Origin of the sequence: Mycolicibacterium sp. TUM20985, assembly GCF_030295745.1 — a bacterium.
GTDB lineage: Bacteria > Actinomycetota > Actinomycetes > Mycobacteriales > Mycobacteriaceae > Mycobacterium.
Genome location: NZ_AP027291.1, coordinates 3,525,583 through 3,581,603 on the forward strand (window position 1 = coordinate 3,525,583; position 56,021 = coordinate 3,581,603).

The 56,021-nt window shown below is 67.9% G+C and carries 57 protein-coding genes (2 of these 57 only partly in view); 27 read left to right on the plus strand and 30 right to left on the minus strand.

Features of this window, described 5'->3' with window-relative positions; translation table 11 throughout:
* The 3 genes in view from hemQ to hemE are tightly spaced (at most 4 nt apart) and all read right to left on the minus strand, a layout consistent with a single transcriptional unit that may run on beyond the window.
* A protein-coding gene (gene hemQ, locus QUE68_RS17295; protein ID WP_284235700.1) for a hydrogen peroxide-dependent heme synthase crosses the window boundary here: on the minus strand, positions 1-238 show its 5' portion. 455 nt of this gene lie to the left of the window's left edge; the window shows 238 of its 693 coding nt (coding positions 1-238); its start codon is at positions 236-238; its stop codon lies beyond the left edge, outside the window.
* A gap of 4 nt (positions 239-242) precedes the next feature.
* Complete coding sequence (locus QUE68_RS17300) at positions 243-1,610, minus strand: protoporphyrinogen oxidase (protein WP_284235699.1); 1,368 nt, start codon at positions 1,608-1,610, stop codon at positions 243-245.
* Positions 1,607-2,668, minus strand: a complete 1,062-nt coding sequence (gene hemE / locus QUE68_RS17305; RefSeq protein WP_284236204.1) for a uroporphyrinogen decarboxylase — start codon at positions 2,666-2,668, stop codon at positions 1,607-1,609. The genes QUE68_RS17300 and hemE overlap by 4 nt, the downstream gene beginning before the upstream one ends.
* Before the next feature lie 123 nt (positions 2,669-2,791).
* Here hemE and QUE68_RS17310 point away from each other — a divergent pair, with 123 nt between their 5' ends.
* Positions 2,792-3,328 (plus strand): DUF3000 domain-containing protein, encoded by a 537-nt coding sequence (locus QUE68_RS17310; protein ID WP_286275855.1) that lies wholly within the window; start codon positions 2,792-2,794, stop codon positions 3,326-3,328.
* Between the two features lie 83 nt (positions 3,329-3,411).
* A complete protein-coding gene (locus QUE68_RS17315) occupies positions 3,412-4,635 on the plus strand; it encodes a ribonuclease D (RefSeq protein WP_284236202.1) in 1,224 nt (407 codons plus the stop codon).
* An 11-nt stretch (positions 4,636-4,646) separates the two neighbouring features.
* Here QUE68_RS17315 and dxs read toward each other — a convergent pair whose 3' ends face one another.
* Together dxs and nhaA are read right to left on the minus strand one after the other, a co-directional pair.
* Positions 4,647-6,560, minus strand: coding sequence for a 1-deoxy-D-xylulose-5-phosphate synthase (dxs, locus tag QUE68_RS17320; RefSeq protein ID WP_284235698.1), 1,914 nt, complete (start codon positions 6,558-6,560; stop codon positions 4,647-4,649).
* Between the two features lie 36 nt (positions 6,561-6,596).
* On the minus strand, positions 6,597-7,847 hold the full coding sequence (gene nhaA / locus QUE68_RS17325) for a Na+/H+ antiporter NhaA (RefSeq protein WP_284231016.1): 1,251 nt from the start codon (positions 7,845-7,847) through the stop codon (positions 6,597-6,599).
* Positions 7,848-8,012: 165 nt separating this feature from the next.
* Between nhaA and QUE68_RS17330 the strand changes: the two genes are divergently transcribed.
* The 3 genes from QUE68_RS17330 to QUE68_RS17340 are packed head-to-tail and all read left to right on the plus strand — an operon-like array spanning position 8,013 to position 11,049.
* Positions 8,013-9,245, plus strand: a complete 1,233-nt coding sequence (locus QUE68_RS17330; RefSeq protein ID WP_284235697.1) for a cation:proton antiporter — start codon at positions 8,013-8,015, stop codon at positions 9,243-9,245.
* Positions 9,246-9,278: 33 nt separating this feature from the next.
* Entirely contained in the window at positions 9,279-9,725 is a 447-nt protein-coding gene (locus QUE68_RS17335; protein ID WP_284227321.1) for a CBS domain-containing protein, read from the plus strand.
* 34 nt (positions 9,726-9,759) lie between these two features.
* On the plus strand, positions 9,760-11,049 hold the full coding sequence (locus tag QUE68_RS17340; RefSeq protein ID WP_284235696.1) for an ArsB/NhaD family transporter: 1,290 nt from the start codon (positions 9,760-9,762) through the stop codon (positions 11,047-11,049).
* An 18-nt stretch (positions 11,050-11,067) separates the two neighbouring features.
* Here QUE68_RS17340 and QUE68_RS17345 read toward each other — a convergent pair whose 3' ends face one another.
* The gene (locus tag QUE68_RS17345) at positions 11,068-12,264 is read right to left on the minus strand and encodes a class I SAM-dependent RNA methyltransferase (protein ID WP_284227324.1); all 1,197 of its coding nucleotides are present in this window, start codon (positions 12,262-12,264) and stop codon (positions 11,068-11,070) included.
* On the minus strand, positions 12,261-14,252 hold the full coding sequence (locus QUE68_RS17350) for an APC family permease (RefSeq protein WP_284227326.1): 1,992 nt from the start codon (positions 14,250-14,252) through the stop codon (positions 12,261-12,263). The genes QUE68_RS17345 and QUE68_RS17350 overlap by 4 nt, the downstream gene beginning before the upstream one ends.
* A gap of 109 nt (positions 14,253-14,361) precedes the next feature.
* Between QUE68_RS17350 and QUE68_RS17355 the strand changes: the two genes are divergently transcribed.
* A complete protein-coding gene (locus tag QUE68_RS17355; protein WP_284227328.1) occupies positions 14,362-15,036 on the plus strand; it encodes a potassium channel family protein in 675 nt (224 codons plus the stop codon).
* 16 nt (positions 15,037-15,052) lie between these two features.
* Entirely contained in the window at positions 15,053-15,712 is a 660-nt protein-coding gene (locus QUE68_RS17360; protein WP_284227330.1) for a potassium channel family protein, read from the plus strand.
* 5 nt (positions 15,713-15,717) lie between these two features.
* Here the strand turns inward: QUE68_RS17360 and QUE68_RS17365 are convergent, their stop codons facing one another.
* The 3 genes from QUE68_RS17365 to QUE68_RS17375 are packed head-to-tail and all read right to left on the minus strand — an operon-like array spanning position 15,718 to position 18,271.
* Positions 15,718-17,145, minus strand: coding sequence for an MFS transporter (locus tag QUE68_RS17365; RefSeq protein ID WP_284227333.1), 1,428 nt, complete (start codon positions 17,143-17,145; stop codon positions 15,718-15,720).
* 44 nt (positions 17,146-17,189) lie between these two features.
* Positions 17,190-17,864, minus strand: a complete 675-nt coding sequence (locus QUE68_RS17370; RefSeq protein WP_284231017.1) for a DUF3159 domain-containing protein — start codon at positions 17,862-17,864, stop codon at positions 17,190-17,192.
* Positions 17,865-17,899: 35 nt separating this feature from the next.
* The gene (locus QUE68_RS17375) at positions 17,900-18,271 is read right to left on the minus strand and encodes an OB-fold nucleic acid binding domain-containing protein (RefSeq protein WP_284227335.1); all 372 of its coding nucleotides are present in this window, start codon (positions 18,269-18,271) and stop codon (positions 17,900-17,902) included.
* Positions 18,272-18,445: 174 nt separating this feature from the next.
* Here QUE68_RS17375 and QUE68_RS17380 point away from each other — a divergent pair, with 174 nt between their 5' ends.
* The gene (locus QUE68_RS17380; RefSeq protein WP_284227337.1) at positions 18,446-19,144 is read left to right on the plus strand and encodes an alpha/beta hydrolase family protein; all 699 of its coding nucleotides are present in this window, start codon (positions 18,446-18,448) and stop codon (positions 19,142-19,144) included.
* Here the strand turns inward: QUE68_RS17380 and QUE68_RS17385 are convergent, their stop codons facing one another.
* Both QUE68_RS17385 and dut read right to left on the minus strand, forming a co-directional pair.
* Positions 19,145-19,939, minus strand: coding sequence for a DUF3710 domain-containing protein (locus tag QUE68_RS17385; RefSeq protein ID WP_284227338.1), 795 nt, complete (start codon positions 19,937-19,939; stop codon positions 19,145-19,147).
* Entirely contained in the window at positions 19,939-20,403 is a 465-nt protein-coding gene (gene dut / locus QUE68_RS17390; protein ID WP_284227341.1) for a dUTP diphosphatase, read from the minus strand. The genes QUE68_RS17385 and dut overlap by 1 nt, the downstream gene beginning before the upstream one ends.
* 25 nt (positions 20,404-20,428) lie before the next feature.
* Between dut and QUE68_RS17395 the strand changes: the two genes are divergently transcribed.
* On the plus strand, positions 20,429-20,917 hold the full coding sequence (locus QUE68_RS17395) for a DUF3093 domain-containing protein (protein ID WP_284227342.1): 489 nt from the start codon (positions 20,429-20,431) through the stop codon (positions 20,915-20,917).
* A gap of 2 nt (positions 20,918-20,919) precedes the next feature.
* Here QUE68_RS17395 and QUE68_RS17400 read toward each other — a convergent pair whose 3' ends face one another.
* A complete protein-coding gene (locus QUE68_RS17400) occupies positions 20,920-21,222 on the minus strand; it encodes a DUF4193 domain-containing protein (protein WP_284227344.1) in 303 nt (100 codons plus the stop codon).
* A gap of 171 nt (positions 21,223-21,393) precedes the next feature.
* On the opposite strand from QUE68_RS17400, the gene cei reads away from it, so the two are divergent.
* Positions 21,394-22,044, plus strand: a complete 651-nt coding sequence (cei, locus tag QUE68_RS17405; RefSeq protein WP_284227346.1) for an envelope integrity protein Cei — start codon at positions 21,394-21,396, stop codon at positions 22,042-22,044.
* A 5-nt stretch (positions 22,045-22,049) separates the two neighbouring features.
* Here the strand turns inward: cei and QUE68_RS17410 are convergent, their stop codons facing one another.
* Positions 22,050-22,919 (minus strand): inositol monophosphatase family protein, encoded by an 870-nt coding sequence (locus QUE68_RS17410; protein ID WP_284227347.1) that lies wholly within the window; start codon positions 22,917-22,919, stop codon positions 22,050-22,052.
* Between the two features lie 67 nt (positions 22,920-22,986).
* Here QUE68_RS17410 and ppgK point away from each other — a divergent pair, with 67 nt between their 5' ends.
* Both ppgK and QUE68_RS17420 read left to right on the plus strand, forming a co-directional pair.
* A complete protein-coding gene (gene ppgK / locus QUE68_RS17415; RefSeq protein WP_284227349.1) occupies positions 22,987-23,775 on the plus strand; it encodes a polyphosphate--glucose phosphotransferase in 789 nt (262 codons plus the stop codon).
* Between the two features lie 202 nt (positions 23,776-23,977).
* Positions 23,978-25,372, plus strand: coding sequence for an RNA polymerase sigma factor (locus QUE68_RS17420; RefSeq protein ID WP_284227351.1), 1,395 nt, complete (start codon positions 23,978-23,980; stop codon positions 25,370-25,372).
* Between the two features lie 10 nt (positions 25,373-25,382).
* On the opposite strand, the gene QUE68_RS17425 is transcribed toward QUE68_RS17420, so the two are convergent.
* Positions 25,383-26,180, minus strand: a complete 798-nt coding sequence (locus QUE68_RS17425) for a hypothetical protein (RefSeq protein ID WP_284227353.1) — start codon at positions 26,178-26,180, stop codon at positions 25,383-25,385.
* A 160-nt stretch (positions 26,181-26,340) separates the two neighbouring features.
* Between QUE68_RS17425 and QUE68_RS17430 the strand changes: the two genes are divergently transcribed.
* On the plus strand, positions 26,341-26,751 hold the full coding sequence (locus QUE68_RS17430) for a RidA family protein (protein ID WP_284227354.1): 411 nt from the start codon (positions 26,341-26,343) through the stop codon (positions 26,749-26,751).
* Here QUE68_RS17430 and QUE68_RS17435 read toward each other — a convergent pair.
* Positions 26,697-27,065, minus strand: coding sequence for a DUF952 domain-containing protein (locus tag QUE68_RS17435; protein ID WP_284227356.1), 369 nt, complete (start codon positions 27,063-27,065; stop codon positions 26,697-26,699). The two genes, QUE68_RS17430 and QUE68_RS17435, sit on opposite strands and share 55 nt — an antisense overlap.
* A 137-nt stretch (positions 27,066-27,202) precedes the next feature.
* Here QUE68_RS17435 and QUE68_RS17440 point away from each other — a divergent pair, with 137 nt between their 5' ends.
* Positions 27,203-27,394, plus strand: coding sequence for a DUF7455 domain-containing protein (locus QUE68_RS17440; protein WP_284227358.1), 192 nt, complete (start codon positions 27,203-27,205; stop codon positions 27,392-27,394).
* A 60-nt stretch (positions 27,395-27,454) separates the two neighbouring features.
* Entirely contained in the window at positions 27,455-28,429 is a 975-nt protein-coding gene (locus tag QUE68_RS17445; RefSeq protein WP_284227359.1) for a YihY/virulence factor BrkB family protein, read from the plus strand.
* On the opposite strand, the gene QUE68_RS17450 is transcribed toward QUE68_RS17445, so the two are convergent.
* Entirely contained in the window at positions 28,419-28,655 is a 237-nt protein-coding gene (locus QUE68_RS17450; protein ID WP_284227360.1) for a DUF3039 domain-containing protein, read from the minus strand. The genes QUE68_RS17445 and QUE68_RS17450 overlap by 11 nt on opposite strands.
* A gap of 77 nt (positions 28,656-28,732) precedes the next feature.
* Between QUE68_RS17450 and QUE68_RS17455 the strand changes: the two genes are divergently transcribed.
* The 3 genes from QUE68_RS17455 to QUE68_RS17465 all read left to right on the plus strand — a co-directional run bounded on the left by QUE68_RS17455 (position 28,733) and on the right by QUE68_RS17465 (position 31,066).
* Complete coding sequence (locus tag QUE68_RS17455) at positions 28,733-29,131, plus strand: DUF3099 domain-containing protein (RefSeq protein WP_284227362.1); 399 nt, start codon at positions 28,733-28,735, stop codon at positions 29,129-29,131.
* A gap of 150 nt (positions 29,132-29,281) precedes the next feature.
* The gene (locus QUE68_RS17460; RefSeq protein ID WP_286274190.1) at positions 29,282-30,241 is read left to right on the plus strand and encodes a sigma-70 family RNA polymerase sigma factor; all 960 of its coding nucleotides are present in this window, start codon (positions 29,282-29,284) and stop codon (positions 30,239-30,241) included.
* Positions 30,242-30,376: 135 nt separating this feature from the next.
* The gene (locus QUE68_RS17465) at positions 30,377-31,066 is read left to right on the plus strand and encodes a metal-dependent transcriptional regulator (protein ID WP_284227366.1); all 690 of its coding nucleotides are present in this window, start codon (positions 30,377-30,379) and stop codon (positions 31,064-31,066) included.
* On the opposite strand, the gene QUE68_RS17470 is transcribed toward QUE68_RS17465, so the two are convergent.
* A complete protein-coding gene (locus QUE68_RS17470; protein ID WP_284227367.1) occupies positions 31,063-32,124 on the minus strand; it encodes a DUF4192 domain-containing protein in 1,062 nt (353 codons plus the stop codon). The genes QUE68_RS17465 and QUE68_RS17470 overlap by 4 nt on opposite strands.
* A gap of 159 nt (positions 32,125-32,283) precedes the next feature.
* Between QUE68_RS17470 and sthA the strand changes: the two genes are divergently transcribed.
* Positions 32,284-33,699, plus strand: a complete 1,416-nt coding sequence (gene sthA / locus QUE68_RS17475; RefSeq protein ID WP_284231018.1) for a Si-specific NAD(P)(+) transhydrogenase — start codon at positions 32,284-32,286, stop codon at positions 33,697-33,699.
* Here the strand turns inward: sthA and QUE68_RS17480 are convergent, their stop codons facing one another.
* The gene (locus tag QUE68_RS17480) at positions 33,700-34,488 is read right to left on the minus strand and encodes a trypsin-like serine peptidase (RefSeq protein WP_284227369.1); all 789 of its coding nucleotides are present in this window, start codon (positions 34,486-34,488) and stop codon (positions 33,700-33,702) included.
* Between the two features lie 145 nt (positions 34,489-34,633).
* Between QUE68_RS17480 and QUE68_RS17485 the strand changes: the two genes are divergently transcribed.
* The 3 genes from QUE68_RS17485 to QUE68_RS17495 are packed head-to-tail and all read left to right on the plus strand — an operon-like array spanning position 34,634 to position 37,390.
* Entirely contained in the window at positions 34,634-35,617 is a 984-nt protein-coding gene (locus tag QUE68_RS17485; RefSeq protein ID WP_284227370.1) for a proteasome assembly chaperone family protein, read from the plus strand.
* Positions 35,618-35,659: 42 nt separating this feature from the next.
* The gene (locus QUE68_RS17490) at positions 35,660-36,682 is read left to right on the plus strand and encodes an alpha/beta fold hydrolase (RefSeq protein WP_284227372.1); all 1,023 of its coding nucleotides are present in this window, start codon (positions 35,660-35,662) and stop codon (positions 36,680-36,682) included.
* A 9-nt stretch (positions 36,683-36,691) separates the two neighbouring features.
* The gene (locus QUE68_RS17495) at positions 36,692-37,390 is read left to right on the plus strand and encodes a PhzF family phenazine biosynthesis protein (protein WP_286274191.1); all 699 of its coding nucleotides are present in this window, start codon (positions 36,692-36,694) and stop codon (positions 37,388-37,390) included.
* Between the two features lie 4 nt (positions 37,391-37,394).
* Here QUE68_RS17495 and nrdR read toward each other — a convergent pair whose 3' ends face one another.
* Together nrdR and QUE68_RS17505 are read right to left on the minus strand one after the other, a co-directional pair.
* On the minus strand, positions 37,395-37,856 hold the full coding sequence (nrdR, locus tag QUE68_RS17500; RefSeq protein ID WP_284227376.1) for a transcriptional regulator NrdR: 462 nt from the start codon (positions 37,854-37,856) through the stop codon (positions 37,395-37,397).
* 86 nt (positions 37,857-37,942) lie between these two features.
* Positions 37,943-38,401 (minus strand): LysM peptidoglycan-binding domain-containing protein, encoded by a 459-nt coding sequence (locus QUE68_RS17505; RefSeq protein WP_455012212.1) that lies wholly within the window; start codon positions 38,399-38,401, stop codon positions 37,943-37,945.
* Positions 38,402-38,601: 200 nt separating this feature from the next.
* Between QUE68_RS17505 and lexA the strand changes: the two genes are divergently transcribed.
* Entirely contained in the window at positions 38,602-39,270 is a 669-nt protein-coding gene (gene lexA, locus QUE68_RS17510; protein WP_284227377.1) for a transcriptional repressor LexA, read from the plus strand.
* Positions 39,271-39,290: 20 nt separating this feature from the next.
* Here lexA and QUE68_RS17515 read toward each other — a convergent pair whose 3' ends face one another.
* Together QUE68_RS17515 and QUE68_RS17520 are read right to left on the minus strand one after the other, a co-directional pair.
* Complete coding sequence (locus tag QUE68_RS17515) at positions 39,291-41,345, minus strand: LGFP repeat-containing protein (protein WP_284227379.1); 2,055 nt, start codon at positions 41,343-41,345, stop codon at positions 39,291-39,293.
* A gap of 124 nt (positions 41,346-41,469) precedes the next feature.
* Entirely contained in the window at positions 41,470-42,630 is a 1,161-nt protein-coding gene (locus QUE68_RS17520) for an acyl-CoA dehydrogenase family protein (RefSeq protein WP_284227381.1), read from the minus strand.
* Between the two features lie 127 nt (positions 42,631-42,757).
* Here QUE68_RS17520 and QUE68_RS17525 point away from each other — a divergent pair, with 127 nt between their 5' ends.
* Positions 42,758-45,085, plus strand: coding sequence for a molybdopterin-dependent oxidoreductase (locus QUE68_RS17525; RefSeq protein ID WP_284235695.1), 2,328 nt, complete (start codon positions 42,758-42,760; stop codon positions 45,083-45,085).
* Here QUE68_RS17525 and QUE68_RS17530 read toward each other — a convergent pair.
* The 5 genes from QUE68_RS17530 to QUE68_RS17550 form a co-directional block, all read right to left on the minus strand.
* Positions 45,073-46,452 (minus strand): DEAD/DEAH box helicase, encoded by a 1,380-nt coding sequence (locus tag QUE68_RS17530; protein WP_284227383.1) that lies wholly within the window; start codon positions 46,450-46,452, stop codon positions 45,073-45,075. The genes QUE68_RS17525 and QUE68_RS17530 overlap by 13 nt on opposite strands.
* Positions 46,453-46,733: 281 nt before the next feature.
* Complete coding sequence (hflX, locus tag QUE68_RS17535) at positions 46,734-48,131, minus strand: GTPase HflX (RefSeq protein WP_284227385.1); 1,398 nt, start codon at positions 48,129-48,131, stop codon at positions 46,734-46,736.
* A 32-nt stretch (positions 48,132-48,163) separates the two neighbouring features.
* On the minus strand, positions 48,164-49,048 hold the full coding sequence (gene dapF / locus QUE68_RS17540; protein ID WP_284235694.1) for a diaminopimelate epimerase: 885 nt from the start codon (positions 49,046-49,048) through the stop codon (positions 48,164-48,166).
* A gap of 4 nt (positions 49,049-49,052) precedes the next feature.
* Positions 49,053-50,003 (minus strand): tRNA (adenosine(37)-N6)-dimethylallyltransferase MiaA, encoded by a 951-nt coding sequence (gene miaA / locus QUE68_RS17545; RefSeq protein WP_286275857.1) that lies wholly within the window; start codon positions 50,001-50,003, stop codon positions 49,053-49,055.
* Positions 50,004-50,005: 2 nt separating this feature from the next.
* Positions 50,006-50,701, minus strand: a complete 696-nt coding sequence (locus QUE68_RS17550) for a class III extradiol ring-cleavage dioxygenase family protein (protein WP_284227389.1) — start codon at positions 50,699-50,701, stop codon at positions 50,006-50,008.
* A 229-nt stretch (positions 50,702-50,930) separates the two neighbouring features.
* Between QUE68_RS17550 and QUE68_RS17555 the strand changes: the two genes are divergently transcribed.
* Positions 50,931-52,250 (plus strand): DUF349 domain-containing protein, encoded by a 1,320-nt coding sequence (locus tag QUE68_RS17555; protein ID WP_286274192.1) that lies wholly within the window; start codon positions 50,931-50,933, stop codon positions 52,248-52,250.
* Here QUE68_RS17555 and QUE68_RS17560 read toward each other — a convergent pair.
* Positions 52,247-52,855, minus strand: coding sequence for an Rv2732c family membrane protein (locus QUE68_RS17560; RefSeq protein ID WP_284227392.1), 609 nt, complete (start codon positions 52,853-52,855; stop codon positions 52,247-52,249). The two genes, QUE68_RS17555 and QUE68_RS17560, sit on opposite strands and share 4 nt — an antisense overlap.
* Positions 52,852-54,288, minus strand: coding sequence for a tRNA (N6-isopentenyl adenosine(37)-C2)-methylthiotransferase MiaB (gene miaB, locus QUE68_RS17565; RefSeq protein WP_286275858.1), 1,437 nt, complete (start codon positions 54,286-54,288; stop codon positions 52,852-52,854). Before miaB ends, QUE68_RS17560 begins: the two co-directional genes overlap by 4 nt.
* A 180-nt stretch (positions 54,289-54,468) precedes the next feature.
* Here miaB and QUE68_RS17570 point away from each other — a divergent pair, with 180 nt between their 5' ends.
* Positions 54,469-55,197, plus strand: coding sequence for an amino acid ABC transporter ATP-binding protein (locus QUE68_RS17570; RefSeq protein ID WP_284231026.1), 729 nt, complete (start codon positions 54,469-54,471; stop codon positions 55,195-55,197).
* A gap of 24 nt (positions 55,198-55,221) precedes the next feature.
* On the plus strand, positions 55,222-56,021 hold the 5' portion of the coding sequence (locus QUE68_RS17575; RefSeq protein ID WP_286274193.1) for a glutamate ABC transporter substrate-binding protein. The gene runs 34 nt beyond the window's last position; 800 of the gene's 834 nt are visible here — the first part of the coding sequence; the start codon lies at positions 55,222-55,224; the stop codon falls past the right edge of the window.

Sequence of the window (56,021 nt, forward strand, 5' to 3'; positions counted from 1 at the left end):
GATCCTCGACGCGCTCGGCGTGCGTCCAGATCATGAAGTCGGCGTCGGCGCGGAAGCCCGCCACGTCATACAGCCCGCGGACCACGACGTCGCCTTCCTCCTGCTGCTTGAAGAAGGTGGCGGTCTCGTCGATCACCTCGGCGCGATCCTCGCCCAGGGTGTCGGGTTGCACGGCGAAGACCGAGATCATCATGTATCTGATCGTCGAGTTCAGCTTGTCGTAGTCGAGCTTGGCCATACCCTCATCGTGCCACGTCCGACGTGGTCAGCGCGGCCGCCGCCATGGTGCCGGACGCCACACAGGCGGGCACGCCGACGCCGTCGAGGTAACCGCCGGCCACGGCCAACCCCGGAGGCAGGCCGGCCCGCAACTCGGCGATCACGCCGGCATGCCCCGGCGCGTACTGCGGCAGCGCGTCGATCCACCGCTGAACACGGCAGTCCACGGGTTCGCAGTCGATGCCGAACACCGTGGCGAGGTCCTCCGACGCCCAGGCCAGCAAGTCGTCGTCACCGACGCTGCGGGCCATCGTGTCGCCGAACCGGCCGAATGACAACCGCACCAGTTCGACGTTGCCCCGTCTGCCCCACTTGCGCGACGTGAGCGTCATCGCCTTGGAGTTCAGCCGTTCACCGGACGCCGCCAGCACGCCCGACTGCTCGGGCAGCGGAGTTCCCCCGGGCAGCGCCAGCACCACCAGCGACGACGAGGCGACCTGGATGCGGCGGGCCGCAGTCGCCGACCGCGGCGCGACGCCGTCCACCAGCCGTGGCAGCCGGGGCGCCGGAACGGCCAGCACCACCCCGTCGGCGCGCGAGTGACCGCCCTCGTCGTCGACCAGGGTCCACCCGGCGCCATCGCGGTCGACCCGCTCGACGGCGACCTGAGCCCAGTGGAACCGGGCCCGGCCGATCAAGGCTTCGAGGAGCACCGCGTAACCGCCGTCGACGGCGCCGAACACCGAACCGCCCACAGGCGGCGGCAGCGCCTCGCGCACGGCGTCGGTGAGGTTGCGCGCGCCACGGTCCAGCGCCGCCGCCAAAGTCGGTACGGCCGAACGCAGTCCGATGGTGGCCGACGATCCGGCATAGACGCCCGCCAGCAGCGGATCCACCGATCGCGCCACCACCTGCGCACCGAAGCGATCCCCGATCAGCTCGGCCACCGTGGGCTCGGCGCCGATGCGCCACGAGAAGGGTCTCGATCGCTCGTCGGCGATCCACGCGACCGTCGCCTCGTCGACCAGCCCCGCAACCGACGATGCCTGCGCGGGAATGCCCTGCAAAGTGCCCTGCGGCATCGGATGCAGGCGGCCCTCGCTGTAGATCAGGGGACGCACACCCGTCGTGCCGATCTGGCGGTTGGCCAGACCCAACTCGGCCAGTAGCGCCGTCACCTCGGGGCGCCGTGCGATGAACGCCTCGGCACCGACGTCCACCGATTGACCGCCGATGCGCTCGGTGCGCAACGAGCCACCCAGCCGGTCGGCGGGGTCGAACACCGTGATCGCGGCATCGGGTCCGGCGGCGATGCGCAACCGGTAGGCGGCAACGAGTCCCGAAATACCGCCGCCCACAACGCAATACACCGGAGTGCGGGTCGAACTCACAACGAGTGCACCAGAGCTACTGCCTCGGTGACGATGCCCGGGTCCGTCGGAGGCAGCACCCCGTGGCCCAGGTTGAACACGTGGCCGGTCGCGCCCGCATCGACCGCTCGGCGTCCGTCGTCGACGACGCTGCGCACCGCCCGCTCCACCACCGGCCAGCCTGCCAGCAGCACCACCGGGTCGAGGTTTCCCTGCAGCGCTACCCCCGGGCGCACCCTCGCGGCGGCGTCGGTGAGCGAGGTCCGCCAGTCCACTCCGACGACCGGCTTGGCACCCACCGACACCGCCTCCGACATGGCGCCGAGCAGTTCGGCGGTACCCACCCCGAAGTGCGTCATGGGCACGCCCTCGGCGGCGAGCGCCTCGAACACCCGCGCGCTGTGCGGCAGTACATAGGTGCGGTAGTCGGCCAGGGACAAGGTCCCCGCCCAGGAGTCGAACAGCTGGATCGCATCTACGCCTGCGTCGAGCTGAGCGCGCAGGAAGCCGATCGTGATGTCGGTGAGAACGGTCATCAACTCGTGCCAGACGTCGGACTCCCCCAACATCATGGCCTTGGTGCGTTCGTGGTTGCGGCTGGGTCCGCCCTCGACCAGATAGGACGCCAGGGTGAACGGCGCACCCGCGAAGCCAATCAGCGGCACCTGGCCCAGCGCCCCCACCAGCATGGCTATCGCCTCGGCGACGGGCGCCACCTTCGACCGGTCTAGCGGCTTCAGCGCGGCGACGTCGGCCGCGGTCCGGATCGGCTGCGCGATGACCGGCCCCACGTCGGGCACGATGTCCAGGTCGATCCCCGAGGCCTTCAGCGGGACGACGATGTCGGAGAAGAGAATGGCCGCGTCGACGCCGTGCCTGCGTACCGGCTGCAGGGTGATCTCGGTGATCAGCTCGGCGTCGAAGCAGGCTTGCATCATCGTGGTCTTCGCCCGCAACGCGCGGTACTCGGGCAGTGACCGGCCGGCCTGCCGCATGAACCACACCGGCACTCGGGTGGGCTTCCGGCCTGCAACGGCGGTCAGATACGGCGACTCGGGCAGGTCGCGACGGGTACTCATCAGCACCCATGCTGCCATGCAGGAACGCTACGGCGCGCCTTCGCTGCCACATGTCCGAATCCGCTAGCGTCAAACCTCGTGACCACCGTCGAGCCGGCTCAATTCCGGGAAGCGGTGGAGGCGATGAACGCCACCACCGTCCGGCCCGAGATAGAGCTCGGCCCGATCCGCCCACCCCAGCGGTTGGCGCCCTACAGCTATGCGCTCGGCGCGGAGGTTCGGCACCCCGAGACGGCGATCGTCCCCGAACGCTCCGATGGCGACGCGTTCGGTCGGCTGATCCTGCTGCACGACCCCGAGGGCGCCGAGGCCTGGGACGGCACCATGCGCCTGGTGGCCTACATCCAGGCCGACCTCGACTCCAGCGAAGCCGTCGACCCCCTGCTCCCCGAGGTGGCATGGAGCTGGCTGGTCGAAGCGTTGGCGTCCCACGAGGATCACTTCACCGCACTCGGCGGCACGGTGACGGCCACGACCTCGGTGCGCTACGGCGACATCTCCGGCCCACCGCGGGCCCATCAGCTGGAACTGCGCGCGTCGTGGACCGCGACGACCCTAGACCTGGGACCGCACGTACGGGCGTTCTGCGAGGTGCTCGAACACGCCGCAGGCCTACCCCCCGACGGGGTCACCGACCTCGGCGCCCGCACGCGCGCGTGACATCGACCGACGGCGATGACGCCGCGCCCGACGAGGCAGCCGGTGAGCACGATTCCGAGGAGACGGGCGACCCCGCCGAACCGGTGACCACCCCGCTCCTCGCCCCCGCCGACGGGGTGCCCGAGCTGGCCGTCACCTCCGACCAAATCCTCGCTGCCGCCGAACTCCTGGTGTCGGGACACGGCCCCTTCGCCATCGATGCCGAGCGGGCGTCGGGCTTTCGGTACTCCAACCGCGCCTACCTGATTCAGATCCGGCGTGCGGGCGCGGGCACCGTCCTCGTCGACCCCGTGAACCACGGTGAGGACGCCGCGATGGTGATGGCGCCACTGGCCGACGTGCTCGACACCGACGAGTGGATTCTGCACGCCGCCGACCAGGACCTGCCGTGCCTGGCCGAACTGGGCATGGTGCCGCCTCAGCTGTACGACACCGAGCTGGCCGGCCGACTTGCCGGGTTCGACCGGGTGAACCTGGCGGCGATGGTGCAACGCCTGCTGGGCTTGCAGTTGATGAAGGGCCACGGCGCGGCGGACTGGTCCAAACGGCCGCTGCCCGAAGACTGGCTCAACTACGCCGCCCTCGACGTGGAAGTGCTGCTCGAATTGCGCACGGCGATCGCCGACGAACTCAAGGCGCAAGGCAAGACCCGTTGGGCCGCAGAGGAATTCGAGCACCTGCGAACATACATCGCCTCGCCGACGCGGCGAGATCGCTGGCGCCGGACCTCGGGCATCCACAAGGTGAAGAGTCCACGGACGCTGGCCGCCGTCCGCGAACTCTGGACGACCCGCGACCAGATCGCGCAGCAACGCGACATCGCACCGGGGCGCATCCTGCCCGACGCAGCGATCATCAACGCCGCCACCGCGGACCCCGACTCCGTCGACAAGCTGCTGCGGTTGCCGGTGTTCGGCGGGTCACGTCAGCGCCGGAGTGCTGCCGTCTGGCTCGACGCCCTGGCGCGCGCCCGCGCCGGCGAGGACCTACCGAGTGCCTCGGAGCCGCTGACCGGACCACCGCCCGCCGTGCGTTGGAGTCGACGCAAGCCCGAGGCAGCTGAACGGCTCGAGGCCGTCCGCGCCGGTCTCAACGAACTGTCGCAACGGGTTTCGGTGCCGACCGAGAACCTGCTGACACCCGAGCTGGTGCGGCGGCTGGTGTGGGACTGGCAACCGGTGCCCGACGTCACCGCGGTCGTCGACGCTTTCCTCGCGGAGGCGGGCGCCCGCCCCTGGCAGCGGGAGTTGACGGTGCCGGTCCTGACGGAGTCGCTGACCCCCGCCGAGGCGCCGACCGAGGACTAGTTCGTCGGTCGTTAGTCGAACTGGTCGCTGACCTGCGCCTCCGCGAGCGAACTACCAAGGGCGGCAATCCAACCCGTGATTTGACGGGCGACGTTCTGCTCGGTCAGTCCCACCGCGGCGAGCACCTCGCTGCGCGACGCATGCTCCTGGAACTCCTGCGGCACACCGACGTCGCGGCACGGCACGTCGATCTCGGCATGACGCAGCGCCGCCGACACCGACGAACCGATGCCACCGTGCAGGCCATGATCCTCGACCGTGACGACGAGCTTGTGCGCTGATGCCAACGGGCCGAGCGTCGCGGGCACCGGCAGCACCCAGCGGGGATCGACGACCGTGACTCCGATGCCTTGGTTGCGCAGGCGTTCGGCCACCGACAGTGCCATCGATGCGAACGGGCCGACCGCGACCAGCAGGACGTCCTCTGTCATGTCGTCGGTGGGCACCGCGAGGATGTCGACCCCTTCCCGCCGTTCGAGCGCCGTGATGTCCTCGCCGACGTCACCCTTGGGGAAGCGGATCGCGGTCGGTCCGTCCTTCACCTCGAGCGCCTCACCGAGTTCCTCGCGCAGCCGCGCGGCGTCCCGCGGGGCGGCGACCCGCATCCCGGGCACGACGCCGAGTATCGACATGTCCCAGACCCCGTTGTGGCTGGCTCCGTCTGGCCCGGTCACACCGGCCCGGTCGAGCACGATCGTGACCGGAAGTTGGTGCAGCGCAACGTCCATCATCATCTGGTCGAACGCCCGGTTCAGGAACGTGGAGTAGATCGCCACGACCGGATGCATACCGCCCATGGCGAGCCCGGCGGCCGAGGTCATCGCATGCTGTTCGGCGATGCCGACGTCGAAGAAGCGGTCCGGGAAGCGTTTGCGGAAGGCGCTCAGCCCAGTCGGTCCCGGCATCGCCGCGGTGATGGCGACGACGTCGCGACGCTTGGCGGCCCGCTTGATCAGCTCGTCGGAGAAGACCGAGGTCCAGCCGGGTGCGGCGACCGACGTCGCCAGCCCCGTCTGAGGGTCGATGATGCCGGTGGAGTGCATCTGCTCGGCCTCGTCGGACTCGGCAGGTCCGTAGCCCATGCCCTTGCGCGTGGCCACGTGCACGATCACTGGAGCGTTGAAGCCGCGGGCGTGGCGCAGCGCCGCCTCGACGGCATGCTCGTCGTGGCCGTCGATGGGCCCGACGTACTTCAACCCGAGGTCGGTGAACATGACCTGCGGCGACAACGCGTCCTTGATGCCGACCTTGACGCTGTGCATGCACTGGTAACAGAGCTCGCCGATGAGGGGTACCCCGCGCACGGCCTTGCGGCCGCCCTCGAGAAAGCGCTCGTAGGCGGGCTGCAGGCGCAGCGCCGCGAGATGGTCCGCGAAGCCGCCGATCGTCGGCGCGTAGCTGCGTCCGTTGTCGTTGACGACGATGATCACCGGCCGGCGCGACGCCGCGATGTTGTTCAGGGCCTCCCAGCACATGCCGCCCGTGAGCGCGCCGTCACCGACCACGGCCACGACGTGCCGGTTGCGGTGGCCCGAGAGCTCGAACGCCTTCGCGAGGCCGTCGGCATAGGACAGCGCGGTGCTCGCGTGGCTCGACTCGACCCAGTCGTGCTCGCTCTCCCTGCGCGACGGGTAGCCCGACAGGCCGCCCTTCTTGCGGAGGTTGTCGAAGTCCGCGCAGCGGCCCGTCAGCATCTTGTGCACGTACGCCTGGTGGCCGGTGTCGAAGACGATGGGATCGTGCGGCGAATCGAAGACCCGGTGCAGGGCCAGCGTCAGCTCGACGACGCCCAGGTTGGGGCCTAGATGTCCGCCGGTGGCAGCTACCTTGTGAATCAGGAAATCGCGGATCTCGGCGGCGAGCTCGTCCATCTGCGACTGCGTCAGGTGCTGTAGATCGGCGGGACCGCGGATCTCGGAAAGCATCCCGTCAGTTTACGCACGGACGCCTCGGGCGGCCGGTCAAGCCTCGTAGACGTCGGGCACACCGTCGGCGTCGGCGTCGAGGGTCTCGCGCTCGTAGATGCGGCGGTAGGTGGCATTGCGGCTGACCAGAACGACGGCCGCCAACGCCCCGGCCAACACCGATCCGACGAGGACGCCGATCTTGACGTCGTCACTCGTCACGGTCCCGTAACCAAAGGCCAGCTCGCCGATGAGGAGCGACACCGTGAAGCCGATCCCCGCGAGCAGAGCAACCCCCAGCACGTCACGCCAGGCCAGGTCGTCGTCCAGCTCGGCGTGAGTGAACTTGGCCAGCAGGTACGCCGTCAACCACACGCCGAGTGGTTTGCCGATCACCAATCCCGCCATGACACCGAGGGTGACCGGATGGGAGAGGGCGTCGCCAAGGCCGGTCCATCCCCCCACCGTCACGCCCGCCGCGAAGAAGGCGAACACGGGCACCGCGAAACCTGCCGACACCGGGCGCAGCAGGTGTTCGAAGGTCTCCGCCGACGCGTGCCGTCCCAGCACCGGAATCGCGAAGCCCATGAGCACCCCGGCGACCGTGGCATGTATCCCGCTAGCGTGGACGAGCGCCCAGGTCGCGCCCGCCAGAGGTAGTAGGACCCACCAGCGCGTCACCCCGCGTTGCACCGCCAGCACGAACAACCCGAAGGGCAGTAGCGCCAGGGCGAGCGGCCCCAGTGCGAGGTGGTCGGTGAAGAACACGGCGATGACGATGATCGCCAGGAGGTCGTCGACCACCGCGAGCGTCAGCAGGAACGTTCGCAGGGCGGTCGGCAGATGCGTGGCGAGCACCGCGAGCACGGCTAGCGCGAACGCAATGTCCGTGGCGATCGGCACCGCCCACCCATCGAGGTAGTCGGGATGCCCGGCGACGAGATTGATGGTGATGAAGATCGCAGCCGGAAAGACCATTCCCCCGATGGCGGCCGCAATCGGAAGGGCTGCCCTGGCGGGGTCACGCAGGTCCCCGGCGACGAATTCGCGCTTGAGTTCCACGCCCACCACGAAGAAGAAGATTGCAAGCAGACCGTCGGCGGCCCATGACGCCAACGTCAGGTTGAGGTGCAGTGCCTCCGGCCCGATCGCGAACTCGGAAACCGTCTTGTAGGCCGCCGACCAGGGCGAATTCGCCCAGACCAACGCAGCGCTCGCGGCGAACAGGAGCAGCAGGCCGCCGACGGTTTCCCTGCGGAGGATCTCGGAGAAGCGCCTGGCCTCCGACCACGAGCCCAGCGCGAGCATTCGGTTCGGCACAGCCAGAGCCTACTGAGCTAGATCCGCCGAGCGAACCCGCAAACCGTCCGTTTGCCTCGACCGATCCTTTGCGGCATCTTTACGGGCGGAGCGCCGGGAAGTCTGGTCGGCAGTCGCAGCACGCGACTCGAACGATTGACGACGGGAGTTGACGTGGCGCTCGTACTCGCCTTTGGCGTCGTTCTGCTGATCAGCGTCTCCCTTTCCGGTGTCGCCGCCAGGACCGTGTTGTCTACCGCGCTGCTGTTCCTCGTGGCGGGGGCTCTGATCGGACCGGGCGGCTTCGGCCTGGTGTCGATCAGCTCGGACGACTCGATCGTGTCGCTCCTCGCAGACATCGCCCTCTTCACGGTGCTGTTCACGGACGGCCAACGCGCGAATCTTGCTGCATTGAAGGAGAATTGGTCACTGTCCGGGCGAGCGCTCGGACTTGGAATGCCGCTCACGATGATCGGCATTGCCGTCCCGGCGCACTATCTCATTGGCCTCGACTGGCCGACGGCCTTCCTCATCGGCGCCATTCTGTCTCCGACCGACCCGGTGTTCGCCGCCGCGCTCGTCGGGCGGTCCGACATCCCGCTTCGGTTGCGTCGGCTTCTCAACGTCGAGAGCGGACTCAACGACGGCTTGGCGCTGCCCTTCGTGCTGATCTTCCTAGCCACGGCCCAGCATGCGGACTCCGACGTCGCCACCGTGGGGGTGGAGCTGATCCTCGGCTTGCTCCTCGGAGCCGTCGTCGCCGCGGTCGTGGCGTTGGCCTGGCGCACGAATGTCCTCACCGCCGAGCCCCGACTGCAACCGCTGGGACCGGTGGCGATCGCGGTCGTCGTGTACGCCGGTTGCCACCTCACCCACGCCAACCCCTACCTCGCCGCCTTCGCTGCCGGTTCGGTTCTGGCCACCCTCGACCACGTGACGGCCGAACGGTTCGAACCATTCGGTGATCTCCTCGCAGAGCTGACGAAGTTCGCCGCACTCCTCGTGTTCGGTGCCCTCATCACGCCGGAGCGGCTGTCCCACCTCGGATGGCAGGGGTGGCTGCTCGCAGCCGTGGCGATCCTGGTCGTGCGGCCCGCCGCGATGCTTCTCTCCCTGCTACGCACCTCGCTGCCGCGCAGTGAGCGGCTCACCGCTGCCTGGTTCGGACCCAAGGGGTTTGCCTCGGTGGTCTACGGGCTGCTGGTGTTGCAGGCCGGCATTAGGGATGGCGAATTGGTGTTCGATCTGGTGGCGGTGACGATCGCGTTGTCGATAGTGCTCCATTCGTCCACGGACGTCCCGGTCGCGCGGATGCTGCGCATCGAACCCCCTGACAACCTCCCCGCGGGGCGTCAGGGTGCCGATGCCCGGTCCGAGGTCCCGCCGCCGCCTTTGGAGAAGACATGAGATCCCTCGTGCCGACCCACGTAGGGTTTCCCCGTGCGCGCAGATCAGATCGCCGAGGAATTTCCGGTCGTCGCCTCCACGTCCAACGCGCTGGACGCCGGTCGACTGATGGCGGAACGGCGACTTCCTGGTTTGGTGGTCACCGACGACGAGGGACGGCCGATGGCCATCCTGCCGGCCTCGCAGGTCGTTCGGATGTTGGTACCCAGCTACGTTCAGGACGATCCCTCGCTGGCGGGCGTGTTGAGCGAGTCCATGGCCGATCACATCGCGGACGCGATCGGCGACAAGAGCGTGGCCGCGATCCTGCCGAAACCCCTACCCGACATGCCGACCGTGAAGTCGGACGACACCATCGTCGAGGTGGCTGCGGTCATGGCGCACGAGCGTGCACCCTTGGTCGCGGTCGTGGAGAAGAAGCGATTGGTCGGGGTGATCACTGCATCTCGGCTGCTCGAAGTCGCGCTCGGTCCGCGCTGAACCCGGAACCGAGTTCTCGGCTGAGGACCCGTCCATGACCACGGTCGCCGTCGCAGTCTTCGCGATTTCATACGTCCTCATCGCCACCGAGAAGATCTCGAAGGTCAAGGCCGCCCTCGGCGGTGCGGCGATCGTGGTGATACTCGGCATCGTCGGCTCAGAGGACGTCTTCTACTCGCACGAGACGGGGATCGACTGGGACGTCATCTTCCTGCTGTTCGGGATGATGATCATCGTCGGCGTGCTCCGCCAGACGGGTGTCTTCGAATACACCGCGATCTGGGCGGCCAAGCGGGCAGGCGGTTCGGCCCTGCGAGTGATGCTGCTCCTGGTCCTGATCACCGCAATAGCCTCGGCGTTGCTCGACAACGTCACCACCGTGTTGTTGATCGCCCCGGTGACGCTGCTGGTCTGCGACCGGCTCGGCCTCAAACCCACCCCGTTCCTCATCGCGGAGGTCTTCGCCTCCAACATCGGCGGCGCGGCAACGCTGGTCGGCGACCCCCCGAACATCATCATCGCCAGCCGGGCGGGCCTGTCCTTCAACGACTTCCTGGTGCACATGGCACCGATATCCGTCATCGCCCTCATCGTCCTCGTGGTGACCCTGCCGGTCCTGTTCCGCGGATCCTTCACCGTCGACCCCGCACGGGTCGACGACGTGATGGCGTTGAACGAGCGCGAGGCGATCCGTGATCCCCGACTGCTGGCGAAGTCCGGCGTAGTGCTGCTGGGTGTGTTCGCCGCCTTCATCGGTCACTCGATCATTCACATCGAACCGTCGGTGGTGGCGCTACTCGGTGCCGGAATCCTGATCCTGATCTCCCGCGTCGACCGCGAGGACTACCTCGGCAGCGTCGAATGGGAGACGTTGTTGTTCTTCGTCGGGTTGTTCATCTTGGTCGGTGCCTTGGTCAAGACCGGCGCGATCGGGACTCTGGCCCGGCTGGCCGCGGACCTCACCGGCGGCAATGCGCTGTTCGCGACGATGTTGATCCTCTTCGTCTCCGCGCTGCTCTCCGGCGTCATCGACAACATCCCCTACGTGGCCACCATGAGTCCCGTGGTCGCCGATCTGGTCGCCGACATCAGCGATCCAGCGCAGAGCCAGGCCCTGTGGTGGGCGTTGGCGATCGGCGCCGACTTCGGCGGCAACCTGACGGCAGTGGGTGCGAGTGCCAACGTGGTGATGCTCGGCATCGCGGCACGGGAGGGCCATCCGATCAGCTTCTGGGAGTTCACCCGTAAGGGCGCGGTCGTCACGGCGCTGACCATCGGCGTCGCCGCGCCGTACCTGTGGCTGCGGTACTTCGTCTTCGCCTGACGCGATGACGGCCGACTCCTAGCCGCGCGACAGCACCGCGACGCACTCGACGTGATGGGTCAGCGGAAACGAGTCGAACACCCGCAGCTCCTCCACCGCATACCCGTGCCCGCGGTAGAGACCGACGTCGCGCGCGAAAGACGCTGCCTCACAACCGATGTGGACGATTCGGGGCACCTCGGCGGCAGCCAGCAGATCGATCACCTCACGGCCGGCGCCGGTTCGCGGCGGATCGAGCACCGCGACGTCGGCGCGCCGACGCTGCGTGGTCAACGCTCGGCGCACCGACTCGGTCAGGACGTCCACCCAGCCGAGGTCGGCGAGTGCAGCCCTGGCCGCCCGCGAGGAGCCGCGAGAGGTGTCGACGCTGAGCACGTGACCCGTCTCACCGACCGACTCGGCCAGCGTCGCCGCGAAAACCCCTGCGCCACCGTACAAGTCCCACGCCGTCATGCCCGGTGCCAGCTGAGCCCAGTCCTTGATCAGTGCGCTGTAGGTGCGTGCGGCGTCGCGGTGCGCCTGCCAGAACGCGGTGACGGGAACACTCCACGTCCGGTCGCCGACGCGCTGAACCGCCTCATAGGCGCCCTCGACCACCTGGGTCGAGGCCTTGCGATCCGATCGCGGACCCGACCGGACGACGTGCCGCGCTCCCCCGTCGTCGAGCACGACGTGGAGTTGGGCACCAGGCGGCCAGGTCGATTCCGCAAGACCCGCCAACATCCCGTCGGGCACCTGCGCGCACGACAGGTCGGTCACCAGTTCGCCGCTGTGATAGCGATGGAAGCCGGGCCGTCCCGCCAGCGCTCCTTCGGAGGCCACGTCCAAGCGCACCCGGGTGCGCCACCCCGTCGCGCCGGCCGTCCCGACCTCTTCGGCCTCACCCTCCCAATGGTGGCCGCCGAGGCGTTCGAGCTGGTTGGCCACCACGCCGCCCTTCAGGCGCCGCACTGCGGCCGGTGTCGCGAAGGACAGGTCGCAACAGCCCGAGCCGTCGACCCCGGCGATGGGGCACAGCGGGTCGATGCGGTCGGGCGACGCCTCGACGATCTCGATGGCCTCGGCATGCCAATGGCTTCCCCGCTCCTCGGTCACGCGCGCATTGACTACCTCGCCGGGCAGGGCATAGCGGACGAAGACCACGCGCCCGTCGTGCCGGGCCACACAGCTGCCACCGTTCGCCGGGGGGCCGACGGTCAAGGTCAGGATGGTCAATCGAGGAACCCTCGTCGCGCGTCACCCGGCGCCGACTGCTCATCGATGCCCTTGAGCCGCTCCGACGAATTCAACTGCCAGGGAACGGAAGTGACCATGACGTTCGGTTCGAACAGCAGCCGCCCCTTCAATCGGAGCGCACTCTGGTTGTGCAGCAGCTGCTCCCACCAGTGCCCAACGACGTATTCCGGGATGAACACCGTGACCACGGTGCGCGGCGAATCCTTGGTGATGCGCTTGACGTAACCGAGAATCGGCCGGGTGATCTCGCGGTAGGGCGACGCAATGACCTTCAGCGGCACCGAGACACTGCTTTCCTCCCACTTGTGCACCAGCTCGTGGGCCTCGTGGTCATCGACGTTGACGGTGATCGCCTCGAGCACGTCCGGCCGGGTTGCCCTGGCGTAGGCCAACGCCCGCTTGGTGGGAAGGTGGATGTTGGACACCAGCACGATCGCGTGGTTGCGGCTCGGCAGCACGACGTCGCCCTCCTCGGCGGCGCGTGCCTCCAACTCCCGGGTGACGGTGTCGTAATGCTTGTGGATCAGCTTCATGACGAGGAAAAGGAAGGACATCGCCAGGATGGCGATCCAGGCGCCCTGCTTGAACTTGGTGGCGACCACGACCACCAGCACGGCGCCCGTGCAGATGAGGCCGATGGCGTTGATGACGCGCGACCGCTGCATCCGGCGACGCTCGGCGGCGTCGGTCTCGGCGCGCAGCAGGCGGGTCCAGTGCCGGACCATCCCGATCTGGCTGAGCGTGAAGCTGACGAACACACCGACGATGTACAGCTGGATCAGCGCCGTCACCTCGGCGCGGAACGCCACGACGAAGGCGATGGCGGCGAAGGCCAGGAACAGGATGCCGTTCGAGAACGCCAGCCGGTCCCCGCGGGTGTGCAGCTGCCGTGGCAGATAGCGGTCCTGCGCCAGAATGGATCCCAGTACCGGGAACCCGTTGAACGCGGTGTTGGCGGCCAGCACGAGGATCAGCGCCGTGACTCCCGCGATCAGGTACAGGCCAACCGGGAACCCGTGGAACACCGCATCCGCCAGCTGCGCGATGAGCGTCTTCGGCTGGTACCCGGCGGGAGCACCACCGAGCTGCTCGACGGTGTCGACCACCTTGGCCCCGGTTTCCTTGGCCAACACGATGATTCCCATGAACAGCGACACGGCGATGCCGCCGAGCAGCAGCAGCGTGGTGGCCGCGTTCTTCGACTTCGGCTTCCTGAAGGCGGGCACGCCGTTGCTGATGGCCTCCACGCCGGTCAGCGCCGCACAACCTGACGAGAACGCCCGGGCCACCAAGAAGATCATCGCGAAGCCGAGGACGTCACCGTGTTCGGACTGGACGGTGAATCCTGCCGTCTCGGCCTGCAAGTCGTCGCCGAGGACGAAGATTTGGAACAGCCCCCAGCCGATCATCAGGTACATGCAGATCATGAACGCGTAGGTGGGGATGGCGAAGGCGGTGCCCGATTCCCGGATGCCTCGCAGGTTCAGCGACGCGAGGATCAGAATGGCCGCAACGGCGAACAGCACCTTGTGCTCGCCGATGAAGGGCACGGCCGAGCCGATGTTGGACATCGCCGACGCCATCGACACCGCGACCGTCAGCACGTAGTCGACCAGCAGCGCACTGGCCACGGTCAAACCGGCGGTCGGGCCCAGGTTGGTGGTCACCACCTCGTAGTCACCGCCGCCGGACGGATAGGCGTGCACGTTCTGTCGGTAGCTCGCGATCACCACGAGCATCACCGCCGCCACGGCCAGCCCGATCCACGGCGCCATCGTGTACGCGCTGAGACCCGCGACCGAGAGCACCAGGAAGATCTCCTCCGGCGCGTACGCGACGGACGACAACGCGTCCGAGGCGAACACCGGCAGCGCGATCCGCTTGGGCAGCAAGGTATGACCCATGGCATCGCTGCGGAACGGTCTACCAATGACCAACCGGCGTGCAGCGGTCGAAAGCTTGGACACGAGTGCCAAGAGTAAGCCCATCGGCCGTCGGCCGTTCCCAAGCTGTAGCGTTCCGAGTGCACGGGTTCGCCACAATCCGTTACTGCCGAACCACTGGGAGGACCGACGCGTGCGGGTAGTCGTGATGGGATGCGGCCGAGTAGGTGCGTCGCTGGCTGACGGCTTGGCCAGGATCGGCCACGAGGTCGCCGTAATCGACCGTGACCGCACCGCCTTTCACCGCCTGTCACCCGAGTTCCCCGGCCAGCGCGTCCTGGGCATGGGGTTCGATCGTGACGTGCTGCTGAAGGCCGGCATCGAGGGCGCGGGCGCGTTCGCCGCGGTCTCCTCGGGTGACAACTCCAACATCATCTCCGCCCGGGTCGCCAGGGAGACCTTCGGTGTCGAGCGGGTCGTGGCCCGCATCTACGACGCCAAACGCGCCGCGGTGTACGAGCGGTTGGGCATTCCGACGGTGGCGACGGTGCCGTGGACCACGGACCGACTGCTCAACGTGCTGACCCGCGAAGGCGAGACCACCAAGTGGCGCGACCCGTCGGGCAACGTCGCCGTCGCCGAGCTGCCGCTGCACGAGAGCTGGGTGGGCCACCGGGTGACCGCGCTGGAAGCTGCGACCGGCGGACGCGTCGCGTTCATGATCCGCTTCGGCACCGGGCTGCTACCGGACAAGAAGACCGTCATTCAGGCCAGCGATCAGGTGTACCTGGCCGCGATCTCCGGTCACGTCGCCGAGGCCATGGCCATCGCCGCGCTGCCGCCGGGCGAAGACGCGGAGGATCAATGAGGACGGTGAGGATGTCGTGAAGGTCGCCATCGCAGGGGCCGGCGCCGTCGGCCGGTCCATCGCCAGGGAACTCGTCGACAACCATCAGGTCACGCTGCTCGAACGCAACCCCGACCACGTCGATACCGACGCCATCCCCGCCGCGCAGTGGCGCCTGGGCGACGCATGCGAGTTGTCGCTCCTCGAAGCGGTCGGGCTCGAGGAGTTCGACGTGGTCATCGCCGCCACCGGTGACGACAAGGCCAACGTCGTGCTGAGCCTGCTCGCAAAGACCGAGTTCGCGGTGCCGCGGGTGGTGGCCCGGGTCAACGACCCCCGCAACGAATGGCTCTTCGACGAGGCGTGGGGGGTCGACGTCGCGGTGTCCACTCCCCGGATGCTGGCGTCACTCGTCGAGGAGGCGGTGTCGGTCGGCGACCTCGTCCGACTGATGAGCTTCCGCAAGGGCCAGGCCAACCTCGTCGAGATCACGCTGCCCGACGACACTCCGTGGGGCGGTAAGGCCGTCAAGCGGCTCGACCTGCCGCGTGATGCCGCCCTGGTGACCATCCTGCGCGGCGCCCGGGTGATCGTGCCCGAGGACGACGAGCCCCTGGAGGGCGGTGACGAACTGCTGTTCGTCGCCATCGACGAAGTCGAAGAGGAACTGCGCGAGCTCCTGCTGCACCCACGCTGACTCGTTCAGCCGGACCCGGAGAGCGCCGGCGGTGGCGTCGCCCGGTCGTGGCATCGAGCCGACTCCACCGGTGAGACGCGGCCCATCTCGCACTGCCGGTTGCTGATGCCGATCGCCGAGATCACGCCCGCCGCCGCGAACAACCCGGCCACCACGAGGACGCCGTAGCGGAAGCCGGTGAAATCCATTGCGGTGGAAGTCATCTCACCATCGGGCCGAGCCAGTCCGACGATGACGCCGGTGAACGCCACCGCGATCAAACCGGCTACCCGCGACACCGCGTTGTTGACCGCCGAGCCGATACCGCTCTGCGCCGGATCCACCGCGGCCAGCACGGCCGCCGTCAGAGGTGAGACGGTCACCGAAAGACCGACGCCGAAGACGACGAGACCCGGCAACATCTGAGTCCAAAAGTCGAAGGGCGACTGCGCCCGCGTCATCAACAGGAAGCCGCCCGCCGCGATCAGCGGGCCGACGGCCATGTACGCGCGAGGACCGTGCCTGCCCGCCAGCGTGCCGAATCGCCGCGCTAGGAAGAACGACAGCACCGGCAGCGGCAGCGTCGCCAGGCCCGCCCTGGCGGCCGACATGCCAACGGTCTCCTGCAGGAACAACGGCACGAGCAGCGTGCCGAGGGACACCCCCGCGTAGAGGAACACCGTCGCGAGATTGCCGACGGCGAAGTTACGCGCCGCGAAGAGTTGCAGCGGCATGATCGGGTTCGCCGCTCGCCGCTCCCACCACGGGAACGCCCCCAGACACGCCGCGCCCACCACGAAGCCGCCGAGCACCGTGGGATGCGACCAGCCCAGCCGCTGCAGCTCGATGAGCGCGTACACCGCGGCCGACAACCCCACCGCGCACAGGAAGGCACCCAGCACGTCGATGCGCGCGGACCGCCGACCGCCGAAGTCGCCCGCCAGTTTGGTGGTCAGATACAGCGTGACCGCCAACGGCACCACGTTGATCCCGAAGACCCACCGCCAGTTCAGTGCATCCACCAGCAGGCCGCCGAGCGGCGGGCCCACGACGAACGCCGTCCCCGTCCACGCCGTCCAGGTGCCGATCGCGCCGGCCTGTCGCACGCCGGTGAATCGGGCGTTGATCATCGCAAGCGAACTCGGCACCAGGAACGCCGCACCCAGCCCCTGAAGACATCGCGCGGCGACGAGGACCCAACCCGCCGGGGACGCCGCACATAGCAGCGAGGCGACGGCGAAGATGGCCAGCCCCATCCGCAGCACTGCCAGCCGGCCGAACTGATCGGACACCGCACCGGCGACCAGGATCAGCGCGCCCAGGCTCAGCAGGTAGCCGTCGATCACCCACTGCTGGAGCGCCAATCCGCCACCGAACTCCGCTGCGATTGCCGGCAGGGCGAGGTTGACCACCGAACCGTCGAGAAACGCCACGAACGAGGCGAGGACGGCCACCGCGATGAGCGTGCGGTCGTTCGTGTCGTCGGGCGGGCTCGGCGTCAGTCGGCCTGTGCCTCCGCGGTCTGCGCGTCGGCCTGCTCGGCGGCGTGCAGCGCCCGCTGGGCGGCGCGGATGGCGAGATAGGTCGCCAAGGCCGCAACCGCCGTCAACGGCCACCCCATGGCGATGCGGGCGACACCGAGCAGTCCCGTCTGGTCTTCGTCGTACAGGCGGTTCTGCACCACGAACCGGGCGCCGAACACTAGGGCCCAGATGCAGGTCGCCACGTCGAACGCGAACACCGCCCGACGGACGCGACGCCAGTCCCGGCCACGGCCGTTGACCCACCCCCAGGCATACCCGACGATGGGCCGCCGGATCACCACCGACAGGGCGAACACCGCGGCATAGATCAGAGACGACCAGATGCCCAGGAGGAAGTACCCCTTCGACTCCCCGACCAGATAGGCGATCAGAGCGCTGACGCCGACCGCGAAGAAGCCAGAGATCGCCGGCTGCAACGTGTCTCGGCGAATCAGCCGCCACACCAGGATCAGCGCCGCCACCCCGAGGGCAGCGGCGATGGCCCACTTCAATCCGAAGAGTGACGACGCCGGAACGAAGACCAGAACCGGCAGCGACGAGTAGATCAGGCCGCTGATGCCGCCCATCTGATCGAGGATCGCTCGTGCGCTCAGCTTGTTGTCGGGTTCATCGGGCTCGGCGGCCTCGATGTCGACCTCGTCTGCTCTCCCCTTGTCGGGGTGAGTCACTTCTGAATCTCGTAGTGGGGGTTGTAGATCGCCTTCGTACCGTTCTCCAGCTTGCCCAGTCGGCCGTGCACCCGAAGGGTGCGTCCCGACTCGATGCCGGCGATCCGCCGCTGGCCCAGCCAGACGAGCATCACCGCGTCGGTGCCATCGAACAGTTCTGCACGTACCCCGCCTGCGCAACCCTTGGCGTTGGTCTCGACACATCTGAGCGTGCCGACCATCGTCACTTCCTGGCCGCGCCGACAGTCGATGGCCTTCTGCGCCCCGGTGTTGGCGGCTTCGTCGCTGAGGTCCTCGACGTCCTTCTGCTCGGGGTCCTCAGTGAGCCGACGCGTCAGGCGACGCAGATAACCTTCGGCCGTAGCCATGGTCTCTCCTACCCAAGTGGTGAATCACCCTTTGATCCACCTCTTAACCAACGCCACCGTAGACCTGTTGGTTCCGATTTGCCACGTGGCGCACAGGTAGAAGATCTACCCTTCCGCGGCGCGTTCTACTCCCGTTCACCAGAGGTGATTTGACGCACACGGCACGATCGACGGATGGCCGTAAACCTGCACGGGGTCACCGTCGTCCTCCTCCCCGGCACGGGGTCCGACGACGACTACGTCTACCGCGCGTTCTCGGCCGCCCTGCACGGCGTCGGGGCCGTCGTCACGACACCGGCACCCGACCCGTCGCAGCTCGTCGGCGGCTACCTCGAGGCGCTCGAGAACGCCGCGAGGCTCGGCCCGATCGCGGTGGGCGGCATCTCCATCGGTGCCGCCGTCGCGACGTCGTGGGCTCTGGCACACCCCACCAAGTCGGTCGCCGTACTCGCCGCACTACCCCCGTGGACCGGGGCGCCGGACACGGCGGCGGCCGCGCTGACCGCCAGGCACTCGGCGCAGATGCTGCGGCGCGACGGGCTGGCGTCGGCCATCGGCGAGATGCGGGCGTCCAGCCCGCCATGGCTGAGCGCCGAGCTCACCCGGTCGTGGGTCGGCCAGTGGCCAGGACTGCCCGACGCCATGGAGGCGGCCGCGGGTTACGTCGCACCCACCAGCCGTGAGCTCGAGACCCTGACGGCGCCGATGGGCGTCGCGGCGGCGACCGACGATCCGGTGCACCCGGTGGAGGTCGCCATCGAGTGGGTGGCTGCCGCGCCCCGGGCGGCCGTGCGCACCTTCACCCTCACCGAACTCGGTGCGGATCCGGGAGTGCTCGGCGCGGCGTGCGTCGACGCGCTGATGGAGCTGTGATCACCCGCCCGTGATGGTCCTGAGCTGTTGCATGGCAGAGCCCTGCTCACTGCGCCGCGCGACCGGTTGCGGCTCCACGGCTGGCGGCGGAACGGGCTGACCGGCCTGCTGCGCATGCTCGGCCATCATCTGCTCGGCCCTGGCGCGAAGGCGCGCGATGAGCTGTTCGGACAGCTGTAACGGCAGCATGTTGCGCACCGGTTGCGGTGTATCGCCGCGTCGAACAACCGTGTCCGACAACGCATTTCGAAGATCTTGGGCGATCGCTTCGGCACTGTCGGGTGAGCCAACGGCAGCGCCGCGAACCATCCAGCGGTAGCCGTCGACACCGATGAACCGCATGACGACGGGCTCGGGGCCCGACGTCATGTGACCGACCACCTCACGCCCCCATGGACCGTCCACGATGGCGACCTCGGCGGCCTCCTTGCGCAGCGATTCGGCGACTTCGGTGACCACCTCGCGCCACAGGCTCCCCGCCTTCGGCGCCGCATAGGCCGTCACGTTGTACCGGCCGTTCGAGGTCACCATCCAGGCCATGGTCGGGACACCCTGCTGGTTGACCTCGACGGCCAGCTCGGCGGCCTCGTTCTCGGGAATCAGCACGGCGCCGAGGTCGTGTCGACCCAGTGCGGCGAGGCTCGGGTCGTCGAAGTCCTCGATGTCGAACGGTCCAACGAGGTCACCCTCGTCCTCGTCGTCGTCGCTGTCGACGGCGGCTGCCTGGACCTCGGTGGGCGAGGGGTCGGTGACCGCGTCACCGGTGGTGTCGTTCTTGCGCTTGCCGAATGCCATCACAAACTCTCGTGTCCGCCGGAGGAACCGTGGCCACCGTCGCCACGGGAGGTAACAGCCAGCCCAGCCTCGTCGAACGACGTGACCTCGACCAGCTCGGGTAGTTCGATGCGCTGAACCAGAAGCTGTGCGATCCGATCACCGCGTCGCAGGATGATCGTCTGATCCGGATCGAGGTTGATGAGTGTCACCTTGATCTCACCGCGATACCCCGCATCCACCGTGCCCGGACTGTTGACGATCGAAAGCCCTACGCGCGTCGCCAGTCCCGATCGTGGATGCACCAGCCCCACCATGCCGTACGGAATGGCCACCGCGATGCCGGTCGGCACCAGGGCGCGCCGCCCGGGAGGGAGTTCGACGTCGGTCGAGGCGTACAGGTCGACCCCGGCGTCGCCATCGTGCGCCCGGGAGGGGAGAGGCAGGTCGCGGTCCAGCCGGACGACCGCCAGAGAGGTGGACACGTCCACGGAGATTACTCTTGGCCGCGTGTCCGACACGCGCGCAGCCACCCAAACGGTGCGGTACCAGGAGCGGCTGCGGGTGCCGTGGTGGTGGTTGGTGCCCGCGTTCGTCCTGGCGTCGGTGATCGCCTACGAAGTGGGCCTGGGCATCCGGTCGCTGCCCGACTGGCTGCCGTTCGCGATTCTGCTGCCCGTCGCCGTGGCCGTCTTGGGATGGCTGGGTCGCGTGCAGGTGCAGGTGGTCAGCACGCCACAGGACGATGGCGACCACACCGAACTGTGGGTCGGGGGTGCCCATCTGCCGGTCGGCGTCATCTCGCGGTCGGCCGAGGTGCCCAAGTCGGCGAAGTCAGCGGCTCTGGGCCGCCAGCTGGACCCCGCCGCCTACGTGGTCCACCGGGCCTGGATCCCGTCGATGATCCTCGTGGTGCTGAACGACCCGGACGACCCCACCCCCTACTGGCTGATCAGTTGTCGACGACCGGACCGCGTGTTGGCGGCGCTACGCAGCTGAGGTCAGGCGGCACAATCCGTGCAGATCATCGAACCACCCTTCTCGCTGGCGAGCCGGCTGCGGTGGTGGACGAGAAAGCAGCTGGAGCAGGTGAATTCGTCCGCCTGCTTGGGGACGACCCGGACGGACAACTCCTCGCCGGACAGGTCGGCGCCGGGAAGCTCGAAGGACTCGGCGGTCTCCGACTCGTCGACGTCGACGACCGCCGATTGCGCTTCGTTACGCCGCGCCTTGAGCTCCTCGAGTGAATCCTCGGAAACGTCGTCGGTCTCGGTGCGCCGTGGAGCGTCGTAGTCGGTAGCCATCCTCATCCCCTCCCAATCGATCCGTCGCCATGCGACAGAGCTTTGTACCAGCGCAAAACGCGTCCGCCAAATCATTCGTGCCCCGACCGGGGCTGGATTGACTGTGATTTATATCACACCGGAAAACACCTGGTAGAGCCCGACGACGGGCTCTGGCCTTAAGGTGCAGGGGTGGTAGCGCAGATCACCTCCGGAACGGCGTTCGACAAACATGGTCGACCATTCCGGCGGAGGAACTTCATCCCGGGCGTCGCCCTCCTGGGCGCTCTCGCCGTCGTCGCCCTGGTCGCCTGGGTCATCGCGTTCAGTCAGACCACCGACGTGAAGCAGGCAGCCGTCTGCAACCCGCCGCCGCCGGTCGCCAACGCCACCCAGACCGCTCTCGGTGAGCAGGTCCCCGCCGCCACGATGACGGATGTCGCTCCGGCAAAGCTCGCCGACACCAAGATCCGGGTGCTCAACGCCAGCGGCCAGGGTGGACAGGCCGCCGAGGTGGCTGGCGCGCTGCGCGACCTGGGGTATGCCCCGCCGAGCGCCGGCAACGACACCGTCTACGAGAACACCCGATTGGAATGCCAGGGCCAGATCCGCTTCGGCCCGGCCGGTCAGGCGGCGGCCGCGGCGCTCTGGCTGGTCGCGCCGTGCACCGAGCTGTATCAGGACTCCCGCGGTGACGACACCGTCGACCTCGCGATCGGCACCGAGTTCTCCGAGGTGAGCCACAACGACGACATCGATGCCGTACTGGCGAGCCTGCGACCCGACGCCACCCAGCCTGCCGATTCGGCGCTGCTGCAGAAGATCCACACCGCCGCCTGCTGAGCGATTCAGAGTCCGCCTGCCCGCCGCAACGCCTCGTGGAAGTCAGCGGCGATGCCAGGTGCCGCGGCGACGATCAGGCCCGATCCCCCGGCGTCACCATCGACGGGCGGGAGGAGCATCCTGGCACCCGCCTCCTCGGCGACCAGGGCGCCCGCCGCCCAGTCCCACACGTTGACGCCGAGTTCGTAGTAGGCGTCCAGTCGGCCCGCCGCCACCATGCAGAGATCCAGGGCGCACGAGCCGACGCGACGGACGTCGCGCACGCCCGGCAACAGCCGGACCAGCACCTCCGCCTGCAGTCGACGCTGCTCCGGCGCATACCCAAACCCGGTGCCCACCAGAGCCATCGAGAGGTCGTCGACGTCATTGCAGCGCAAGGGCGTCGAGACGCCGTCCCGCTGCAGCCGGGCACCCTCGCCGCGTGCCGCGGAGAACACCTCGCCGGTGGGCACGTTCGCCACGGCCCCGGCCACGGACCGACCGTCGACCTGAACGCCGACCGACACCGCATAGGCCTCGATGCCGTAGACGAAGTTGACCGTCCCGTCGATCGGATCGAGCACCCAGGTCGGCGCGCCGTCGTGACCGATGACCGCCCCGCCCTCCTCCTCCCCGACGATCGGGTCACCGGGCCGCAACACGGCGAGCCGGTCGCGGAGCAGGCGCTCGGTCTCCGTGTCGACGATGGTCACGGGATCGGTCGGGGTGCTCTTCGACGTCACCGCCGACGCCGCCGCACCGGGGGACGACTCGGCACCGAAGACCTCGGTTCGGCGGCGCCGCACGAAGCCGGCCGCCTCCCCCGCGAGAAGTTCGGCGACGTCCCGAAGGTGGCCTGGATCGCTGTCATTGATCACTGTTCCATCGCAACACATCGCGCAAGACAAGGCACTAGGGTGTGGTTGGCGTCGCACCTGCCAGCCACTCTCACCAGGAGCGCTCATGACCGAATCCTCAGGCATCGCACCGACTGACGACGGGACCGCACGCCGCGGTTTCGGTGTCGACGTCGGCGGCAGCGGGGTGAAGGGCGGCATCGTCGACCTCGACACGGGCCAACTCATCGGGGAGCGTTTCAAACTCGCCACCCCTCAACCGTCGACGCCCGACGCCGTCGCCAAGACCGTCGCCGCGGTCGTCCGGGAATTCGGTTGGGAGGGCGACGTCGGCGTGACTTATCCCGGCGTCGTCACCAACGGGATCGTCCGCACCGCGGCCAACGTGGACAAGGGATGGATCGGCACCAACGCCCAGGACGCGATCGGTGCCGAGCTCGGCGGCCGGTCCGTCACGGTGCTCAACGACGCCGACGCCGCGGGCCTGGCCGAGGAGAAGTTCGGTGCCGGACGCGACAACAGCGGCGTGATCGTCCTGCTGACGTTCGGCACCGGCATCGGCTCGGCGGTGATTCACAACGGCGTGCTGCTGCCCAACACCGAATTCGGTCATCTCCAGGTCGACGGCAAGGAAGCCGAGCACCGCGCCGCGTCGTCCATCAAGGACGCCAAGGAGTGGAGCTACGAGCGGTGGACCACGGAAGTCACGAAGGTGCTCGTCGTGATCGAGAACGCCATCTGGCCGGATCTCTTCATCGCCGGCGGTGGGATCAGTCGCAAGGCCGACAAGTGGATACCCCTGCTAAAGAACCGGACGCCCGTGGTGGCCGCCGCTCTGCAGAACAGCGCAGGCATCGTCGGCGCTGCGATGGCCGCCGACGTCGCGCAGGCCTGATGCCGTGGACGGCTCGCCGAACTCCCCGATTTGGCGCTCGTAGGGGCAGTTCCTCTTCCTGTCGTTACAATGGGTGACGGCGGCCGCATCGCGGATGGCGGCAGATATCCAAAGCCGATAACAAACGCCATCAACTGACAGCCGACGTTCTACGGTGGCGCACGCCCACGCTACCGAGTCTTGCAAGACCGAAGGGGTGCACGTGGCAGCGACGAAGGTAAGCCCGGCGATCGAGGAGCCGGTGAAGCGCACCGTCACCAAGGCTCCCGCCAAGAAGGCCGCGGCGAAGGCCGCCACCGGCACCGCGCCCGCCAAGCGGGCCGCGAAGGCGCCGGCCAAGAAGGCCGCCGGAGCCGGTACGCGAGCGAAGAAGGGCGCCGCCAGCGAGGGTGCCGAGGTCACGACGACCGACGTCCTCGAGACCGGCGACGAGAACGAAGCCGAGCCCACCGAACTGGAAGCCGATGCGGACATCGAGCTCGAGGATCTCGAGGTCGTCGTGGTCGACGACGCGGTGGAGACAGTCGTCGACGGCAAGGCCAAGGACGCGGACGAGGCTTCCGGTGACGATGACATCGCCGAGCCGTCCGAAAAGGACAAGGCATCCGGCGACTTCGTGTGGGACGAAGAAGAGTCCGAGGCACTGCGGCAGGCGCGCAAGGACGCCGAGCTCACTGCATCGGCCGACTCGGTGCGCGCGTACCTGAAGCAGATCGGCAAGGTCGCGCTGCTCAATGCCGAGGAAGAAGTCGAGCTGGCCAAGCGCATCGAGGCGGGCCTGTACTGCACCCAGAAGATGACGGAGTTCGCCGAGGCGGGCGAGAAGCTGACCACCGCCCAGCGCCGCGACTACCTGTGGATCTGCCGCGATGGCGACAAGGCAAAGAATCACCTGCTGGAAGCCAACCTGCGTCTGGTCGTCTCGCTGGCCAAGCGCTACACCGGCCGCGGAATGGCCTTCCTCGACCTCATCCAGGAAGGCAACCTGGGTCTGATCCGCGCGGTCGAGAAGTTCGACTACACCAAGGGTTACAAGTTCTCGACGTACGCCACCTGGTGGATCCGTCAGGCCATCACCCGCGCCATGGCCGATCAGGCCCGCACCATCCGCATCCCGGTGCACATGGTCGAGGTCATCAACAAACTCGGACGCATCCAGCGTGAGCTGCTGCAGGACCTGGGCCGCGAGCCCACGCCCGAAGAGCTCGCCAAGGAAATGGACATCACGCCGGAGAAGGTGCTGGAGATCCAGCAGTACGCGCGTGAGCCGATTTCGCTCGACCAGACGATCGGTGACGAGGGCGACAGCCAGCTCGGCGACTTCATCGAGGACTCCGAGGCCGTGGTGGCGGTGGACGCCGTCTCCTTCACGCTTCTGCAGGATCAGCTTCAGTCGGTGCTCGAGACGCTCTCCGAGCGCGAGGCGGGCGTCGTGCGGCTGCGGTTCGGCCTCACCGATGGTCAGCCGAGGACACTCGACGAGATCGGACAGGTCTACGGCGTCACGCGGGAGCGGATTCGTCAGATCGAGAGCAAGACGATGTCGAAGTTGCGCCACCCCAGCCGTTCCCAGGTCCTGCGCGACTACCTGGACTAGGGCCGGGACGTCAGGGGCGCTCGCGCACCTTGTACGACATGCCCCAGGACTCGCGTGACTCATCTCCGGTGAGGGGAATCCCCTTCCCGCCGACCTGGACTGCGTACGCCTCCATCCCGACGCCGACCTCGCGATCGGCCTTCTCCTTCGCGAGGTAGAACAGTTCGTCGATGGCAAGTTCCTTGAACGCCACGAAGGTGCTCTTCCGGACCACGTGCGGACTGTTGGATTCGGCGACCATCCGATCGGTGACCACCCGGCCGGCGAGCATGGCCGCGGCCAAAAGCAGGAATGGGATCACCCAGTAGCAGACGAAGGACAGCGGCGTTCTGACGTCAAGGATGGTGGCCGTGGACCCGTTCAAGCCCTGCACGATCGGTGGAATCGCCGACGACAGGGTCATGCCGGCGAAGGCCGCGATCCAGATCCACGTGATCCGTAGCGTGATCTGAGCGAACAATTCGCTGTTGACGACCTCCTTCGGCTGATCGGCCTCGGCGATCTGGCGCACGAACGGTCGCCCGACGAGCACCCCGACGAGCGCGACGAGCAGTAGTCCGGCGGAGCTCAGCGGCTGGATCCAACGCTCCATGAACTCCTGACTCAGCACCGACGTCAGCAGGGCGAGCACCAAGAACGTTCCGATGGAACCGATCTCGAGCGAGCTGCCCGGTGCACGCTGCAGTCGGTTGACGACCAGCGCGAGCACCGCGACCGCCAGCGCCACCAGGACGGCAGCCATGAAGGGGACGTTGCCCACGAGCACCCAGTAGACGATCCACGGCGCGAAGCCCGACAGGATTCCCATGCCGGTCAGTCTAGGGAAGGCCCGTTACACCGGGGCGCCTTGCTGTCACGCCGTCCAGTGATGTCCCAGGGGCGCTGGGCGACCTCGGAGGTGCCCGATATCGTCGACGCATGTCCCACACCCAAAGGGCTCCATCTGCACGGCTCGTCTCGGCGTAGCCGTGACCGCTCATCGGATCAACGTCTCGTCGGGTTCGGCCTTCGAAGCCGAGGTGGGGTACTCCCGGGCGGTCCGAGTCGGGCCGCTCGTCGTCGTCGCGGGCACCACGGCACCGGGTGACGACGTGGCGACGCAGGCGCGGGGAGCCTTCGCGCGCCTCGAGACGGCCCTAGCAGAAGCCGGGGCCGCTCTCACCGATGTCGTCCGCACCAGGATCTTCGTCACCGACATCGCCTCCTGGCGCGAAGTGGGCGCCGTGCACCGCGAAGTGTTCGGCACCATCCGACCGGTGTGCACGATGGTCGAGGTGTCGGCGCTGATCGTCCCCGACCTCCACGTCGAGATCGAGGCCGACGCCTACGTCTCGGACGGAGGTAGCTCCGCGAATCGGCCGTCGGCCCCGGCTCGGTAGATCGTGACACTCGTCACAGCCGCCACGGGGAGTGGACCGTACAGATGCGGGAATGTCATGGATTCCGGATCGGTTTCGACGCCCGGTTCCCAGCGCACGGGGGACCCGAGACGTCCGGCGTCGAGTCGGAGCAAGACCATGTCGTCGCGCCCCGTGAACAACCGGTTGGCGGGTAGGTGCACCTGCTCGCGCGCCGAAAGATGAACGAAGCCTTGCGCGTCCAGCGACGGGGGCCTGCGCTCACCCGATCGTTGGGCTGATTCCCACTCCTCGGCAGTGCACAGGTGGAACAGGTCTCCCGGCGCAGAGATCATGAAGTCAGTGTGCCCGGCTCGCAACTTCGACGGCGCGTGAGACACGACACACCGGTGAACGACCGGGGAACAAGGCCGGAAGCGAAAACGTCTGACACAGTAGAACTAAGCACCCAGCAGATAGGGAGGCAGCGCCCATGAACGCAACTCTGACCAGTCCCGAACTGACCCGGGCTGATCGCTGCGATCGGTGCGGCGCAGCCGCCCGTGTCGTCGCCAAGCTTCCGTCCGGCGCTGTGCTGCTCTTCTGCCAGCACCACGCCAATGAGCACGAAGCCAAGTTGGTCGAGCTCGCCGCGGTGTTGGAGTCCAGCAAGATCGACTCGTAACGACCTGCTGACCCACCTCTCCGCGCAGAAGCGCGCGTCGTCGTGAATGCTGGTGTGGTCATGACCGACCAGCATTCGCCGGCGAAACCCTCGCGGCACCACCTCTGGCGCATCTTCAAACGCACGTTGAGCAAGAGCTGGGACGACTCGATCTTCTCGGAGGCCGCCCAAGCGGCGTTCTGGTGCGCGTTGTCTCTGCCGCCGCTCCTCCTGGGGATGCTCGGCAGCCTGGCGTACATCGCTCCGCTGTTCGGCGCGACGACCTTGCAGACCATCGAGGACCGGTTGATCAGCACGGCGGGAAACCTGTTCTCCAGCAACGTCGTCAACGAGATCATCGCGCCGACGGTGTCGGACATCGTGGCGGGTGCACGCGGTGAGGTGGTGTCACTCGGGTTCGTCATCTCGCTATGGGCCGGTTCCTCGGCCGTCTCGGCGTTCGTCGACTCCGTCGTCGAGGCGCACGACCAAACCGAACTCCGGCACCCCGTGCGTCAGCGCTTCTATGCGCTTGGGCTGTACGTCATCGGATTGGTCTTCGTCATCGCCACGGCGCCGTTGCTCGCGATCGGGCCCATGAAGATCGCCGAGCACATACCGGCGAATTGGCAGTACTTCTTGAGCTACGGCTACTACCCGGTCTTGCTCATCAGCCTGGTGGTCGCCATCAACGTGCTCTACCGGGTAGCGCTCCCCAGGCCACTCCCCTCCCACCGGCTGCTCTACGGTTCCGCTCTGGCGGCGGTCGTCTTCCTGGTCGCAACGCTGGGGCTACGTGTGTACCTGACGTGGATCACCGGCACCGGCTACACCTATGGGGCGCTAGCGACGCCAATTGCGTTCCTGCTGTTCGCGTTCTTCCTCGGCTTCGCGATCATGATGGGGGCCGAACTCAATGCGGCCATTCAGGAAGAGTGGCCGGCGCCCGAGACACACGCCAAACGGTTCCGCGGCTGGCTCGGCGACAAACCACGCGCTGACGCTACGGCCGTCACGGCGGCTGCGCCGCTGGACGAACCTCGAACTACTTCTTGAGCGCCTGGTAGATCCGCTTGCAGTCCGGGCAGACCGGTGAGCCCGGCTTCGCCGACTTCGTCACCGGGAACACCTCACCGCAGAGGGCGACGACATGCGTGCCCTCGACCGCGCTTTGGACGATCTTGTCCTTCTTGACGTAGTGGAAGACCTTGGGGGTGTCGTCGTCGGTCCCGTCGTCGACGCGTTCGTCGGTCTCGGTGCGTTCGATGGTCTGGGTGTCCATGCCCAACATTGTGCCCGGGAACGGATCCGTAAGAAACCGGGCCGTTTATGACGTCCCATCTGTGGAACAGTGGAGTCATGAAACACGGCCCAGAGCTGAGTTTCGACGACGATGGTTCGCCGGTCCTCATCACTCGCGCAGAACAGCCTTACGAGGAACAGCATCGCGAGCGGGTTCGCAAATACCTCAAGATCATGTCGTGGCGCATTCCCGCCCTCCTCGGTGCGGCGATCGCCTACGGCATCTGGCACAACGGCCTGATCTCGTTGGCGATCCTCGTCGCGTCCATTCCGTTGCCGTGGATCGCGGTGCTGATCGCCAACGATCGGCCCCCCCGACGCGCCGAAGAACCGAGACGCTACGTGGACCGCGGACGGATCCCGCTGTTCCCCACGGCCGAGCGGCCCGCACTGGAGTCTCACATCGACCCGCTGAAGCAACGCGGAGCCGCCGAGTGGGAGCGCGACGTTCCGTGATGTGAGGGTTCTTCTGCAATTCTCAGGAGAATCTCAGGTCATCAGCCAATAAGTGCAGGTCAGAAGGTGTGAAACCCGCAGCCCGCGGGAACTCTCTGGACCAGGTGAGCGTTGTAGCTCATGACAGTTCCAGCAGAGCAGGAGGCCGTAATGGCAAACGCCACCGCAAGCCGTATCGACACCGATCTGGACTCCCAGAGCCCAGCCGCAGACCTCGTGCGCGTGTATCTGAACGGCATTGGCAAAACCGCGTTGCTCAATGCGGCCGACGAGGTCGAACTCGCCAAGCGCATCGAAGCTGGGCTTTACGCGCAGCACCTCCTCGACACCAAGAAGCGCCTCGGGGACAGCCGCAAACGCGAACTCGGAGCGATCGTGCGTGACGGCGAGGCCGCCCGGCGACACCTGCTCGAGGCCAACCTCCGACTCGTCGTCTCGCTGGCGAAGCGCTACACGGGTCGCGGCATGCCCCTGCTGGATCTCATCCAAGAGGGCAACCTCGGACTGATCCGCGCCATGGAGAAGTTCGACTACGCCAAGGGATTCAAGTTCTCCACGTACGCCACGTGGTGGATCCGCCAGGCCATCACCCGTGGCATGGCCGATCAGAGCCGGACCATCCGACTGCCCGTCCACTTGGTCGAGCAGGTCAACAAACTCGCCCGGATCAAGCGGGAGATGCACCAGAATCTGGGCCGCGACGCCAGCGACGAGGAACTCGCCGAGGAGTCCGGCATTCCCGCCGAGAAGATCGCGGATCTCCTGTCCCACAGCCGGGATCCGGTGAGCCTGGACATGCCGGTCGGTAGCGACGAGGAAGCACCCCTTGGCGACTTCATCGAGGATGCCGAGGCCATGTCCGCCGAGAACGCGGTGATCTCCGAACTGCTGCACACCGACATCCGGCACGTGCTGGCCACGCTCGACGAGCGTGAGCAGCAGGTGATCCGGCTGCGATTCGGGTTGGACGACGGCCAGCCCAGGACCCTCGACCAGATCGGCAAGCTCTTCGGGCTGTCCCGGGAGCGGGTCCGTCAGATCGAGCGTGAAGTCATGTCGAAGTTGCGCCAGGGCGAACGCGCCGAGCGCCTTCGCTCCTACGCCAGCTAGATCTACCCCAGTGAGCCCGCCGCCCTCGCGGCGGGCTCACTTCTTTGCCCGCCACGGACACACCGCAACGGCGACGTTGGAGCCCAGTTCAGGCGCCACCACCGGTAGACTCGAAAGCGCAACGGAGGGCTGCGAATGAACGATCTGATCGATACCACCGAGATGTACCTGCGGACGATCTACGACCTCGAAGAAGAGGGCGTCGTACCTCTGCGCGCCAGGATCGCCGAACGGCTCGAACAGAGCGGCCCGACCGTCAGCCAGACCGTGTCCCGCATGGAGCGCGACGGACTGTTGCACGTCGCGGGTGACCGCCACCTCGAACTGACCGACAAGGGCCGTGCACTGGCCGTGTCGGTGATGCGCAAGCACCGGCTGGCCGAGCGGCTCCTCGTCGACGTCATCGGGTTGCCGTGGGAAGAAGTTCACGCCGAGGCGTGCCGATGGGAACACGTCATGAGCGAGGACGTCGAGCGGCGCCTCGTCCAGGTGCTCGACAACCCCACGACCTCCCCCTTCGGCAACCCCATTCCCGGACTGTCCGAGCTCGGCGTCCCGATGTCCGATGCCGACGACGTCAGCCTGATACGGCTCACCGAGCTGCCGTCGGGCTTCCCCGTCGCGGTCCGTGTGCGCCAGCTGACTGAGCACGTCCAGGGTGACGTCGAGCTGATCGCTCGCCTGAAGGACGCCGGCGTCGTACCCGACGCACGCGTCACCGTGCAGGTCAGCAACGACGGCGGCGTGATGATCGTGATTCCCGGCCACGAGCAGGTCGAGCTTCCGCACCACATGGCCCACGCCGTCCGGGTCGAGAAGGTCTAACCCGCACGCCTGCCCGGCCCCTGTCGGCGGGGTAGGCGCACGCCCAGGCGCTTGGCCAGCCGGTACCCGGTCTGCGCGAGCTCCCTGATCTGTTCCGGCCGCATCCCCGATTGCAGTGCCTGATCGAGCATTCCGGCCATGCGGTGCCTCTCGTCGACCCGCAACGCGGCTTCCAGTGACACCCCCGCAAGTGGACCATCGCCGCGCGCGTACGCCGAAAAGGCAAGTAACACAAGCGCTTCCACGCGCCACGGCTCCGGCAGCGTCCGGGCCAGCATCGCCCACAACGCCTCGGCCCGATCCGCGTCGCGCCCGACCGCGAGGGCGTACAACGTGTCGCGCACCCGTGGATCGGTGAGGCCGCAGCCCAATCTCGCCAGGTCGCCATCTGCCGGGACCGCACCCCCGGACAGCGCGCGCGCCATCGCGAGCGCGTGCTCGACGTCACCCCGCGCGTCGGCGTCGGGCCGGAGGTCTCCGTCGTGCTCGGCCTGCAGCAATGCCGCCCGCAGCGCTTCCGAGCGGGCGGCATCCGAGGTGGCGATGACCTCTTGAAGCTCGGCACGCCGGGCATAGAGGCGCCGACCGTCGAGGACCGCCGCAGCCGCCATGGGTGACGACATGGGGTCCTCGATGGTTCCCGAGCCAGGGTGGCCGTCGACTCGGCACCAGCGTCCACCCGCCTCCAACCTGTCGACGACGAAGGCGGCGAGCAGGTCGATGTCGCGTTCGTCCAGGCGTTCGGTCAGGTGCTCGACCAAGGCGTAGTGGTCGTCGAGGCACATGCGGCAGGAAGCGCCGTCATCGTCGACGATCACGGCGATCGCGCCGTCGGGACCGCTCGACGACGCTACGTCCGCCATTTGCGCGAGCGCGTTCGACAGCTGCGCGGAGAGATCGACGCGCATGACACACCCCAGCTCACCGGCGTCGACGGTGACGAGCACCAACGACTTCTCCGGGATGAAACCGAGTACTGCGGGCAATGCGGCGATCAGCGCGGCAGGTCGGTCGAGGTGGAATCCGGGAGCGCCGAAGAGGGAATTGAAGGTCGTCATGGGCCGAACTTCGCAGGACGCGGTGACGGGAAACGCTGCGACAGCCGGTCGACGCGGCTCCCTGTGGATGAAATGGCCTCTGTGGATAGCGCGGTTGTTCACGCGCTGTTGACGTTCTTGGCGTGCGAGATCAGCCCGACCGGCGTACACCTGTTCAGCATGGGTTCCATGCAGGAGTACGACCTCGTCGTCATCGGGTCCGGTCCCGGCGGTCAAAAGGCTGCCATCGCCGCCGCCAAACTCGGCAAGTCCGTCGCCGTCATCGAACGCGGTCTCATGCTCGGCGGCGTGTGCGTGAACACCGGAACCATCCCGTCGAAGACGTTGCGCGAGGCGGTCGTCTACCTCACCGGAATGAGCCAGCGCGAGCTGTACGGCGCCAGCTATCGCGTGAAGGAGAAGATCACCCCGGCCGACCTCCTGGCCCGCACTCAGCACGTCATCGGCAAGGAGATCGACGTCGTTCGCTCCCAGCTGCTGCGCAACGGCATCGAGCTGTACGTCGGACACGCCCGATTCAGCGATGCCCACACGCTTCAGGTCGAGGACCCCAGCCGCGCGGAGAGCGTCTCCGTCCGTGGCCGCAACGTGGTCATCGCGACGGGCACCAAGCCGCTCCGACCCGCGGGGGTCGAATTCGACGAGGAACGCGTCCTTGACTCGGACGGAATCCTGGACCTGAAGACGATTCCCGCGTCGATGGTCGTCGTGGGCGCCGGCGTGATCGGCATCGAGTACGCCTCGATGTTCGCCGCCCTCGGCACCAAGGTCACCGTCGTGGAGAAGCGCTCCTCGATGTTGGACTTCTGCGATCACGAGATCGTCGAGGCGCTGCGTTTCCACCTCCGTGACCTCGCCGTCACGTTCCGCTTCGGCGAGGAGGTGACCGCCGTGGACGTCGGGGCCTCCGGCACTCTCACCACGCTGGCCAGCGGCAAGCAGATTCCGGCCGAGACCGTGATGTACTCCGCTGGGCGACAAGGACAGACCGAGGATCTCGATCTGCCGGCCGCCGGTCTGGAGGCCGACAGCCGCGGACGGATCTTCGTCGACGACGACTTCCAGACCAAGGTCGACCACATCTACGCGGTCGGCGACGTCATCGGGTTCCCGGCGCTCGCGGCCACGTCGATGGACCAGGGCAGGCTGGCGGCCTGCCACGCGTTCGGCGAGCCCTGCAAGGGCATGACCGAGCTGCAGCCGATCGGCATCTACTCGATCCCCGAGGTCTCCTACGTCGGCGCGACCGAGGTGGACCTCACCAAGGACTCGATCCCCTACGAGGTGGGCGTCTCGCGCTACCGGGAGCTCGCGCGCGGACAGATCGCCGGTGACTCCTACGGCATGCTGAAGCTGCTGGTGTCCACCGAGGACCTCAAGCTCCTCGGCGTCCACATCTTCGGTACCAACGCCACCGAGATGGTGCACATCGGTCAAGCCGTGATGGGCTGCGGAGGCACCATCGAGTACCTGGTCGACGCGGTGTTCAACTACCCGACGTTCTCCGAGGCGTACAAGGTCGCGGCCCTGGACGTGATGAACAAGCTGCGTGCCCTCAGCCAGTTCAAGGCCTGATCAGCAGTCGTCGTCGAACGCCGCAGGCGCGTGATCACCAGGGCCCCCCGCCTCGGCCCGCGCCACCAAGTGCCCGATCGCATCGTCGAACGGCGGCGCGTAGGAGACGTTCTCCTCGCAGCCACCGGCCTCCAACCCACCGGTGATCCCCACCACCGTCGATCCGGCCACCCACGGCGCCCCGCTGGTGCCGTCGACCAGTCCACTGCAGCGGATCGAGGGATAGCCGTGCTCGACGGCCGCCATGCGCGCCATGCAGCCGACGGGCACTCCCCCGACGCCGAGCGCGTAACCGGTCACGACGACGTCCGTGCCGATGGCCGGACTGGGACCGATGGTGAGACCACCACCTGCCGCCGCCTCGATCGCTGCGCCGTCCTGGCGGCTCACCCTGAGGACGGCGATGTCGGCGTGCGGATCCTGAGACGACACCCACCGGGGGTCGAGGTATACGGCATCGACATGCCAATAGTCCTGCGCCGCAGCACTTTCGGCGAACGCCGGCACGAACGACGCCTCGAAACCCTCGGCCATGCAGTGCGCCGCGGTGAGGACCAGGTCGCCCGTCGTCGAATGAAGCACCGATCCGGTGCAGGTGTGCAGCGAGTCACCGCCGAGGAAGATCGCCCCCACCCTCGGGTCGGGGTTCACCGGTGCGGCCGTCGCCGTGGCCAGCACAGGTGCTTCGGGCACCGATGAGGACGGGCCGCTAGCCGTCGCCGCGAGCGGCGTGGGCTGTGCACACGCCGTCGCGATCGCCACCCATAGCAAGACCCTGGCGCGGCGCACGATCACCGATCTTGCCGCACGGGACCGAATGCGGCAGCGGTCACGGAATGGCCGCTGTCGCCAGAGGGTTCCACCGTTGCATGGGGCCGTGCGGGAGAAATCCCCGAAGTACGGGACACTGGACGTCAGGAGGTGGTGAGGCAGAATGGCCGATCACGAAGAAGGGCCGGGTCAGCACTACCAACCCGAACAGACTGGGATCTACGAGTTGGAGTTCCCCGCTCCTCAGCTGTCGTCGGAGGACGGGCGTGGACCCGTCATGATCCACGCCCTGGAAGGGTTCTCCGACGCCGGGCACGTCATCAAGATCGCCGCGACGCATCTCAAGGACACCCTCGACACCGAGCTGGTCGCGTCCTTCGCGATCGACGAGCTGCTCGACTACCGCTCGCGTCGGCCGCTCATGACGTTCAAGACCGACCACTTCACCCACTACGACGACCCCGAGCTGAACCTCTACGCGCTGCACGACAGCGTCGGCACGCCGTTCCTGCTGCTGGCCGGTCTCGAACCGGACCTTCGGTGGGAACGCTTCATCACCGCCGTCCGCCTGCTCGCGGAACGACTCGGCGTCCGCCAGGTGATCGGCCTCGGCGCCATCCCGATGGCGGTGCCGCACACCCGCCCGATCACCATGACCGCCCACTCCGGCAACAAGGAGCTGATCGCCGGCCACCAGCCGTGGGTCGGCGAGGTGCAGGTGCCCGCCAGCGTGTCGAATCTGCTCGAGTACCGCATGACCCAGCATGGCCACGACGCGGTCGGATTCACCGTGCACGTCCCGCACTACTTGGCACAGACGGACTATCCACCGGCAGCGGATGCGTTGCTGACGCAGGTTGCCAAGACCGGGTCGCTGCGACTTCCGCTTGGGTCACTCGCCGAGGCCGGCGCAGAGGTGCACGACAAGATCAACGAACAGGTGTCCTCCAGTGACGAAGTCGCTCAAGTGGTGACGGCCCTGGAGCACCAGTACGATGCGTTCGTTGCTGCCCAAGAGAATCGATCGCTACTGGCGCGTGACGAGGATTTGCCCAGTGGCGATGAACTCGGCGCCGAATTCGAGCGTTTCCTCGCCGAGCAGACCGGAGACGATTCGGTTGACGGGGGCGGCGACACCGGGTCCTGATCGGCCGCCTGACCCAGGGCCCGACGACGAAGTTGGTGATCGGTGACCAAGCGACAGCCCAACTTGCGGCCCGTGCGCGAGCTCAGCCCGACGCTGCACTACCGCACCATCCACGGGTATCGACGCGCGTACCGGATTGCCGGGTCGGGGCCGGCCATCCTGCTCATCCACGGCATCGGCGACAACTCCACGACCTGGAGCACCGTGCAGGCGAAACTCGCCCAACGGTTCACGGTGATCGCTCCGGACCTGCTGGGCCATGGCAAGTCCGACAAGCCCCGCGCCGACTACTCGGTTGCTGCCTACGCGAACGGCATGCGCGACCTGCTCAGCGTCTTGGACATCGACCGGGTCACCGTCGTCGGACATTCGCTCGGCGGCGGGGTGGCCATGCAATTCGCCTATCAGTTCCCGCAGTTGGTGGATCGACTGATCCTCGTCGGGGCCGGCGGAGTGACAAGGGACGTCAACGTCGCCTTCCGGATCGCCTCCCTGCCGTTGGGGAGTGAGGCGCTAGCGCTGCTGCGTCTGCCGATGGTGCTACCCGCACTGCATCTGCTCGGTCGGGTCGGCGGCCCACTTCTCGGCACCACCGGTCTCGGTCGCGACCTGCCCCACGTCCTGCGCATCCTCGCCGACCTCCCGGAGCCGACGGCGTCCTCCGCCTTCGCCAGGACCCTGCGCGCGGTGGTCGACTGGCGGGGCCAGGTGGTGACCATGCTCGATCGATGTTATTTGACGGAATCGGTTCCCGTGCAATTGATTTGGGGTTCTCGCGATTCGGTGATCCCGGTCAGTCACGCGCGCATGGCGCACGCCGCCATGCCGGGCGCGCAACTCGAGGTGTTCGAGGGGTCCGGCCACTTCCCCTTCCACGACGATCCCGACCGCTTCGTCGAGGTCGTGGAGAAGTTCATCGATTCGACCGACCCGGCCGTCTACGACCAGGACATGCTGCGCGACCTGTTGCGTGCCGGGGCCAGCGAGGGTGGTCTCACCGGTTCCATCGACACCCGCGTCGCGGTGCTCGATGCCATGGGGGCCGACGAGCGCAGCGCCACGTAGCATTTGCCCATGGCCTTGAACGTCGACGTCGTCCGCGTGTTCACCAGCCCGAACGGCGACTACGGAAACCCGCTCGCGGTGGTCGACGCCAGCCTGGCGCCGCCCGCCGAGAGGCAGTGGATCGCCGCCCAATTGGGTTACAGCGAAACTATTTTCATCGATCTGCCGGCTCCGGGTGCGGGTACCACCACGGCGCACATCTTCACGCCCGTCACGGAACTGCCGTTCGCGGGGCATCCGACCGTTGGCGCATCGTGGTGGCTGAGGCAGCGCGGCACCCCGGTCAAGACGTTGCAGGTGCCTGCGGGCGTCGTCCAGGTGAGGTACGAGGACCGGCCGGATGGTGAGGTCACGGTGATCAGCGCCAGGGCAAAGTGGGCGCCGGAGTTCGCGATGCACCGGTTGGCATCGGTGGACGACGTGCTCGCGGCCGGAGCCGACGACTTCGACGCCGACGTCGGTCACTACGTCTGGGCGTGGATCGACGAGTCGGCGGGAACCATTCGGTCACGGCTGTTCGCCAACAACATCGGCATTCCCGAGGACGAGGCGACCGGCGCGGCCGCGGTACGCATCACCGAACAGCTGAGTCGCGACCTCGTCATCACCCAGGGCCAGGGTTCGGAGCTCCGTACCACGTGGAGTGCCGAGGGATGGGTCGACGTCGCGGGACGTGTCGTCGAAGACGGGGTCCGTCGGCTCGACTGATCGGTCAGGGAGACGGCACGCCGCGATGGGCGCGCAGCGCCTCGATCTCGCGTTCGAAGTCGGCAGCGGACGAGAACGAGCGGTACACCGATGCGAAGCGGAGGTACGCGACCTCGTCGAGATCACGGAGGGGGCCCAGGATGGCCAGGCCGACTTCGTTGCTGGGCACCTCGGGTGACCCGGCGGCCCGAACGGCATCCTCCACCTTTTGCGCCAACAGGTTCAAGGCATCGTCATCGACGTCGCGCCCCTGGCACGCCCGGCGAACGCCCTTGATGACCTTCTCGCGACTGAACGGTTCGGTGACGCCACTGCGCTTCACCACGGCGAGTACGGCCGTCTCCACCGTGGTGAACCTGCGCCCGCACTCCGGGCAGGAGCGGCGGCGCCGGATCGCTTGACCCTCGTCGGCTTCCCGGGAGTCGACCACCCGCGAATCCGGGTGACGGCAGAACGGACAGTGCATCTCCGCTCCTTCGCCGCGTGCTCTTACTCCGGTCGCATACGAGCGTACCGTTGCACGGCAGTGCGTTTCACGGCGCATGCTGCGGATCAACCCACCGGCGCGATGAGCGACTGCCCGGCGTCGACCGCCGCGGAGTCCAGTTCGTTGAGATCGCGGATCTCGGCCACTATCGCACCGACCGCAGCGTCCGGTGCGATCCTCTGCGCCAGCTGCTCCAGCGATTCGCCTGCCTGCACCTGAACCACGGCCAACCGCGCCGGGGAGGGTGCCGGTGACTCGTGGGTTCCGCCGAGCTGCGCAACCAGGCCGAGCCACACGGTGATGGCCGCGGCGACGAGCGCCAACATCACGGTGGCCAGCGGGGTCACCGGCCTGCGCCGGTGCGATGCGCGCGACATCAGCACTCCGGTGCCGCGGTAGTTCAGCGGTGCGCCGGCCGGCCGGTGCGGCTGGGGCCCGCGCCTCGCGGCAGACGTCGTCCGGCGCACCGGCCGCATGGGCCGCACGACGAGATCGGTGGGGTCTTCTCGGGTGATGATGGTCATCTGGCGGGCCTTTCGCATGGTGTCCGTTCGCTCCTGTGTTCGAATGCTAATCGCTCAGGTGTTCGATGACTAGAACATGTGATCGAACTGTTGCAAACGGTATCGCGACCCACCGACACGTCCGCCCGGCCAAAGAATTGGCACGACACGCGTCGAACACATGTTTGATTCTGCCCTCGGGTAGGACTACATTCGGCGCCATGAGTGACATCAACGACACGGTCCTGACCGAACGTCAGCGCACCATCCTGGAGGTCATCCGGAGCTCGGTCACCACGCGGGGATACCCGCCCAGCATCCGCGAGATCGGTGACGCCGTGGGCCTGACCTCGACGTCGTCGGTCGCGCACCAACTCCGCACGCTGGAACGCAAGGGCTACCTGCGTCGCGACGCCAACCGACCGCGCGCGGTCGACGTGCGGTCCGCAGACGATCCCTCGCGGTTGGCGGGGCCGGTCGTCACGACCGACGTCGCAGGCTCCGACGCCCTGCCCGTACCCACCTTCGTCCCCGTGCTCGGGCGCATCGCCGCCGGCGGACCGATCTTGGCCGAAGAGGCAGTCGAAGACGTGTTCCCGCTACCGAAGGAACTCGTCGGTGAAGGGTCGCTCTTCCTGTTGAAGGTGGTCGGCGAGTCGATGGTCGACGCCGCGATCTGCGACGGCGACTGGGTCGTGATCCGCCAGCAGAACGTGGCGGACAACGGCGACATCGTCGCCGCGATGATCGACGGCGAAGCCACCGTGAAGACCTTCAAGCGCACCGGTGGTCAGGTGTGGCTCATGCCCCACAACCCGGCCTTCGACCCGATCCCCGGTAACGACGCGGCCATCCTCGGCAAGGTCGTCACCGTCATCCGCAAGATCTAATACTCGCGGCCGACGGCCGGCTAACCCTTGGTGAAGCCGTTCGTCAAGGCGAACTCTTCACTGGCGAACCAGATTTCGGCCCTGGCGCGGTCGTACTGGCCCGTTCCGGGCATCCAGTACAGCCCCGTCTTGGTGTCGGCCTTGATCGGATAGCCGGCGGGTGCGTCGAAGGGGTCGTCCATCGCCAGTCGCAGCGACGTCTCCGCGACCACTGGCTCGGTGAACTGGATCGCTGCGTGCCGACCGCTGGGCGGCCCGCTGTCCGGCTCCGGCTCCAACTCAGGATCCGGCTCCAACTCCGGCTCCAGCTCTGGCTCCAGCTCTGGATCCGGATCGGGTACCACTTCGGCCTGCACCTCGGTGTGCTCGTAATCGTCGGGTTGGTCGACCCGAGGGTCGTGAGAGTCGTCGAGGGCGGCGAACCACGCCGTCTCCCGCTCCTCGCCTGACGTGACGATCGGTGTCGGCGCGGTGTCGATCACGTCCTGATCCGCGGACAGGTCGGCCGCGAAACCGTCGGCCACGCCATGCCGATCGTCGGCGGGAAGGTCGTCATCCTCGCCGGAGGGCATCGCCCAGCCACTCCGCCGCTCGTCGGCCTCGGACTTGGCGGTGCTGATCGGTCCGGAGTCGAAGTCGTCGCGATCGTGGTCGTAATCATCGTCGTATTCGCCGTGCTCATAATCGCCGTCGAAGCCGTCCAACGGTGCCCGGTCGTCGTGCCTGCGCCGATTGAGCAGGACGGCCGCCGCCACCACCCCGATGAGCACCACGACCGGCACGATGCCGAGCAGCCACCACCAGTTCGGGCGGAACCACGTCGAATCTCCCTCCGACGGGGTGTCGGCAGCACCCTGCGCCTGCGGAGCAGCACCGCCCGGTACCTCCAGGCCCTGCAGCTGCGATTGCAGACTGGGCGGCTCGGTGGTGAACGCGTTGGTCTTCCCGTTCCAGGAGATGGCGCCACCGGAGAACTTCTGCGTGACGACGTCATCGCTCTCGGTCTGGTCGGCCGTCGGCGCGCCGAGTTCCCCGGTCGCTCCGCCCAGCTTCGTCCACGCGGCGTTCATCGCCCCGCGCACGATGACGGCTCCGAAGTCGGGTGTCCAGAAGATCACCGGCCGATCGGCGGCGGCGAAGCTCGCGATCTTGCTCATCGGCGCGAGGCCGCCGTCGTCTTCGCTGCTCGTCGGGAAGCCGAGATCGCCCTCGGGTCCGCCCACGCTCTCGTACTTGGCCAGTACCTGTCCGGTCAGGACGTTGGCACCGGTCGTGGGGCTGTAGAAGATCTTCCCACCGGCATAGTTCTGCCCCGCGCCGTCGGTGCCGATGCCGTACTGCTCGCCGTCGGCGGCGCCGAGGGGCCCCAGGGGCCCGCCAGCCGACCTTCGCGCCGCGGCGATGGCCGTGGTCACGTCGCCGGGAACCTGCAGCCCTCCGAGCTGGTCCGCCAGCTCCGGGGGCGTCGTCGTGAAGGTGTTCGTCTTCCGATTCCACGTCAGCTGTCCGCCAGAGAACGTCTGGCTGACGTCGTCACCGCGATAGCTCTCGTCGTCCGTCGGAACGCCCAGCACACCCGCCGAGCCGCCGAGTTGGTCCCACGCGGCGTTGATGGCGCCCCGAACGACGTGCGCGCCGGTGTCCGGGGTCCAGAAGATCACCGGCCGGTCGGCAGCACTGAACGTGGTGTTGCGGCTGCCCGGTGCCTTGCCGTCACCCTCGTCGATGGTCGGAAATCCGAGGTCCCCGTCACCCGGACCCCCCAACGACTGGTACTCGTCGAGGATCGCGCCCCGCATGGCGTGCGCGCCGGAGTCCGGGGTGAAGAAGATCTTGCCGCCGGCGAAGTTCTGGCCGAAACCCGCACCCACCGGGTAGACGCCACCGTCCTTGATGCCCAGTGGACCGCCTGCGCCACCGCCTGCATCCCAGGCCGACGTGATCGCCGCGTCGGCGTCATCCTCGGGTGCCGCCACCGCGAGGGGTGCGACGAGCAGTGCGGCAGCCATCACCGCTACGACGCCGGCGCCCGTGCGTCCGATCGTCCTGCTCACCCGGGTTCGAAGCCCCGTCATTGCGTCCTCCCAGCGAGCTGTGCCGGACTCCCTTGAGTTCCGCGTTCGTCAACTCTGCGTCAGTCGACGTCCATCTTGAGGGATATCCAACCCGTCCGAGGAAAGTGTCGCGAGAAGGGGCGGGTCACACACCGACGCTGCGGCCGATGATCTCCTTCATGATCTCGGTCGTTCCGCCGTAGATCGTCTGCACTCGCGAATCAAGATAAGCCCTGGCCACGGGGTATTCGCGCATGTAGCCGTACCCGCCGTGCAGCTGCAGACAGCGGTCGATCAGATAGACCTGCTTCTCGGTTGCCCACCACTTCGCCATGGCGGCTTGTTCGGCAGTGAGCTTCTCGTCGAGGTGCAGCCGAATGAACTCGTCGACCGTGATCCGCACGGCGGTGGCGTCGGTGGCCAGCTCCGCCAGCAGGAATCGAGTGTTCTGGAAGCTGCCGATGGGCTTGCCGAACGCCTTGCGGTCCTTGGTGTACTGGATGGTCTGCTCGAGGATGGCCTCCATCCCCGCCGCGGCGCCGATCGCGATCGAGATGCGCTCCTGCGGCAGGTTCTGCATCAGGTAGACGAAACCCTGGCCTGCTTCACCGAGAAGGTTCTCGGCGGGCACCTGAACGTCGGTGAACGACAGCTCGGCGGTGTCCTGGGCGTCCATGCCGATCTTGTCGAGATGGCGGCCGCGTTCGAAGCCGGCCATCCCCCGCTCGACCACCAACAGCGAGAAGCCCAGCGCGCCCTTGTCCGGGTCGGTGCAGGCCACCACGATCACCAGGTCGGCGTGAATGCCGTTGGTGATGAACGTCTTCGAGCCGTTGAGCACCCAGCTGCCGTCCTCCTGCTTGACGGCGCGGGTCTTGATGCCCTGGAGGTCGCTGCCGGTGCCCGGCTCGGTCATGGCGACCGCGGTGATGATCTCGCCGCTGCAGAACCCGGGTAGCCAGCGCTGCTTCTGCTCCTCGGTGGTGAGGCGCAACAGGTACGGGGCGATGACGTCGTTCTGCAAGGGGAAGCCGAGGCCGCTGTAGCGGTGGGCGGACGTCTCCTCTGTGATGATCGTGTTGTAGCGGAAGTCGTCGTTGCCGCCGCCGCCGTACTCCTCCGGCACGGCCATGCCGAGGAAGCCCTGCTTGCCCGCCTCTAGCCAGACTCCGCGGTCGACGATCTTGTCCTTCTCCCACTGGTCGTGGAACGGCGCGACGTGGCGCTCCAGGAAGCCGCAGTAGGACTCGCGGAAGAGGTCGTGCTCGGGTTCGAAGAGGGTGCGGTCGTACTTGATGGCGCCCATGGGCTACCTCCGGATCGGTGAAGCGGGATGTGCTGTCGACGATATACCACCCAACCGGATGGTTGACTCCGTGACGCCGCCGCAACGAGGGCCGTCGCCGCACCTCGACACCCCCTAAACTCGGCGGATGGCCAGCACGCCGACGTCGCTCACGCACTGGGGTGCCTTCAGCGCAGAGGTCCGCGACGGTGACATCGCCTCGGTGCGACCCGACGACGGTGACGTCGACCCCTCGCCGCTGCTGGGCAACCTGGCGGGTTCCATTCGCCACCGCTCCCGGATCGCGACTCCAGCCGTCCGCCGCGGCTGGCTCGATGACGGTCCAGGCCCCAGCACCCGCCGCGGCGCAGACGAGTTCGTCGCGGTGCCGTGGGACGAGCTCACCGAATTGCTGGCCGCTGAACTCCGACGCATCGTCGACACCCACGGCAACGAGGCCATCTACGGCGGGTCGTACGGGTGGGCGAGCGCCGGGCGGTTCCACCATGCCCAGAGCCAGGTGCACCGGTTCCTGAAACTCCTTGGCGGCTATACCTTCTCGCGGCACTCCTACAGCCTGGGCGCGACCGGGGTGATCATGCCACGCGTCGTCGGCACCCACGACGACCTCTTCCAGCGCTCCACGGCGTGGGACGTCATCGCCGATAACACCGAGCTGCTGGTGTGTTTCGGCGGAGTCGGCGTGAAGAACTCGGCCGTCAACCCCGGCGGCACCACCGAGCACCCCACCCGCGGAGCGCTTCGCCGGCTGCGCGAACGCGGCGGGCAGATCGTCTCGGTCAGCCCGCTGCGCGATGACACCCACGGTGACTGCGAATGGCTGGCGTCGGTGCCCGGTACCGACGTGGCGATCATGGTGGCCCTGGCCTACGTGCTGGCCACCGAGGGACTCGTCGACCGGGAATTCCTCGAGACCCACTGCACGGGTTACCCGCGCTTCGAGCGCTACCTGCTGGGTCACGACGACGGGGTGGCCAAGTCCCCCGGATGGGCGGCCGCCATCTGCGGCCTACCCGCCGACGTGCTGGTCTCGATCGCCCGTCGGATGGCGGCGCACCGCACCATCGTCATGGTCAGTTGGTCCCTGCAACGTGTGCGCTACGGCGAGCAGGCACCCTGGATGGGGCTGACGCTGGCGGCGATGCTGGGCCAGATCGGGCTTCCCGGTGGCGGTTTCGGTCACGGGTACGGATCGCAGAACGAGCTCGGCATGGCGCCGTTGCGCTGCGCCCTTCCCACGTTTCCGCAAGGCGTCAACCCCGTCTCGACGTTCATCCCGGTGGCGGCGGTCAGCGACATGCTGCTGCATCCCGGTGAGCAGTTCAGCTACAACGGCCGAACCCTGACCTACCCCGACATCAAGTGCGTGTACTGGGCCGGCGGCAATCCGTTCCACCATCACCAGAACCTTCCGCGCCTGCGGCGGGCGTTGGGTCGGGTCGACACGGTCGTCGTCCACGAGCCCTACTGGACCGCGATGGCCAAGCACGCCGACGTCGTCGTGCCGTCCACGACCCCGTTCGAGCGTGAGGACTACTCGGGCTCCAAGAACGATCCGCTACTGGTGGCGATGCCCGCGCTGGCCGAACCCTTCGCCGAGTCACGGGACGACTACACCACCTACGCGGCGCTCGCCGACCGACTCGGTTTCGGCGAGCGGTTCACCGAGGGCCGCGACGCGCGAGGCTGGCTCATCCACATGTACGAGAAGTGGTCGGCGCAACTGGATTTCGAGGTGCCGACCTTCGACGAGTTCTGGGCGGCGGGCCGGGTGAGGTTGCCGACCGAGACCGGATTGTCACTGCTCGCCGACTTCCGCGCCGACCCCGTGGTCCATCGACTGGCGACGCCCAGCGGTCGGATCGAGATCTTCTCGTCCGACATCGACGGGTTCGGCTACGACGATTGTGCGGGCCATCCACGGTGGTTCGAGCCGGAAGAGTGGCTCGGTGGTGCCCGCGCGGCCGATTATCCGCTGCACCTCCTGGCCAATCAGCCCGCCACGCGGTTGCACAGCCAGCTGGACGGCGGCCGCACCAGCATGGACTCCAAAGTGCAAGGGCGAGAACCCATCCGGATGCATCCCGATGATGCTCGACGGCGGGGTCTGACCGCGGGCGACGTGGTCAGGGTCTTCAACGACCGCGGTTCGTGCCTGGCCGGCGTCATCGTCGACGACCGGCTCCGGCCCAGCGTGGTGCAGTTGTCGACCGGTGCGTGGTACGACCCGCAGGATGCCGGTGACGTCGACGCCATGTGCGTCCACGGCAACCCCAACGTGCTGACCGCCGACATCGGCACGTCCTCACTCGCCAAGGGCTGCACGGGAGCTCACGTGCTGGTGGAGGTGGAGCGGTTCGACGGTCCGCTGCCGCCGGTGCGGGCGCACCAGCCACCGACGATCGTCGGGCGACCGGTGGGCCGCCCGACGATCACGGGTTGTCAACTCGACTGAGACCGACCGGTTCCGGATCCGGACCTCGGCCTACGCGGTCCGCCACCGCCACGCCTGGGGTTGCCACCCGAGGCCGCGGTGCGGCCGCCCGAGGGTCCGCCACGGTAGGAGGATCCACTGCTGCCCCTGGCCTGTCCGCTGCGGCCGGAGCCGTTGCCGGTGCGCACCGGGGTGGCTGCGCGTGGCGGCGGCTCCCGGTGGGGTGCGATCTCGCCGACGAGTTCGAGCACACTCGCCGAGTCGGCCCGAACCTGTTGCGGCTGAGCGGTGATACCGGCCTTACGCAGCAGCTGCTGGGTGTCACGACGCTGCTCGGGCAGCACCACGGTGACCACGTCTCCGGAGCTACCCGCGCGCGCCGTCCGGCCGGACCTGTGGAGGTAGGCCTTGTGCTCGACGGGCGGATCCACGTGCACCACCAGCTCGACGTCGTCGACGTGGACGCCACGGGCGGCGATGTCGGTGGCGACCAGCACCCGGGCGTCACCGGAGCTGAAGGCCGCGAGGTTGCGGTCACGGGCCGGCTGCGAGAGGTTGCCGTGCAGGTCCACCGACGGCACTCCGGCGTCGGTCAGCTGCTTGGCGAGCTTGCGCGCCTGATGCTTGGTGCGCATGAACAGGATTCGGCGACCGGTGCCCGACGCCAGCCGGTGCACCAGCTGGGTCTTCTCCTGCGCGCCGGCGACGTGGTAGACGTGGTGCGTCATGGCGACCTGCGGTGCGTCGATCTCGTCGACGGAGTGGGTGACGGGCTGGCGCAGGAAGCGCTGCACGAGCTTGTCGACGCCGTTGTCCAGCGTCGCGGAGAACAGCAGTCGCTGCCCACCCGCCGGCGTCGCCGCGAGGATGCGCGTCACGCCTGGCAGGAAGCCGAGGTCGGCCATGTGGTCGGCCTCGTCGAGGACCGTGATCTGCACGGCGTCCAGGGCGATGTGGCGTTGCTTCATCAGATCTTCGAGGCGGCCGGGGCAGGCGACCACGATGTCGACGCCTGCGCGCAACGCGGACACCTGGCGGCTCTGGGAAACCCCGCCGAAGATCGTCGTGACGGTCATGCCGAGGGCCGCGGCGAGCGGCTCGATGACGGCGGTGATCTGGGTCGCCAACTCACGAGTGGGAGCGAGCACCAGGCCGGTCGGCTTGGACGGACGTCGGTGTCCACCGGCGAGCCGTGCGACCAGTGGAATGGAGAAGGCCAGTGTCTTTCCGCTGCCGGTCTTTCCGCGACCAAGGACGTCGCGACCCTTCAACGTGTCGGGCAAGGTGCCGGTCTGGATCGGGAACGGGGTGGCGATGCCCTGGTCGGCGAGAACACGACTGAGTCGCTCTGGAACGCCGAGGGATTCGAAGGTGGGTTCTACGGTCATGTGTGAGTGATGCCTTTCGGGCATGGGTGCGGCCGCGTGCAAGCGAGACATTGAGATCAGGCGAATACGAGGCTCGATGGGCGAGATTGCCGGTGGGCAATATCGATCGCCGCGAGAAGAGCTAGTGCAAAGCACTGGTCGCCAGAAGCGCGAGAGCCACGTCACTGTGGCCTTCGGGACAACGGGTCGATCAAGCGTTCCACGACGTGCCGACGACGCCGAGCGACGCCAACATTGCCTCCGACTCTACCGCACGCCCGCCCGCCGACCGCCCCTGCGGCCTAGAACGTGACGAAGTCGGCCAGAGCTGCGGCTAGCGCGGCGGGCACCCTGGCCTTGATGCGCGTGCCGGTTTCGGTGTGCTCGGTGACGTCCACCTGCCCCTCGGCGTGCATGCGGGCGATCAATTCGCCACGGTCGTAAGGGATCGTGACGTCGACGTTGACTTCCTTGGGCACCACCATCTCGCTCATCCGACTGCGAAGGCGTTCCAGACCGTCGCCCGTGCGGGCCGACACGAACACGGCATCGGGCAGCGCACGCCGCAGGTGAGCTAGGCCGAGACCCGTCGCGGCGTCGATCTTGTTGACCACCAACAACTCCGGCGGCGGAGCGACGTCGTATTCCGCCACGACCTCGTTGACGACCTGGCGTACCGCGTTGACCTGAGCCAGTGGGTTGGAGTCCGACCCGTCGATCACGTGAACCAGCAGTTCGGCGTCGACGACCTCCTCGAGGGTCGACCTGAATGCCTCGACGAGTTGGGTGGGCAGATGTCGGACGAACCCGACCGTGTCGGTCAGCACGAATGGCCGACCATCGGCGAATCGTCCACGGCGAGTGGTGGGTTCGAGGGTCGCAAAGAGCGCGTTCTCGACGAGGACCCCCGCCCCCGTGAGGGCGTTGAGCACACTGGACTTGCCCGCGTTGGTGTACCCGACGATGGCGATCGACGCTACGTCGCTACGCACCCGGCGTCCGCGCTGTGTGTCGCGGATCTTCTTCATGTCCTTGATTTCCCGGCGCAGCTTGGACATTCGCTCACGGATCCGGCGGCGATCGGTCTCGATCTTGGTCTCGCCGGGGCCGCGGGTGCCGACTCCCCCGCCACTGCCACCTGCGCCACCGCCCTGGCGGGACATCGACTCACCCCAGCCGCGCAGCCGCGGCAACATGTACTCCATCTGCGCGAAGGCGACCTGCGCCTTGCCCTCCGCAGAGGTGGCGTGCTGGGCGAAGATATCGAGGATCAAGGCGGTGCGGTCGACGACCTTGACCTTGACCGCCTTCTCCAGAGCGTTGAGCTGACCCGGGGTCAGCTCACCGTCGCAAATCACGGTGTCGGCACCGGTGGCCACCACGACGTCGCGCAGCGCCTTGGCCTTGCCCGAACCGATGTAGGTGCCTGCGTCGGGCTTGTCCCTGCGCTGCACCATGCCCTCGAGGACCTCGGAGCCCGCGGTTTCCGCCAGCGCCGCGAGCTCCGCCATGCTGGCGTCGGCATCGGCGGCACTGCCCTCGGTCCAGACGCCGACGAGCACCACGCGTTCGAGGCGCAGCTGACGGTATTCGACTTCGCTGACGTCCGTGAGTTCGGTGGATAGTCCCGCGACCCGGCGCAGGGCCGAGCGATCGTCGAGGTCGAGCTCACCCGTGCTGGGCAGTTTTGGAGATGTCATGTAGTTGGAGATCTTGCCCCTTCTAGGCCGTCTTACGCATTCGAATTTTCCTGCCGGGCGCGCCACCAGTCGTCGGACAGCTCGCCCTGGGCCACCAGAACGGACGGCCCCCTCAGATAGCTGGTGGTGTCGGTGATCGTCACGGTCACCTGACCGCCCGGGACCCGGACCCGCAGGGTGCCCGTGCTGGAACCCCGGTGCCGGAGGCCGGCGACCGCCGCAGCGACGGTTCCCGTTCCACACGAACGGGTTTCGCCGACGCCTCGCTCGTGCACGCGCATCGTGATGGCGCCTCCGGCCGGAGCCGTCAGCACCTCCACGTTCACACCCTCGGGGAACTGCGCCGCGTCGAACCACACGGGGGCGCCGACGTCGAGGGCAGCCAACTCCGCAACGCTCAGCGATGCGTCGACGCAGGCGAGGTGCGGATTGCCGACGTCGACCGCGACGCCGCCGAAGCGGCGTCCGCCCACCACCGCCGAGCCGGTGCCGAACTGGTTGGCCTTGCCCATGTCGACGGTGACGTCGGCCGACGTGCCGTCGACGTCGCGCAGGACGACCGGTCGCGGCCCGGCCAGGGAGCCGACGACGAAATCGTCGCGCTGCTCGAGGCCGCTGACCCGCAGGTAGTGCGCGAACACGCGGACCCCGTTACCGCACATCTGGGCGATCGATCCGTCGGCGTTGCGGTAGTCCATGTACCAGTCATCGGCCGCGACGCCTTCCGGAATCGCGTCGAACACCCCGGCAGCCAGCGCGGCGTCCGCCGTCGTCACGCGGAGTACGCCGTCGGCGCCGAGCCCGCGGCGGCGGTCGCACAGCGCTGACACCACCCCCGGCGTCAGCGCCAGCCGGGCACCGACGTCGGGCAGCAGCACGAAGTCGTTCTCCGTGCCGTGTCCCTTGGCGAACATCACCTGTTCAGGATACGTCCGTCCGGGTTGGTGGCGGCGCTACCGGTCGCTGCTGGCGCCACACCTCGAGCGCGGTATCGGTCGTCCCGGCGTCGGCCCCGTCGAGCCAGTGGATGCGGTGGTCGCGACGGAACCACGACCGCTGCCGACGCACGTAGCGTCTGGTCCCGACGAAGGTGCGCTCCTCGGCCTCGGCGAATGCGCCGGCGTCTCCCCCGCCCGCGAGCGCGGCGAGCACCTGGGCGTACCCCAGCGCACGCGACGCCGTCGTTCCCTCGCGCAGCCCGCGTTCGCGCAGCGTCTTGACTTCCTCGACCAGGCCCAGGTCGAACATCGCGCGGGTTCTCCTCGACAGTCGCTCGTCGAGAAGCGTTGTCTCCCAATCCAGGCCGATGATCACCGTGCCCCAGCGAGGTTCTCCGATCGCCGGCGCGCTGGCAGCGAATGGCTGGCCGGTGAGCTCGACCACCTCGAGTGCCCGCACGATCCGGCGACCGTCGCTGGGCAGGATCGATGTCGCGGCGTCGACGTCGACGCGCGCCAGCTCGTCGTGCAGCGCCGCCACGCCGATCTCGGCGAGCCTGGCCTCCCAGCGCGCCCGCACCTCGGGATCGGTGGCCGGAAACGCCCACTCGTCGAGGAGCGACTGGACGTAGAGCATCGACCCGCCGACGATCACGGGCACCCCACCCCGAGCCATGATGGCCTCGACGTCCGCGGTCGCGGCGCGTTGGTACTGGCCGACCGTCGCCGTCTCCGTCACGGCGAGCTGGTCGAGTTGGTGGTGCGGGATGCCCCGGCGTTCGGCGGGCGGCAGCTTGGCGGTACCGATGTCCATGCCGCGGTACAGCTGCATCGCGTCGGCGTTGACGATCTCGCCGTCCAACCGCTCGGCGACGTCCAGCGCCAATGCGCTCTTCCCGGTCCCGGTGGGTCCGACGATGGCGATGGGCGGCACCGTCACCCGCTCACCGGCGTCCACACGCCGACGGAGTAGCCGACGCCGTAGGGCGCGCCCCGATACAGCTCACGAGCCGCCCATGCCGAGGATCCGGCCACACCCGCCAGCACCTGGTAGGCGACCCGACCGACGATCGCGTCCGGCACCCGGGTCAGCGCCGCCAGGTCCGCGGTCGCCAGGGCGTCGTCGAGGGCGGCCTGCAGCGGCAGGGACTCGGGCACGTCGCCGCCGGGCGCCGAGGCCGTGAGCGTGTTCGCGCCGTCGGCGACCACCAGCACCCCGACGGGTTCGGGAAGCGCATCGGCCTCAGCCCGCAATGCTCGGCCTCGGGCGAGGGCTGCTTCGGGCTCGTGGTCGGCGGCGTATACCCACACCTCGGCGTTGGCCGCGGGGGCGCCGGTGGTCCGCACCCAGCCCGCGATCAGCGCGCAGAGCGGCAACGCCCGTGGCTCCCCCTTGGCGTCGGCGGACAGGGCGACCCGGACGTCGGCGCCGTAGCCGCCGAAGGTGCCCACGGCACCGGGACCGATGACGTTGTCCGCACGTCCGGTACCGACGACGAACCAACGGTCGGGCAGTTCGGCGGCAGCGGCGCGCACCGCGGCCACGAGGGCGTGACACTCCGCGGCGGCGCCCGTGGCGAGCTCGGGCACCATGACGGGCGCGGAGGGGACGAAGGCGATGGCGCTGAGCACGCCCTCACGCTAGCCAGCGACCCGATCGAGCGGCTCGGCGAGGCTCTGGAGCCGGCCCACGGGTGACGCGAGCAGCACCGCTCGTGCAAAGGCATGGGCACGGCTGGGTCCGACCTGTTTCAATAGCGACTGAAATGTGACTGAGACAATGCAGGAGCATCGCTAACAGGCGCCGCGTTGCGCGGCAGGAGCGTGGGTCATCCGCGCGGAGGGCACGAGGTTCAAGGACATGACGACCAGTGAGTCAAGCGGAGCGCCCAGGCCCGCACCCCGGCCAGGACCGCCGCGCCCCGCTCCGAGACCGGGTGGCACCGCCCCGACGGTGATCATCCCGCCGTCGGCGGATCCTCATCGCTTCGGGCGTGTCGACGATGACGGCACGGTATGGCTGGTCACGTCCGCCGGGGAGCGCGTCATCGGCTCCTGGCAGGCCGGTGAACATGCAGCGGCCTACGCGCACTTCGGGCGCCGTTACGACGACCTCAACACCGAGGTCGCGCTGATGGAACGACGGCTCGCCTCCGGAACCGGTGATGCCCGCAAGATCAAGGCGGCCGCGGCTGCGCTGGCCGAGACCCTGCCGACGGCGTCGGTGCTCGGCGACGTCGACGCCCTCGCCACCCGGCTGGGCGCGATCGTCGAGCAGGCCGACTCCCATGCCCTGGAGGAACGCCAGAAGCGCGATGAGCACCGTGCCGCGCAGACCGCCCGCAAGGAGGCGTTGGCCGCCGAGGCCGAGGACATCGCCGCGAACTCGACGCAGTGGAAGTCCGCGGGCGACCGGTTGCGCGACATCCTCGACGAGTGGCGCACCGTCACCGGCCTGGACCGCAAGACCGACGACGCGTTGTGGAAGCGCTACTCCGCGGCCCGCGAGACGTTCAACCGTCGCCGCGGTTCGCACTTCGCCGAGTTGGACCGCGAACGCGTGGGCACCCGTCAGGCCAAGGAGGCGCTGTGTGAACGCGCCGAGCAATTGGCCGACTCGACGGACTGGGCCGGCACCGCTGCGACGTTCCGCGACATGCTGACCGAGTGGAAGGCCGCCGGCCGGGCCGCGAAGGACGTCGACGATGCGCTCTGGCGGCGGTTCAAGGCCGCGCAGGACACGTTCTTCAAGGCCCGCAATGCGGTGAATGCCGAGCGCGATGCGGAGTTCGAGACGAACGCCGCCACGAAGGAGGCCCTGCTGGTCGACGCGGAGGCCATCGACGTGTCCGACCCCGACGCCGCACGGGCCGCGTTGCGTGCGATCGGCGCCAAGTGGGATGCCGTTGGCAAGGTTCCCCGCGAGCGGGCCGCCGACTTCGAGCGCCGCATGAAGGCCGTCGAGAAGAAGGTTCGGGACACCGTGTCCGCCGGCGAAACCGACCCCGAGGCGCAGGCCAGGGCCGACCAGTTCAGGGTGCGTGCAGAGCAGTACGAATCCCAGGCCGCCAAGGCGCAGGCAGCGGGTCGCACGAAGGACGCCGAGAAGGCCTCCGCCAACGCCGCGCAGTGGCGGGAGTGGGCCGAGGCGGCCGTCGCGGCCCTGGCCAAGACGCGCTAGGGACCGTCCGCGGGTCGCGGCGGCGCCGGGTCGGGACCGTCGCCGAGATCCAGCAGCCCACTACCCTGCCGTTCGGCGGCCAGCCGCCGACGTTCCGCTTCGGCCGCCATCTGGACCGCGGTGCGTGACCACACCACCCTGGCCCAGTGAAAGCTCAGCAGGATGACCGCGATCCAGGCGACGATGAGCCCGATGCCCGGTCCGGGATACGGCTCGGCGACCGTTTGGCGCGACCACACGGCCAGCATCCCGATGGGGCAGGCCACCGCCGAGCCGGCAAGGGCGATCCAGGCCAGACCCCAGCGCCGCGTGAGCAGCGCGAGGATAGAGAACCCGACGCTGAATACCAGCGTCAGCCAGGTGAACACCCGCGACGGCAGGGCGATCGCCTCACCGATGGCGGTGTCGTTGCCGACGAGTACGTCGAGCCCCTTCGCACTGCCGGTGTGGGGCAGCGCGAACGACAGCAGGATCACCAGAACCAGGATGGCGACGACCAAAGCCCTTGCACCAGGGTCGATCTCGCGGGCGACACGTCGCTCTGCGTCCTCGATGTCACCCTTGAACTCGTCGAAACCCGCCTCGCCGCGATCATCGTTGGTCATCGGTCGCAGCCCGTCGTCACGGGTCGCGCCGGGGGCATCCCGATGCCGGGCAGTCCGAGACCGACCGTCGTCACCTTGCGACCGGATTGGTGGGCGTCACCGGCCCGGGTGCGACGGTGCTCGATCAGTGCGGCGTCGGCGATCAGGTGGTGCGGAGCGGCGCTGGTGACCGTCGTGGTGACGACGTCACCGGGCCGGATGTCGCGTCCGCCCGGTGCGAAGTGCACCAGCCGCCCGTCGCGGGCCCGCCCCGACATCCGCGCGGTGCTGGGGTCCTTGCGCCCTTCGCCCGTGGCCACCAGCAGTTCGACGTCGACACCGATCTGAGCGACGTTCTCCTCGAGGGAGATTCGCTCCTGAAGCTCGATGAGACGCATGTATCGCTCCTGCACGACGGCTTTCGGAAGCTGATCGGGAAGTTCCGCGGCAGGGGTGCCCGGCCGTTTGGAGTACTGGAACGTGAAGGCACTGGCGAACCGGGCGCGTTCCACCACGTCGAGGGTGGCCGCGAAGTCCGCTTCGGTTTCGCCGGGGAACCCGACGATCAGGTCGGTGGTGATGGCGGCGCGCGGAATGGCGGCCCGCACGCGGTCGATGATGCCCAGGTAGCTCTCCGCGCGGTAGGACCGTCGCATCGCCTTGAGGATGCGGTCCGAGCCGGACTGCAGGGGCATGTGCAGCGTGGGGCACACGTTGGGCGTCGCCGCCATCGCCTCGATCACGTCGTTGGTGAACTCGGCGGGGTGCGGCGAGGTGAACCGCACGCGCTCCAACCCCTCCACGCCGCCGCACGCACGCAGCAGCTTCGCGAAGGCACCACGGTCGCGGGGTAGGTCGGGGTCGGCGAACGAGACACCGTAGGCATTGACGTTCTGCCCGAGGAGGGTGACCTCGAGGACACCCTGTTCCACCAGCGACTGCACCTCGGCGAGGACGTCGTCGGGGCGACGGTCGGTCTCCTTGCCCCGCAGCGAGGGAACGATGCAGAACGTGCACGTATTGTTGCAACCGACCGAAATGGAAACCCATGCCGCATAAGCGGATTCACGTGACGCAGGTAGCGTCGACGGGAATTGCTGGAGGGCTTCGACGATTTCGACCTCGGCGACCCGGTTGTGCCGCGCACGGTCCAGCAACGTAGGCAGCGAACCGATGTTGTGGGTGCCGAAGACCACGTCGACCCACGGTGCCCGGGTCAGGACGGCGTCCCGGTCCTTCTGCGCCAGGCACCCGCCGACGGCGATCTGCATGTCGGGATCGGCCTCCTTGCGGGGCACCAGGTGGCTGATGTTGCCGTACAGCTTGTTGTCGGCGTTCTCGCGCACCGCGCAGGTGTTGAACACCACGACGTCGGCGTCGGACCCCTCCGTGGCACGCCGGTAGCCCGCCGCCTCCAGGAGGCCGGCGATGCGCTCGGAGTCGTGCACGTTCATCTGACAGCCGTAGGTGCGGACCTGGAAGGTGCGCCCTGGAGCGCGAGCCACCGTCGAAGTCACGACTCAATGGTACGGCCGGGCCCGCCGCAGCCAAATTCCCCGGATTGTCCAGAGCGCGGCGATCTGGGCGTTCGCTGGGTAAGGTCTGTGCGCATGGGAACCGACACGTCCGTGCCGATGATCTCAATCAAGGGCGTCAACAAGCACTTCGGTAGCCTGCACGTGCTCAAGGACATCGACATCGAGGTGAACCGCGGCCAGGTGGTGGTCGTGCTCGGTCCGTCGGGGTCGGGCAAGTCCACGTTGTGCCGCACCATCAATCGGCTCGAGCCCGTCGACTCGGGCACCATTGCGATCGACGGCGAGATCCTTCCCGAGGAGGGGCGCAAACTCGCCCAGCTACGGTCAGACGTCGGCATGGTGTTCCAGTCATTCAACCTGTTCGCGCACAAGACGATTCTGCAGAACGTCACCCTCGCGCCGACGCTGGTGCGCAAGAAGTCCAAGGCGGAGGCGCGCACCAGCGCAATGGCCCTCCTCGAGCGCGTGGGCATCGCCAACCAGGCCGACAAGTATCCGGCGCAGTTGTCCGGCGGACAGCAGCAACGGGTGGCGATCGCTCGTTCGCTCGCCATGAACCCCAAGGTGATGCTGTTCGACGAACCCACCAGCGCCCTCGATCCCGAAATGATCAACGAGGTGCTGGCCGTGATGACCTCGCTCGCCGAGGAGGGCATGACGATGGTCGTGGTCACCCACGAGATGGGCTTCGCCCGACGGGCCTCCAACCGAATCCTCTTCATGGCCGACGGCGCCATCGTCGAAGACGCCGAACCCGAGGTGTTCTTCTCCAACCCCACCTCCGACCGCGCCAAGGACTTCCTCGGCAAGATCCTCAACCACTAACGCTCCGGCGAAAGGAACACAGCTGTGCCCTCTGTACGCAAGCCGTCTCTTCGATTCCGGGTGGCCGCCACCCTGGCGCTCGCCATCGCCCTGCCGCTCTCCGTCACGGCCTGCGGCGGCGGAGGCTCCGGGGGCGACGACGGCAAGATCGTCATCGGTACGAAGTTCGATCAGCCCGGCCTCGGTCTGAAGAACCCCGACGGCACGATGAGCGGCTTCGACGTCGACGTCGCCACCTACGTCGCCGGGCAGATGGGTTTCACGCCCGACAAGATCGAGTGGAAGGAATCGCCGTCCGCGCAACGCGAGACGCTGATCCAGAACGATCAGGTCAAGTTCATCGCGGCGACCTACTCGATCACCGATGCCCGCAAGGAGAAGGTGTCGTTCGCAGGGCCGTACCTGGTGACCGGCCAGAGCCTGCTGGTGAAGGCCGACAACACCGACATCACCGGTGCGGACTCGCTGCAGAACAACAAGAAGCTGTGCTCGGTGTCCGGATCGACGCCGGCCCAGAAGATCAAGGACGAGTATCCCGGTGTGCAGCTGCAGCAGTACGACACCTACTCGGCCTGCATCGAGGCACTGAAGAACGGCGCCATCGACGCCGTGACCACCGACGAGGTCATCCTCGCTGGCTACGCGGCGCAGACCCCGGGAGCGTTCAAGATCGTCGGCCAGCCCTTCTCCGAGGAGAACTACGGCATCGGCCTGAAGAAGGACGACACCGAACTGCAGACCAAGGTCAACGACGCGCTCACCAAGATGGAAGCGGACGGGGACTGGGCGAAGGCCTTCGAGAAGAACCTCGGCCCCGCGGGCAT

Coding starts and splice junctions, on each gene's coding strand:
- QUE68_RS17310 (WP_286275855.1), top strand. CDS start 2,792: ATGAACGCCACCACCGTCCGGCCCGAGATAGAGCTCGGCCCGATCCGC.
- nrdR (WP_284227376.1), bottom strand. CDS start 37,856: ATGCACTGTCCGTTCTGCCGTCACCCGGATTCGCGGGTGGTCGACTCC.
- QUE68_RS17555 (WP_286274192.1), top strand. CDS start 50,931: ATGACGACCAGTGAGTCAAGCGGAGCGCCCAGGCCCGCACCCCGGCCA.
- QUE68_RS17505 (WP_455012212.1), bottom strand. CDS start 38,401: ATGACCATCATCACCCGAGAAGACCCCACCGATCTCGTCGTGCGGCCC.
- QUE68_RS17445 (WP_284227359.1), top strand. CDS start 27,455: ATGACCGACCAGCATTCGCCGGCGAAACCCTCGCGGCACCACCTCTGG.
- QUE68_RS17520 (WP_284227381.1), bottom strand. CDS start 42,630: ATGGGCGCCATCAAGTACGACCGCACCCTCTTCGAACCCGAGCACGAC.
- QUE68_RS17425 (WP_284227353.1), bottom strand. CDS start 26,180: ATGGGAATCCTGTCGGGCTTCGCGCCGTGGATCGTCTACTGGGTGCTC.
- QUE68_RS17380 (WP_284227337.1), top strand. CDS start 18,446: ATGGCCGTAAACCTGCACGGGGTCACCGTCGTCCTCCTCCCCGGCACG.
- QUE68_RS17435 (WP_284227356.1), bottom strand. CDS start 27,065: ATGATCTCTGCGCCGGGAGACCTGTTCCACCTGTGCACTGCCGAGGAG.
- QUE68_RS17340 (WP_284235696.1), top strand. CDS start 9,760: ATGACCACGGTCGCCGTCGCAGTCTTCGCGATTTCATACGTCCTCATC.
- QUE68_RS17485 (WP_284227370.1), top strand. CDS start 34,634: ATGGCCGATCACGAAGAAGGGCCGGGTCAGCACTACCAACCCGAACAG.
- QUE68_RS17560 (WP_284227392.1), bottom strand. CDS start 52,855: ATGACCAACGATGATCGCGGCGAGGCGGGTTTCGACGAGTTCAAGGGT.
- QUE68_RS17495 (WP_286274191.1), top strand. CDS start 36,692: ATGGCCTTGAACGTCGACGTCGTCCGCGTGTTCACCAGCCCGAACGGC.
- QUE68_RS17470 (WP_284227367.1), bottom strand. CDS start 32,124: ATGACGACCTTCAATTCCCTCTTCGGCGCTCCCGGATTCCACCTCGAC.
- hflX (WP_284227385.1), bottom strand. CDS start 48,131: ATGACATCTCCAAAACTGCCCAGCACGGGTGAGCTCGACCTCGACGAT.
- QUE68_RS17465 (WP_284227366.1), top strand. CDS start 30,377: ATGAACGATCTGATCGATACCACCGAGATGTACCTGCGGACGATCTAC.
- QUE68_RS17570 (WP_284231026.1), top strand. CDS start 54,469: ATGATCTCAATCAAGGGCGTCAACAAGCACTTCGGTAGCCTGCACGTG.
- hemE (WP_284236204.1), bottom strand. CDS start 2,668: ATGAGTACCCGTCGCGACCTGCCCGAGTCGCCGTATCTGACCGCCGTT.
- lexA (WP_284227377.1), top strand. CDS start 38,602: ATGAGTGACATCAACGACACGGTCCTGACCGAACGTCAGCGCACCATC.
- QUE68_RS17530 (WP_284227383.1), bottom strand. CDS start 46,452: ATGACCGTAGAACCCACCTTCGAATCCCTCGGCGTTCCAGAGCGACTC.
- QUE68_RS17375 (WP_284227335.1), bottom strand. CDS start 18,271: ATGGCTACGGCCGAAGGTTATCTGCGTCGCCTGACGCGTCGGCTCACT.
- dxs (WP_284235698.1), bottom strand. CDS start 6,560: ATGCTTTCCGAGATCCGCGGTCCCGCCGATCTACAGCACCTGACGCAG.
- miaB (WP_286275858.1), bottom strand. CDS start 54,288: ATGAACGTGCACGACTCCGAGCGCATCGCCGGCCTCCTGGAGGCGGCG.
- nhaA (WP_284231016.1), bottom strand. CDS start 7,847: ATGCTCGCGCTGGGCTCGTGGTCGGAGGCCAGGCGCTTCTCCGAGATC.
- sthA (WP_284231018.1), top strand. CDS start 32,284: ATGGGTTCCATGCAGGAGTACGACCTCGTCGTCATCGGGTCCGGTCCC.
- QUE68_RS17410 (WP_284227347.1), bottom strand. CDS start 22,919: ATGTGTTGCGATGGAACAGTGATCAATGACAGCGATCCAGGCCACCTT.
- QUE68_RS17450 (WP_284227360.1), bottom strand. CDS start 28,655: ATGGACACCCAGACCATCGAACGCACCGAGACCGACGAACGCGTCGAC.
- QUE68_RS17455 (WP_284227362.1), top strand. CDS start 28,733: ATGAAACACGGCCCAGAGCTGAGTTTCGACGACGATGGTTCGCCGGTC.
- QUE68_RS17440 (WP_284227358.1), top strand. CDS start 27,203: ATGAACGCAACTCTGACCAGTCCCGAACTGACCCGGGCTGATCGCTGC.
- QUE68_RS17385 (WP_284227338.1), bottom strand. CDS start 19,939: ATGGCATTCGGCAAGCGCAAGAACGACACCACCGGTGACGCGGTCACC.
- QUE68_RS17460 (WP_286274190.1), top strand. CDS start 29,282: ATGGCAAACGCCACCGCAAGCCGTATCGACACCGATCTGGACTCCCAG.
- QUE68_RS17400 (WP_284227344.1), bottom strand. CDS start 21,222: ATGGCTACCGACTACGACGCTCCACGGCGCACCGAGACCGACGACGTT.
- ppgK (WP_284227349.1), top strand. CDS start 22,987: ATGACCGAATCCTCAGGCATCGCACCGACTGACGACGGGACCGCACGC.
- QUE68_RS17525 (WP_284235695.1), top strand. CDS start 42,758: ATGGCCAGCACGCCGACGTCGCTCACGCACTGGGGTGCCTTCAGCGCA.
- QUE68_RS17515 (WP_284227379.1), bottom strand. CDS start 41,345: ATGACGGGGCTTCGAACCCGGGTGAGCAGGACGATCGGACGCACGGGC.